Genomic DNA, 57,671 nt, shown 5'->3' with positions numbered 1-57,671 from the left:
CGGCGACGAAGCTGCCGTCGGCCGGATTGTGGATCTTGCGGGTTCCACCGTTGACGGCTGAAACCCACTGTCCGTCGATGAAGAGTGTGTTTGGCACGATTTCTCCTTTTTCTAGCGGGTGAACGACTGTGTGATCTGAGGGGTCGAACCATCGGTTTCACGAGCAGAGCATGCGGCGTCACTGAGGAGCCTTGCGTTTGCGAAGCTGCCGTCTGACCTGCGGGGCAACCCGGTTCGAGAGCTTCGCCCCAGATGCGTTCGGGCATAAGAATGCGTCCGGGCACAACAATAGGCGAAGCACGGGGCCGAATGCGCAATCCGATGATGCTGATCACAAGCGCAGTTGGGATTGTCCATCGCGTATGCGTGCTGCAGAGAAGGCAGGGGACCGAGGAAAACCGGGGCGGGGAGGCGGATAGCTGCAGAATTTCTGCTCGTGGAGACACGCAGACGGCTGTCATCCGCGCAATGATCTTCCACGTCCGCTGTCATTCATCCCCTGGTGCCGAGGCGACGCGGACTGCCGCTGCCGCCGAACCGATTCGACTTGTGCTGGCCGTTCGACTGGATTCGCCTTGATTCTAACAGAGGGCTGACGCGGTGACCTGGGAGTCGACGGGTGAGAGGAGAGCTCGCGGCGGAGTCTGACGTGTCCCCGCACACAGGGCGACTCGGCGGTGAGTGCACTAGAATGGAGCGGAACATTGAAAAGACTTCATAGGGAGAATCGTGGCCCAAGGGGATTCGCGAGACAGCCAGGACAACCGCCGCGCAGAAGGCGGTCGCGGCGCAGATCGCGACAACAATCGCAACCGCCGACCGGACAACCGGGACGGCCGCGGGCCACGCCATTCCGATCGCCGAGATGACCGCCGTGGTGGGTATCAGGGCAACCGCCGTGATGACGATCGTCGCGGTGGGTACCAGGGAAACCGTCGTGACGACGATCGCCGAGGCGGGTACCAGGGCAATCGTCGCAACGATGATGACCGTAGGGGCGGTTTCAACCGTGACCGTCGTGATGACGATCGTCGTGGCGGGTACCAAGGGAACCGTCGTGATGACGATCGCCGAGGCGGGTACCAGGGCAATCGTCGCAATGACGATGACCGTAGGGGCGGTTACAACCGTGACCGTCGTGATGATGACCGTCGCGGTGGCTACCAGGGGAATCGTCGTGATGATGACCGTCGCGGTGGCTACCAGGGCAACCGTCGTGATGACGACCGCCGGGGCCGCGGAGGATACGGCCGCAATGACAACGACCGCCGTGCGTCGCGCAAGACCGATACCGGCGAATACGCACGCGAGCAGCGCGCCCGCCGCCCGCGCGTCCAAGAACCCGAGATCCCCGAAGGCGTCACCGGCCGCGAGCTCGACAAAGAGATCTTCGCTCAGCTGCGTTCCCTCGACAAAGAGAACGCGATCATGGTCGCCAAACATCTCGTCGCCGCGGGCGGGCTGCTCGACCTCGATGCCGACCGCGCCCACGAACACGCGAAGGCCGCCATGGCTCGCGCCGGCCGCGTCGCCGTCGTCCGTGAGGCCCTCGGCATCGCTGCCTACTACGTCGAGAAATACGACGAGGCCGTGCGCGAACTGCGCACCCACCGCCGCATCTCCGGGTCGAATGACAACATCGCGCTCATCGCCGATGGCGAACGCGGCCGCGGCAAGCCGGAGAAGGCCATCGAGCTGCTGAAGCAGTCCGAAGAGCTCGACCTCGACAACGATGCTCGCACCGAACTCGTCATCGTCGCTGCCGGAGCGAAGTCCGACCTCGGAGACATCGCCGGCGCACGTCGACTCATCGAAGCCGAGGACTTCACCCAGAAGCCCAGCGGCGCACTGGTCCGTCTCATGGCCGCCTACGCCGAAGTGCTGCGCATCGACGGCGAGCCCGAACTCGCCGACAAGTACGAAGAGCTCTCCCGCCGCACGGCCAAGGCGACCGGCACACTCTTCGGCGACGAGGAGCCGGACCTCAACGCCGGTGTCGAGATCGAAACCGTCGACGAGATCGAAGACGAGCCCGAGGCCGCAGGCGACGCGTCCGCCGAGACCGGCGGCGAGACTGACGACCGCAAGTCCGAGGCCGCAGAGGAACCGTCCACCGAAGCCGGCAGCGAGACCGACGACCGCAAGCCCGAAGTCGCAGAGTCCGAAGCCGGAGAAGGTGCGTCCGCCGAGTCAGCAGCACCTGCCGACCAGACCCCCTCGTCGAAGACGCACGTCTCGGCGAAGGAACTGAAATCCGTCAAGGTCACCGACGAGGAGATCGAATCCGAACTCGACGAGATCCTCGCCGAGGCAGAAGCCGACGCCGGCACGGAAGGTGACACCGTTACCACCGACACCGCCGACGCCGGGACCGACACCGAGACCGCCGAGGCCGACGGAGACCAGTGACACTCCCCGCCGAACAGGCACAGACGTCGCACGGTTCCACGCCTGAGACCACGGGCGTGCCCATCGACTGTGTCCTGTTCGACCTCGACGGCGTCGTCTACCACGGCACCCACGCGATCGACGGAGCCGCTGACGGCATCAACTGGCTCCATTCCCAGCAGATTCCCGTCAACTACGTGACCAACAACGCCACACGCACCGCCGAAGCGACCGCGGAGAAGATCACCGGGCTGGGTATCGACGCCTCCGACGACGAAGTGACCACCTCGGCGCAGGTGCTCGCCGAACGCCTCGCGCAGCGGTTCGGGACCGGCGCCCGTGTCCACCTCGTCGGCACGACCGGACTGCGCATCGCGCTCGAAGACGCCGGACTCGAGATCACGGACTCCCCGGAAGCCCGGCCCGTGGCCATCGCGCAAGGACTCGACCCGAACATCGACTACGAGACGATCGTGCGCGCCTGCGCGACCATCCGTTCGGGAGCCGAATGGTGGGCGAGCAACCCCGACTTCTCCCTCATCACCGAATCCGGCAAGGTCCCCGGCAACGGAGCATTCGTCGAACTCATGTCCCGACTCACCGACACCGAACCCGTCATCGTCGGCAAACCCGCCCCGCACATGATGGAATTCGCAGCCAGCCGCCTCGGCGCCAGACGACCGCTGATGGTCGGTGACCGACTGAACACGGACATCGAAGGCGGACGTGCTGCCGGCTTCGACACCGCGCTCGTGCTCACCGGAATCCACGACATCCACGATGCACTCCGCGCAGCACCCGAACGCCGACCGACCTTCATCCTGCCGAGTCTGCGCGGCCTCGAAGCCCTCATCACCGGCGCCGACCGCAGCGAATGCACGCAGATCGAATCCGCCCTGCACCGTGCCTGGGACGCCATCGACGCGGGCGACACCGACGCCGAGGCGGTGCTGACCGAAGAGCAGCTGCCGCGCACGATCGGCGACTGTCCCGACACCGCCGACACCTCCGGGATTCGCAACGATGTTGAGGAGGACCAGTGACCGAATCACCGCGACCGACCCCTCTACCGCAGGACCAACAGGACTCTCCACCGCAGGACCAACAGGACTCTCCACCGCAGGCCCAACCGACACCGACCCCGACCCCGACCCCGACTCCGGCTTCGCTGAGCGGGGACGTGCCCGTCGACGGCTGGCGTGCGCACCTCGCCGAGACCAAGGACGCCCCCGCCGCGCAGCGCCATGAGCGCCTCGGTGTCCTGCTCGACGAACTCGACTCCCAGGTGGGCTCCTTGTGAGCAGGCTCGACCGGGCACTCGTCGACCGCGGACTGCTGCACTCCCGCTCCCGCGCGGCCCGCGAAATCGCCGCCGGCCGCGTCGGCGTCAACGGCCGCACCATCACCAAGGCCTCCCATGAGGTGGCCGAAGCCGATGACCTCACCGTCACCGAACCCGACCCCTGGGTCGCCCGCAGCGCCCACAAACTCCTCGGCGCCCTCGACGCCTTCGCACTCACGACCAGGCTCAGCGACCTCACCGCCCTGGACGCGGGCGCATCCACCGGCGGTTTCACCCAAGTCCTCCTCCAGCACGGCGTCGCCGAGGTCTGGGCGGTCGACGTCGGCCATGACCAGCTCGCCCCCATGCTGCGCGAGGACCCGCGCGTCCACGTCCGCGAAGGCCTCAACCTGCGCGAACTCTCGAACTCCGACGTACCGAGCGTCGACCTTGTCGTCGCCGACGTCTCCTTCATCTCCCTGCGCCTGCTCCTCGAACCGCTGCTGGCCGCCACGGCATCGACCGGGCAGCTGCTGCTCATGGTCAAACCCCAATTCGAACTCGCCCGCTCCTGCCTCGACAAGCACGGCGTCGTCACGTCCGCGGCCCACCGCCGCCGTGCGATCGACTCCGTCGTGACCGCCGTCGGCGAACACGCCGCACGCGTGAGCGACATCGCGGCCTCACCCTTGCCGGGACCCAGCGGGAACAGGGAGTACTTCCTGCGTGTTCGACCCGGCCGCGCCCCGGATGAGTCCGATAGGCTCGACGAAGCAACCATCCCCGCCCACCTGGACAAGATCATGAGAGGAGAGTCGTGACCAGACACATCATGGTGCTGCTGCACCCCCAACGTGAAGAGTCGGCCGTGGCCGCCGTCAGCGTATTCAAAGCTCTCCTCGACGACGGCATCACCCCCGTCGTCCTCGACGACGAGATCGTCGGCATCCGCGCCCGCCAAGCCGCGGCCCTGGGCACCGAAACGATCGCCGAAGCCGACATCCTCGACCACTGCGTCATCATCGATGCCTCCGAGCTGGGGGAGTGGAAGAACGCCTGCGAACTCGTCATCGTCCTCGGCGGCGACGGCACCATCCTCCGCGCCGCCGAACGCTTCCACGGCTCCGGCGTACCCCTCATGGGCGTCAACCTGGGCCACGTCGGCTTCCTCGCCGAAAGCGAAAGAGAAGACCTCGCCGAGGCGGTTCACCGTGCCTCCCAACGCGACTACCTCGTCGAAGAGCGCCTCGCCCTCGACGTGTCCGTCTGGCACGAAGGGGAGAACATCTTCAACGCCTGGGCGCTCAACGAGGCGACGGTGGAGAAGACCTCGAAGTCGCGGATGGTCGATGTCGTCCTCGGCGTCGACGCCCGCCCCGTGTCCTCCTTCGGCTGCGACGGCGTCATCCTCGCCACCCCCACCGGCTCGACCGCCTACTCCTTCTCCGCCGGCGGCCCCATCGTGTGGCCCGAGGTCGAAGCGCTCATCCTCGTCCCGATCTCCGCCCACGCCCTCTTCGCCGAACCGCTCGTAGTCAACCCGAACTCCCGCCTCGGTGTGGAGATCTCCCCGACGAACCCCGACTTCTCCGCGGTGCTGTGGTGCGACGGCCGCCGTGCCCTCGAACTGCCGTCGGGTGCCCGCGTCGAGGCCACCCGTTCGAAGTCGCCGATCCGACTCGCCCGCCTGCACACCGGACCCTTCACCGACCGACTCGTCGCGAAGTTCCGCCTGCCCGTCTCCGGGTGGCGGGGCCCGATCAAGGAGGCCTGATTGATCTCCGAACTGCGCATCTCCCACCTCGGCGTGATCGCCGAAGCCGAGGTCGAACTCGACACCGGCTTCACCGTCGTCACCGGTGAGACCGGCGCCGGCAAGACGATGTTCGTCTCCGCCCTGTCCCTGCTCATGGGCCGCAAGGTCGGCTCCGGAGTCGTCCGCAAGGGCGCGGAGAAAGCCGAAGTCGAAGGCATCTTCACCGATGTCGCCGAGACCGTGCGTGAGCGCATCGAAGAAGCCGGCGGCAGCGCCGAGGACGAAGCGATCATCTCCCGCACCGTCGCGCTCAAGGGCCGCGCCCGGGCCACCGCGGGCGGACGCACCGTGCCGATCTCCGTGCTCACCGACATCTCCTCCGACCTCATCACCCTCCACGGCCAATCCGAACAGCTGCGACTCAAAGGCACCGCCCAGCAGAGACAGCTCCTCGACGCCGCCGGAGGGCAGAGACTCGCCGAGGTGGCCGCCCGCTACCGTGCCGCGTTCGAGTCCTGGAAAGAGACCGAAGCCCGGGTCTTGCGGATCAAAGACTCCACCGCGGCCCGCCGCGAACGCATCCTGTGGCTGCGCGGCTGCCTCGAAGCCATCGACGCCGTGCGCCCCGAACCCGGCGAGGATGAGACGCTGACCGCCCAGGCCGCGAAGCTCGGCGCCGCAGCCGAGATCACCCGCGCCGTCGGCGCTGCCCACGACCTGCTGCTCGGCTCCGAAGCCGACGACGCCGGAGCCGCCGTCGACCTCGTCCATCAGGCCATCGCCGCGATCAGCGACGTCGAATCCTCCGACCGAGAACTGACCACGATCCGCGAAGCCCTCGGCGACGCGGTGCTGCGCCTGTCGGACTCCGCCGCGGAACTGTCCTCCTACCTCTCAGGCTTCGACGAACTCGGCGAGACCTCACTGGAAGAGACCGAAGCCCGCCGCGCCGAACTCGGCACCCTGGCCCCCTACGGCCAGAACGTGGCCGAAGTCCTCGACTTCGAAACCCGGTCCGCGGCCGAACTCACCGAACTCGAAACCGAAGACCGCGACCTCGACGGCCTCGACGCCGAACTCGACCAAGCGCGGACCGAGATGGAAGAAGCCGCCGCGGCGCTGTCTGAGATCCGCACCGCCACCGCGCAGGAATTCTCCCAGGCCGTGAGCGAAGAGCTCGCGGCACTGTCGATGCCGAAGGCGAGCGTCGACTTCGAGCTCACGCCCCGGGAACCGACCAGCCACGGTGCCGACGAGGTGCGGCTGACCTTCGCCGCGCACGCATCCTCGACCCCCGACGACATCGGCAAGATCGCCTCCGGCGGTGAACTCTCCCGCGTCATGCTCGCCATCGAAGTCGTCCGCGCGGCCAGCGAATCCATTCCCACCTACGTCTTCGACGAAGTCGATGCCGGCGTCGGCGGCAAGGCGGCCGTGGAGATCGGCCGCAGACTGGCGAAGCTCGCCCGAAACGCCCAGGTCATCGTCGTCACCCACCTGCCGCAGGTCGCGGCGTGGGCCGACACGCACGTGACCATCGTCAAAGACGATGACGCCGAGACCGTGCGCTCGGGCGTGCAGGAACTCAGCGACGAAGACCGCGTCGTCGAACTCTCCCGCATGCTGGCCGGAATGGACGACTCCGACTCGGCGAAGGCCCATGCGGCCGAACTCCTCGACAATGCGCGGCAGGTCAAGGACGCCGGTGCGAGGACCACATGAGACAATGGCCGGACCATGAGAGTGCGTAGACATCGCGACGTTCCCGCCGCACCGACCCGGTCCGGTCCCGCCCCTGCCCGCCTGGACCGACGCACGAAAGACCTCACCAAACGCCTCGAAGCAGGCGATATCGCGGTCATCAAACACTCCGACATCGACCGGATCTCCGCCGAGGCCCTCGTCGCCTGCCGACCGGCCGCGGTGATCAACGCCGACAAATCGATCTCCGGCCGGTATCCGAACCTCGGCCCGGGCATCATCGTCGACGCCGGCATCCCCCTCATCGACGCCACCGGAGCAGAGATCTTCGACGCAGTCGACGAGAACGCCGAGATCTCCACCGAGGGCGGCACCGTCTTTGCAGGCGACACCGAGGTGGCCACCGGAGTTCTGCAGACGCACGAGACGATCGCCGACGACATGCACATGGCCGAAGCCGGAATGAACTCCGTGCTCGTGGACTTCATCGACAACACGATCGAATACATCCGCAAGGACTCCGACCTGCTCTCGGCCGAACTCGTCGTGCCCGAAGTGAAGACGCAGTTCACCGACCGACATGTGCTCATCGTCGTCCGCGGATACCACTACAAGGAGGACCTGGCGATGCTGTCCTCCTACATCCGCGAATACCGGCCGCTGCTCGTCGGCGTCGACGGCGGTGCCGATGCGATCATCGAAGCCGGTTACCGCCCCGACATGATCGTCGGCGACATGGACTCCGTGTCCGACACCGCGCTGACCTCCGGAGCCGAGATCGTCGTCCACGCCTACCGTGACGGCAACGCGCCGGGCACCGAACGCGTCGAATCACTCGGCGTCGAATGTGTGGCCTTCGCCGCCTCCGGCACGAGCGAAGACATCGCGATGCTGCTCGCCGATGACAAAGGCGCCGAACTCATCGTCGCCGTGGGCACCCACGACACCGTCATGGAGTTCCTCGACAAAGGCCGCAAGGGCATGGCCTCGACGTTCATCACCCGCCTGCGAGTGGGATCGAAGCTCATCGACGCCAAGGGAGTCTCCCTCCTCTACCGGCAGCGCATCTCCAGCCTGCAGCTGGCCGTGCTCATCATCGCCGGACTCGTCGCCCTCGGCGTGGCGATGACCGCAACCTCGGCCGGGCAGACCTTCCTCGGCCTCATCGGCGCCCAACTCGACGGCCTCTTCGGCTGGATCGGCTCCCTCTTCGGCGGGGACCCCGCGGCCTCGACAGAATCCGCCGGCTTCATCCAAGGACTGACCCGTGATTGATTTCCGCTACCACCTCGTCTCCCTCGTCTCGGTGTTCCTCGCGCTCGCCGTGGGCATCGTCCTCGGCGCGGGGCCGCTCAAGGAACCGATCGGGGAATCCCTGCAGAGCCAGGTCGACGCGCTGCGCAGCGACCGAGACACTCTGCGAGCGAACCTCGATGCGGCCAAGGGCAACATCGACAAACAGAACGATTTCGTCACCGCAGCGGCTCCCGAACTCATCAAAGGCACCCTCAAGGGCCAGGATGTGAGCATCATCGCCGGACCCGAGGCCGACCCCGAGCAGGTCGAAGAGGTGAGCAACAGGGTCAAGGAAGCCGACGGCACGATCGCCGGCGACGTCTCCTTCGTCCCGACCACGCTCAGTCTCGAGGACTCCTCTGCGTTCCTCGAACAGCTGCGCAAGATCGTGCCGAAGCTGCCGAAGGACGATTCGACGGCGATCCGCGCGGCACTGGTCATCGCGCTCACCGGAGATGCCTCGATGCTCGAAGATCCCGCCGACCGCGACGCCGCGGAGAAGAAGTCCTCGCAGCTCTACGACGCCTTCGTCGACGCCGACCGTCTGCGCACCGACACCGATCACAAGACGACCTCGCTGTTCATCGTCGTCGACGATGAGAATTCGACTCTGGCCGAGGAGACGAAGCCGAGCCCGCAAGCCACCGATGACAAGGCCACCCGCACCCTGGTGACCGACTTCGTCACCGCACTCACCGCCGAAGCCACCTCGGTCGTCGTCGCCGGCGACGCCGGATCATCCCAGAACGGACTCGTCAACGTGCTGCGGACCGAGAAGTCGCGGGCCAGCACCGTCGACGGACTCGGCCTCGGCGCCGGCCCCGTCATCGCCGTTCGGGCGCTGGCCGCCGGTGAAGCCGGCACCCACGGACACTACGGATTCGCCGAAGACGCGGAAGGGATCCTGCCCGCGAAGACGGACGAGACGAAGAAGGAAGAGGCGAAATGATCCGCTCCATCGTCAGCACCGCCGTCGCCGGACTCGCCGGATACGCGGCGACGAAGGCCGTGCTCAGGTCTCGGCTGCGCACCCAGCGGGACGTGGTGCGCACCAACCACGCCGGCCGCGAGGTCTCGCTCATCGAAGGCCCCGCCGTCACCGCTGGACTGCTCGCCGGCGGACTGCTCATCGAAGACCCCCGGCAGCGAGCCGCGACCCTGCTGGCCACGGCCGCGGCGGGCGGCCTCGGCGCCGTCGACGACTTCTGCGAATCCGGATCTTCCAAGGGACTGCGCGGACACCTGAGCGCACTCGCCCGCGGCGAGATCACGACCGGAGCGCTCAAGATCACCGGAATTCCGCTCGCCGCGATCGCGGCCGCGACGATCCTGCGCAGCGGGGCACCTCGGCCCGGGGCCCGCGGACTCGCAGACAGCCTCGGATCCGCCCTCGGCACCGGACTCGGTGCTCGGAAGAACGACCGCGCCTGGTACGCCGCTGCCGCGGACATCGTCGTCACCGGGGGCGTCATCGCCGGATCGGCGAACCTGTTCAACCTCCTCGACCTCCGACCCGGTCGCGCACTCAAGACAGGGGCGCTCACCCTGGCGCTGACCGACCACGAACGTCGCGTGTCCTGGTCGCCGTCGGCCGCGATCGCCGGCGCCACGGCAGCGGCCTGGCCCGAAGACTTGGCCGGTGAGGTCATGCTCGGGGACACCGGCGCGAACGCGCTGGGCGCGGCCATCGGCGTGATCCTCGCCGAAACCGCGAGCCCGGGACGCCGCCGTCTCGTCCTCGCCGTCCTCGCCGGACTCACCCTGGCAAGTGAGAAGGTGTCGTTCACCTCCGTCATCGAGTCCACCCCCGGACTGCGGGAGATCGACGCCTTCGGCCGCGAGGGCGTGTGAGCAAGCTCGTTCGAGTCCTCGCCTCCACGGCGCTGCTCGTATCGATCATCACCCTGCTGACCCGGCTGGTCGGTTTCCTCCGCTGGTTGGTCTTCTCCGCGACCGTCGGCGCCGGCACCGTCGGCACCGCCTACCAGAGCGCCAACCAGGTGCCGAACATCCTCTTCGAGGTCGTCGCCGGAGGCGCCCTGGCCGGGGCCGTCATCCCGCTGCTCGCGATCCCGCTGGCCCGATCGGACCGCGCGACGGCCGGGCGGATCGCCTCCGGACTGCTGACCTGGGCCGTCTCGGTGACCCTGCCGCTGTCGATCCTGCTCGCCGTCTTCGCCGCGCCCATCGCGAACGTCCTCGTCGATGCGCGGACCAGCGACACCGGAGTGCAGGCGACCGTGCAGCTGCTGCTCATGTTCGCCCCGCAGCTCGTCCTCTACGGGATCGGCGCCGTGCTCACCGGCGTGCTCCAAGCCCACCGGAAGTTCCTCTGGCCGGCGTTCGCCCCGCTGCTGTCCAGCCTCGTCGTCATCGGCAGCTACATCGCCTACCGCATGGTCGGCGGCAACGACGACACCTGGCAGTCCCACCTCGGCTGGCTCGGCTGGGGCACAACCATCGGCGTGGCCGCCCTCGCCCTGCCTCTGGCGCTGCCGATGGCCTCGACCGGGCTGAGACTGCGTCCCACCTTCTCCTTCCCGCCCGGGGTCGCCCACCGGGCGCTGCGACTGGCCGGGGCCGGGATGTCGGCTCTGCTCGCGCAGCAGGGCGCCGTGCTCGCGACCCTGACCCTGTCGAACCATTCGGGCGGAGAAGGCACGTTCGTCCTCTTCAGCTACATCAACGCCGTCTACCTGCTGCCGTATGCGGTGCTCGCCGTGACCGTGGCGACCGTGATGTTCCCGACCCTGTCCACCTGGGTGGGACGATCCACCGACCCCGAGGCGACCGACACGCACCGTACCGAAGCCCGGGTGCGACTGCGGGCCGTGACATCGACGACGACCGCGCTCATCGTCGCCATCGGCGGCCTCGGCGCCGTCATCCTCCTCTCCGCGGCCGGACCGCTGCAGACCTTCTTCATCGCCATCGACGCGGAGAAGAGCTCGTCGGCGCCCTTCGACTCGATGGCACAGGCGATCATGGTCATGGCACTGGCCGTTCCCGGCTGGTGTTTCGTCGCCTGGGGCACCCGCGTGTTCTACGCCCTCGAACGGTCCCGCCATTCGGCTGCGGCGACGACGACCGGGTGGCTCCTCGTCATCGTCGGCATGATCGCGGCCATCCTCGTGACGAATGCGAACGGGGATCCGGGGCTGACGCTCATCGCCATCTGCTGCGGCTACGTCTTGGGCATGAGCGTCGCCGGAGGATTCCTGCTCACGTCCATCCGCCGCGTCCTCGGCCCCACCGGCCTCGCGCTGGTCGGCCGCCGCGGACTGCTCACCCTCGGTGCCGCCGCCGTCGCCGGAACCGCGGGAGTCGTGACCTCGCAGTGGCTCGGGGGACTGCTCGACAATTCCGCGGGATCGGCCGTGCTCGCCGGCACCGTCTCCGCACTGCTCGGCTGCGTGGTCTTCGCGCTCATCGTGCTCATCATCGACCGCGGATTCCTGGGCGAGGTGCGCAGACTGCTCGCCGACCGGAAGGACACGGGCGCCGGCGAAGCGACGGCACCGCAGGGCACTGGAACGGACAGGGAGGAAGAATCATGAGGATCGTCTTCGTCATCGGCACCTCCACCGGGGGAGTCGGCACTCACGTCAAGGCACTGGCCCGCGACCTCGGTGCGGCCGGTCATGAGATCGGCGTCATCGGCCCCGCCGCGACCGATGAGCACTTCGGCTTCTCCCTGCTGCCGGGAGTCCGCTTCGCCGTGCTCGAACTCGGCACCGGAATCGGACCCGCCGACGCCGCCCTGATCCGGCGGCAGCGCGGTCTGCTGCGCAGCTTCGACGCGCAGATCGTCCACGCCCACGGGTTCCGCGCCGGACTCATCACCCAGCTGACGCTGCGTACCCTGCGCTCCCGTCCCCGATTCGTCCTCAGCCTCCACAATCGGGCCAGCGGCCAGGGACTGCGCGGGAAGGTCGAAACCCGCGTGGAGACGATGCTCGCCCGCGGCGCCGACCTCGTTCTCGGTGCCAGCACCGACCTCGTCGAACGCGCCCAGGAACTCGGTGCCCGCGATGCCCGGTTCGTGCCCGCCGCCGCACCCGAGGTGACACCGGTGAGCGCCGAGGCGGCCGCCGCCACCCGCGCCCAGCTGGCAAGCACCTACGGCTTCGACGAGGGCGCGGTCATCGTCCTCGCCGTGGGCAGGGTCGCACCGCAGAAGAACTACCCGATGCTCGTGCGCGGGCTCGGCCGCCTCGGCGACACGACGGGCAGCACGAACCCGACCCGGACAGCGGACGCGGCACGCACGGGACAGGACGCCTCGCGCACGAAACAGGACGCGGGCGATCCGGCCCTCGTCGTGCTCATCGCCGGCGCCGCCGACGAAACGGTGCTCCGCGAAGTCCGGGCACAGTACGCTGAGCTCAGCGCCGCCTCGGCGATTCCCCCTCTGCATTTCCTCGGCGCACGCAGCGACGTCGCCGAACTCGCCGCAGCCGCGGACATCTACGTGCTCACGAGCGTGTGGGAGGCCCGCGCGCTCGTGCTCCAGGAAGCGCTCATCTCCGGCAAGGCGATCGTGGCGACCGCAACCGGCGGCAGCACCGAACTCGTCGGCGACGCAGGTGTCCTTGTCCCCGATGACGATGATCGGGCCTTCGCCGCCGCCGTCGCCGAACTCGCCGGAGACCCCGCCCGATGCGCCGAGCTCGGGGCACGGGCACGAGCCCGCGGAGCCGAGCTTCCCGGTGAAAGGGAAGTCGCCGAAGAACTCGCAGGCATATACACGGAACTCGTGTCTGCCCAGGTAGGCTAGAAGCAGCGTCGATCGAAAGTAGAGGATGAGGAAATGAGCGAATCCGGCGAGGTCAACCCACTGAGCGCAGACACGAGGATTCTGCACGTGCTCGCCGAGACCACCGGCCCAGTCGTCGAAGTGGCGAAGCTCGCCGTGCTCGGTCACCTCCGTGCGGGCTTCAAAGTCGCCGTCGCCGCACACCGGTCGCTGCTGGGCACCTTCGGAGTTCCCGAGGAGCTGGCCGACGAATTCCGCGAGATCGAACTCGCGGCGCGCCGACGCTTCTCCATGGCCGACCCGAACACCGCCTTCACCCTGCACAAGTACTACCAGCACGTGGACATCGTCCACGCGCACGGACTGCACGCGGCGACGCTCGCCGGGCTCGCCTTCACCGGCCTGCCCGCCCGCCTGCATCCGAAAGTCGTCGCCACGATCGAGTCCTTCGACTCCGCGAACGTCATCGAGAAGACCGGCGCCGAGATCGTCGGCCGCACCGCCACCGCCGTCCTCGGCACGACCGAACCTGTCGTCGACTACTACAGCGGGCGGGTCCCGATCGTCGAACGCGCCGAGCTCGTCCACCCGGACATCGACGTCGATCTCACGGTGCGCACCCCGCGCGCCGATGTCCGACGCGAACTCGGAGTCAAGGAAGGCACCTGGGTGGTCGCCAGCCCCATCGCCCTGCGCGATCACACGGCGCTGGCGACCGTGCTCGACGCCGCCGTCCAGATCAACAGCCGACGCCCCGACCGCAACGTCGTCTTCGTCCTCACCGGCACCGGCAAGGACCGGTCGACGGTGTCCCGCGAATTCTCCGACCGCGGCGTCATCGTCGCCCCTGCCGGCGACCTCGTCGATGTGGCCGCGGCCGCCGATGTCGTCATCGCCAGCGAGACGATGACCGGTCTGTCCCACGAAGACCTCATGCAGCTGTCGAAGCCTGCCGTGTTCATCGGCAGCGAACGCCGCGCCGGCATCTGGGGAGAGGCCGCGAAGAGCGTCGACGCCGACGACACGGACGGTCTGCTGCGTGAGATCAATCATCTTCTCGACGACCCGGCCGGACGCGGCACCTCCGCCGTAGCCGCGAAGAAGCGGGTCATCGACGTCAGCAACGGCGCCGCGATCTCCGCTACGCTGCTCGACCTGTACGCCGAGGCCGACGCCGCCGCGGATTCGTGAGCCGGACTTTGATAGAATCAAATCCCGTGGTGAATCGAACTGGCCCAGGTGGCACTCATACGGCAAAGCACATCTTCGTCACGGGAGGCGTCGCCTCTTCGTTGGGAAAGGGACTGACGGCATCGAGCCTCGGTCATCTGCTCACTCAGCGCGGCCTCACCGTGGCCATGCAGAAGCTGGATCCCTACCTCAATGTGGATCCCGGCACGATGAATCCCTTCCAGCACGGTGAGGTCTTCGTCACCGAGGACGGGGCCGAGACCGATCTCGACATCGGCCACTACGAGCGTTTCCTCGACAACAACCTCGACGGCGCCGCGAACGTCACGACCGGCCAGGTCTACTCCTCGGTCATCGCCAAGGAGCGCCGCGGCGCGTACCTCGGCGACACGGTCCAGGTCATCCCGCACATCACCGACGAGATCAAGGCGCGCATGCGTGCGCAGGCCGAACGCCCCGAGGCGGATCGCCCCGACGTCATCATCACCGAGATCGGCGGCACCGTCGGCGATATCGAATCTCAGCCCTTCCTCGAGGCCGCCCGCCAGGTCCGCCACGACATCGGACGGGACAACGTCTTCTTCATCCACGTCTCCCTCGTGCCCTACCTCGGGCCCTCGGGCGAACTGAAGACGAAGCCGACGCAGCATTCGGTGGCGACCCTGCGCTCGATCGGCATCCAGCCCGATGCGATCGTGCTGCGCTCCGACCGCGAGCTGCCGGACTCGATCCGGGCGAAGATCGCCGGGGCCTGCGACGTCGAAACCGACGCCGTCGTCTCCTGCGTCGACGCCCCGAGCATCTACGACATCCCGAAGGTCCTCCACGACGGCGGTCTCGACGTGTTCGTCATCCGCAGCCTCAACCTGCCCTTCCGCGATGTCGACTGGACGAAGTGGGACTGGGTGCTCGAGCGTGTGCACAACCCCTCGAGCGAGGTCACGATCGGCATCGTCGGCAAGTACATCGATCTGCCCGATGCCTACCTGTCGGTGACCGAGGCGCTGCGTCACGGCGGCTTCGCCAACGACGCGAAGGTCAAGATCCGCTGGATCGCCTCCGATGACTGCGAAACCGAAGCCGGAGCCGAGAAGGCGCTGGCCGGACTCGACGCGATCTGCGTGCCCGGCGGCTTCGGCATCCGCGGCATCGAAGGCAAACTCGGCGCACTCGAGTACACCCGCACCCACCAGATCCCGACCCTGGGTCTGTGCCTGGGACTGCAGTGCATGGTCATCGAGTACGCCCGCAATGTCGCCGGCATCGAGGCGGCGTCGTCGTCCGAGTTCGACCCGGAGACCACGGTCCCGGTCATCGCGACCATGGCCGAGCAGCTCTCCATCGTCGAAGGCGAAGGAGACCTGGGCGGGACCATGCGGTTGGGCACCTACGAAGCGAACCTCGCCGAGGGCAGCGTCGTCGCCGGTGTCTACGGTGCGACGACGATCAGCGAACGGCACCGCCACCGCTACGAGGTCAACAACACTTACCGGGATCAGCTCGCCGAGGCGGGACTGGAGTTCTCCGGCACCTCACCCAACGGTGAGCTCGTCGAGTTCGTCGAACTGTCCGCCGAGACCCACCCGTTCTATGTCTCGACACAGGCCCACCCCGAGCTGAAGTCGCGTCCGACCGCGCCGCACCCGCTGTTCGCGGGGCTCGTGGCCGCGGCGCTGGCGCGTCAGTGAGCACTGTGACCACTGTTGTCAGCGAATGCCGTCGGCGGACACGCCGGCGGCATTCGCCGTTGCACCACCGTCGATGAAGAGGAAGGCAGACGATGAGCACCCTGCAGGATGAGCCGTACACTCCGTCGATCTCCGGATCCGAGGTCGTCTACCGCGGTGCGGTCTGGGACATCCGACGCGAGAGCTTCGACCTGCCCGAAGCCTCCGGACTCGTCCGCGACCTCATGGCCCATACCGGTGCCGTGGGGATCGCCGTCGTCGACGACCAGCAGCGGATGCTCCTCGTCCAGCAGTACCGGCACCCGGTGCGGTCCCGTCTGTGGGAGGTCCCCGCGGGCCTGCTCGACGTTGCCGGAGAAGACCCGGTCGACGCGGCCAAGCGGGAACTCGTCGAAGAAGCCGACCTCACGGCCGAACGCTGGGAGGTTCTCAGCGACTCCTGCCTGACACCGGGCGGCAGCTCCGAGACGATGCGGCTCTACCTCGCCCGTGACCTGGCGTTCGTGCCCGAGGCCGACCGGCATGAACGCGACGAGGAGGAGGCAGGGTTCCGCTTCCGCTGGGTCAGCGTCGACGAGGCGCTCGACGCTGTGGCCGAAGGACGGGTCACGAATGCGATCGCCCAGTTGGCGATCTTCCAGGTCGACAGAGTGCTGCGCGCCGAAGCGGCCGGACAGCCGGTTCAACTGCGCGCCGTCGACTCACCGCGGCCCCTCGTCGACGGACGCCCGGATTTCGGTCGCGGTGCCGAGGTCGAGACGAGAAGCGAGCCGACAGAGAACGTGGTCGCGGGAAGCGCGCCGACAGGGAACGTGGCCGGGCGAAACGCGCCGACAGGCAGCGCGACCGCGGGGGACGGACCAACCGGTTCCGATCGCACCGACGAGGCCTGATTCCTCGTGGCTCGGCACGGCGCCGAACTGCTGCCCGACGACCTCTCCGCAGAACTGCGTCGAGGGTTCGAGTCCTACCTCAATTCCCTGCGCTTCGAACGCGGCCTGTCCCGCAATTCCATCGACGCCTATGCTCGTGACCTCGCCCGATACGGAACCTGGCTGAGCGGTGAGGGGATCGGCCGCCTCGGCGAGGTGGAACGGTCCACCGTCGAAGCCTATGGTCTGCACCTGCTCGACACGGGGCTCGCTCCGCGGTCGCGGGCACGGGCCCTCGTCGCAGTCCGGCGCTTCCACACCTTCGCACTGGCGGAGAATCTCGCCCCCACGGACCCGGCTTCCGAGGTCAGTCCGCCGCAGGAAGGGCTGCGCCTGCCCAAGGCGCTCTCGCTCGACGAGATCGAGGGGATGCTTGCCACGACGGCGGGGGAGGAGCCCGTCCAGATCCGGGCCGCGGCCCTGCTCGAGCTCCTCTACGCCACGGGAGCGCGCATCTCCGAAGCGGTCGGCGTCGACCTCGATGACGTCGACCTCGACTCCGGGCTGGTCCGTCTCTACGGCAAGGGCGGGAAGGAGCGGATCGTTCCCTTCGGATCGCACGCGGCAACGGCACTGGGGGCGTGGGTGTCGCGCGTGCGGCCGGGGATGGCGGCGAAGGCGAAGACCTCGTCGCCGGCCGGGGCGCTGTTCCTCAACGCCCGCGGAACCCGGCTCTCGCGGGTCTCCGCATGGCAGATCGTCAAAGACGCGGCCGAGGCGGCACGGATCGACGCGGAAGTCTCTCCGCACACGTTCCGGCACTCCTTCGCCACCCATCTGCTCGAGGGTGGGGCCGACATCCGTGTCGTTCAGGAGCTGCTCGGGCACGCCTCGGTGACGACGACGCAGATCTATACGAAAGTTTCTGAAGAGACACTGCGGGAAGTGTACGCGACCTCGCACCCCAGGGCGCGGTAGGGTTGGACGAAGAGCAACGAAAGGTGGCCATCCGAGTGATGAATACGCAAGAGGCGTTGGATATCCCCCAGCAGAAGACCGCAGCAGCCGAGCCCGAGGAATTTCCGGAGCCGGCCCCCTTGGCTTCGCATGGACCCGCCCGCATCATCGCCATGGTCAATCAGAAGGGCGGGGTCGGGAAGACGACCTCGTCGATCAACCTCGGCGCGGCTCTGGCCGCATACGGCCGGAAGATGCTGCTCGTCGACTTCGACCCGCAGGGTGCCCTGTCCGTCGGCCTGGGCCTCAACCCCTATGACCTCGACATCAGCGTGTACAACCTGCTGATGAATCCGCGTCTGGACCCGCACGAGGTCATCGTGGGCACGGACTTCGAGGACATCGACATCCTCCCGGCCAACATCGACCTCTCCGCCGCCGAAGTCCAGCTCGTCGGCGAGGTCGCCCGTGAGCAGGTGCTTGCGCGGGCGCTGTCGAAGGTCGCCGACGAATACGATGTCATCCTCATCGACTGCCAGCCCTCGCTCGGTCTGCTCACCGTCAACGCCCTCACCGCCGCCCATGGTGTGATCATCCCGCTCGAGACCGAGTTCTTCGCCCTCCGCGGCGTCGCTCTGCTGGTGGAGACGATCGAGAAGGTCCAGGACCGGCTCAACCCCTCGCTCGAAGTCGATGGGATCCTCGCGACGATGTTCGACTCGCGGACCCTGCACTCGAAGGAAGTCATGTCGCGGGTAACCGAGGCCTTCGGCGACAAGGTCTTCGGGACCGTCATCAATCGCACCGTGAAGTTCCCCGATGCCTCCGTGGCCGCCGAACCGATCACGAGCTTCGCCCCCAAACATGCCGGGTCCGAAGCCTATCGGCGACTGGCACGCGAACTCATCGCCCGCGGAGGCGCACCCTGAGCGAGACCATCCAACAGGGCACGCACGATCCCGCAGCCCGCACCGACGACGGTGTCGGAACTGCGGATGACACGGGCACGGCCGTTGAAGGGTTCCAGGTCGAACTCGAGAACTTCTCCGGGCCCTTCGATCTGCTGCTCGGGCTGATCTCGAAACGACGTCTCGACGTCACGGAGATCGCCCTGGCCGAGGTCACCGACGAGTTCATCTCCTACACCACCGAGCTCAAGGACAAGGCGAACCTCGCCGAGATCTCCCAGTTCCTCCTCGTCGCGGCCACCCTGCTCGACCTCAAGACCGCGAGGCTGCTTCCGCACGAAGTGGGCGAGGAAGTCCTCGACCTCGAACTGCTCGAGGCCCGCGACCTGCTCTTCGCCCGCTTGCTCCAGTACAAGGCGTACAAGTCCGTGTCCGGCTACCTCGCCGAGGCGATGGCCGCCGGATCGATCCGCGCGCCCCGCGACGTCGTCCTCGAAGCCGAGTTCCAGGACGTGCTGCCGCCGCTGGAGATAAACATCGGCCCCGGTGAGCTGGCCGGGATCTTCGCCACCGTGCTCCAACGCGACCACACACCGCCGAGTGTCGCCGTCGACCACATCCACCTGCCGCTGGTCAGCGTCTCCGAGCAGCGCGGCCACATCCTCTCCCTGCTGCGCGCCGGAGAGCTCGACTTCGCCGAACTGCTCGAGACCGCGGAGAACACCCTGGTCGTCGTCGCCCGATTCCTCGCACTGCTCGAACTGTTCAAGGTCGGACTCTGCGATTTCGACCAGCCCGAACCGCTGGGGCGGCTGCTCATCCACCGCACCGAAATGAGCGAAGACGGCGTCGACCTGCGCACCGAGGGCGACTGGAGCGGAGACGAAAGCGGCGACGAAAGCGGCGACGACTCAGCAGGCGGCGACCCGTCGACGTCCGACAACGACGAGGGCGTTGGCGATGATGGGGGAGGCGACAGCGAGGGCGACGGGGGCGCTGGCGATGATGGGGGAGATGACGACGAGGACAATGAGGGCACTGACGCTGCTGGGGGAGACGCGCAATCATGATCGATGACGAGATCCTTGCCGGCATCGAAGCCGTGCTCATGATCACCGACTCGGCCGTGTCCGCCGAGGAGCTCGCCACCTCTCTCGGCCTCGACGTGGACACCGTTGTCGAAGCGATCACCACACTCAAAGCCGACTACGACGGCGATGCGGACCACCGGCAGCGCGGTTTCGAGATCCGCCACGTCGCCGGAGGCTTCCGCATCTTCTCCCGCGGTGACTACCACGAAGTCGTCAAGGGCTTCCTCACCGCCGGGCAGAGCGCGAAGCTGTCCCAGGCCGCGCTCGAGACCCTCGCCGTCATCGCTTATCGGCAGCCGATCTCCCGACCCCGCATCGCCGCGATCCGCGGAGTCAGCGTCGACGGTGTCATCCGCACCCTGCTGCTGCGCGGACTCATCGTCGAAGCCGGGAAGGAAGCGTCCACCTCGGCGCTGCTCTATGCCACGACTCCGCAGTTCCTCGACACGATGGGCATGAACGCGATCGACGACCTGCCGGACATCGCCCCCTACCTGCCCGAGGACGCCGACGTCGCCGAACTCGGCTCCGATGACGATGAGGTGCTGGCCGAGATCGACGGCGACCTCGATGCCGATGACGATATGCCTGCCACCGGGGCCGATATCGCAGCCCCGGGCGCCGAGATGTCACGACTTGACGATTGATTTGAGAGAATGGGTATATGAGTCCCTACCGTGATCCACGCGCCCCTGGCGGGCGCCAGAACCGACCGAGCCGAAAACAGCGTGCATCGACCGCCGCGAAGTCCTCGAACAAGGGCGGTTCCGGCACCGGCCAGACATCGGATGCCCATGTCAGCGACGGTGTGAGGCTGCAGAAGGTGCTCGCCGAGGCGGGCCTGGGCTCACGTCGGGCCTGCGAGCAGCTCATCGTCGACGGACGCGTTGAAGTCGATGGGCAGATCGTGACCGAGCTGGGCACCCGGATCGACCCCCAAACGCAGTCCGTGTACGTGGACACAGTGAGAATTTCGACACAGACCAAGAAGGTCTACCTCGTGCTCAACAAGCCGGCCGGCGTCGTATCGACGATGAGCGACCCCGAAGGTCGCCCCTGCCTGGCCGACTACGTGCGCAACAACACCGAACGGCTCTTCCACGTCGGTCGTCTCGACACCGAGACCGAGGGGCTCATCCTGCTCACCAACGACGGAGAGCTGAGCAACCGTCTGGCCCATCCGCGCTACGAGGTTCCGAAGACCTACCTGGCGAAGGTCAAGGGCCAGCTGGCCAAGGACGCCGGCGCCATCCTCAAGGCCGGAATCGACCTCGAAGACGGCTTCGTCAAGGTCGACGACTTCAAACTCGTCGACTCGACCCCCGGCAAGTCCGTCGTCGAACTCACCCTCCACTCCGGCCGCAATCGGATCGTGCGCCGCCTGCTCGAAGAGATCGGCCACCCCGTGGAACGACTCGTACGTCTGCGCTTCGGACCGGTCGTCCTCGACGAGCAGAAGCAGGGCAAGATCCGTCCGCTGCGCTCCGATGAGGTCGGCTCCCTCTTCGAGGCCGTCGGATTGTGAGAGTCCACATCATCGGCACCGGCCTGCTCGGTGCCAGCCTGGGCTTGGCGCTGAGCGCAAAGGGCCATCAGGTGACCCTGGAAGACACCTCGCCGACGGCTCAGCAGCTCGCTGCGGACCTCGGTGCCGGACGTCTCCTCGACGCCGCTTCCAGCGCCGACCCGAGCACCGATGCCACGACCGACTCCGGCGCCGACCGCACTGCCGACTCCAGCACCGTCCGCACTGCCGGCTCCGGCACCGAGCCGAGCGCCCAGGCGGCCGGCTCGTCTGCACCCACGGCAGCGGCATCGGCTTCCACGGTCACGGCTTCAGCACCCACGGCACCGGCTCCCACGGTCACGACTTCGGCTCCCATACCCCCGGACATCGTCGTCGTGGCGACCCCGCCCGACGTCGCCGCCCGCGTCATCGCCACTGCGCTGGAGACCTACCCGAACGCGACTGTCACTGATGTCGCCAGCGTCAAGACCCGCCTCCTCGAGTCGGTGAAGACCCTGGTCACAGCCGCGCAGCTCGACCGGTACATCGGTTGCCATCCGATGGCCGGGCGGGAGAAGTCCGGGGCGATCGCCGCACAGTCGGACCTCTTCACGGCCCGGCCCTGGGTGATCTGCTCGGACGAGGACACACCGGGCTCCCGCCTCGGCGAGGTCATCGCCATGGCCGAGGACACGGGCGCCTCGGTGCTCCACCTCGACCCGCGCATCCACGATGCCGCGGTCGCGAAGGTCTCGCATGTGCCGCAGATCGTCTCCTCCCTCGTCGCCTCCCAGCTGCGGCACGCACCTCTCGAGGAGATCGCGCTGGCGGGGCAGGGTCTGCGCGATGTCACGCGCATCGCCGCATCGGATCCGGGCCTGTGGACGCAGATACTGACCGGCAACGCCGAGGAAGTCCGGTCCGTGCTCGTCGACCTGCGGACCGAGCTCGACGAAGTCATCGGTGCTCTCGAACTCGGCCCCGGGGCGACCGGACAGCTTGCGAAGGCGATCGCGCTGGGCAATGAGGGACACGACCGGATTCCCGGCAAGCACGGGCAGCCGCCGACCACCTATGCTGTTGTCACGATCCTGGTTCCGGACACGCCCGGAGCCCTGGCCCGACTGTTCAAGGACATCGGCGACCTCGGCGTCAACGTCGAAGACTTCCGGATGGATCACGCCTCCGGTCGGAAACTCGGCATGGTCGACGTGTCCGTGGTCCCGGCCATCCAGCAGGAGCTGGAGATCGGATTGCTGTCGAAGGGATGGCAGATCCCCGAATCCGCCATCGAGAAAGAAGGAACTGCATGAGCGTCATAGCCATTGACGGACCGTCCGGAGTGGGGAAGTCGAGCACCGCCAAGGAGGTGGCGCGCAGGCTGGGCTACCAGTACCTCGACACCGGTGCGATGTACCGGGCGATGGCGTGGCTGTGCCTCAACCGCGGAGTCACCGACCCCGTCGACGTGCTCGAACAGGTGCGAGGCGCCGATCTGGAGATCTCGCTGAGCCCCGACGAATTCTTCGTCTCCGTCGACGACATCGACGTCACCGAGGACATCCGCGGTGAGGACGTGTCCGCGAATGTGCAGACCGTCTCCGGCGTCATCGACGCACGTGAGGAGCTCATCGACATGCAGCGGGCGTACATCGCCGCCGCCCCCGAGGGCATCGTCGTCGAAGGCCGCGACATCACCACCGTCGTCGCCACCGACGCCGAGGTGCGCATCCTCATGACCGCTCGCGATGAGGTCCGCGTGGCCCGCCGAGCGAAGGAAGTCCACGGAAACGCCGACGCCGAGGCGGTCGCCGCCACCCAGGATCTCGTCACAGGCCGTGACGCGAAGGACTCCGCCACGACGAGCTTCCTCGAAGCCGCCGACGGAGTGTACACACTCGATACCAGCGACATCGATTTCGATCAGGTGGTCGAGACGGTGCTGCAGCTGGTGAAGGACTCACAATGAGCGAACCCGAATTCCATGAGACACCCGACGAGGACCTCGTCGACCGTGTTGAGAGCATCAGCGACGAGGAAGCCGAGCAGCGGGCGACCGCGCTCGAAGCCGGACTCGAAAGCTATGAGCTCGAGGACGAAGACCGGGCGCTGCTGCACGCCTACGGTTTCGAGGACGAGGAAGAGGAGGCCCTCGGTGCCGCTCCCGTGCTCGCCGTCGTCGGCCGACCCAATGTCGGCAAGTCGACGCTGGTCAACCGCATCCTCGGTCGTCGCGAAGCCGTCGTCGAAGACGTTCCCGGAGTCACCCGTGACCGGGTGAGCTACCGCGCGGAGTGGAACACGAAGGAATTCACCCTCGTCGACACCGGCGGGTGGGACCAGGACTCGAAGGGCATGGCTTCGCGGATCGCCATCCAGTCCGAGATCGCCGTGGACATGGCCGATGCCGTCGTCCTCGTCGTCGATGCGACGACCGGTCCGACCTCGACCGATGAGATGATCGTGAAGATGCTGCGGCGGAAGAAGAAGCCTGTCATCCTCGCCGCGAACAAGGTCGATGACGAGCGCGGCGAACTGATGGCCGCCGAACTGTGGGGCCTGGGCCTGGGCCAGCCGTGGACGGTATCGGCTCTGCACGGTCGCGGAGTCGCTGACCTGCTCGACGAGGTTCTGACGATTCTGCCCGAGGTCTCGGCCGTCGACGCCCGTATCGAAGAGGGCGGACCGCGTCGCATCGCGCTCGTCGGGCGTCCGAATGTCGGCAAGTCCTCCCTGCTCAACCAGCTCATCGGCACCGATCGTGTGCTCGTGGACAATGTCGCCGGCACCACGCGTGACCCCGTCGATGAGCTCATCGAGCTCGGCGGGAAGCAGTGGCGTTTCGTCGACACCGCCGGCATCCGTCGTCGTGCCCATCAGGCCAGCGGCGCTGACTTCTATGCTGCGCTGCGGACGCAGACCGCGCTGGAACGCGCCGAGGTGGCCCTCGTCCTCCTCGAGGTTCAGGAGCCTCTGAGCGAGCAGGACGTGCGCATCGTGACCACCGCAGTCGAAGCCGGCCGTGCCGTGGTGCTCGCGTTCAACAAGTGGGATCTGCTCGATGACGAACGCCGCTACTACCTCGAACGGGAGATCGAACGGGACCTCGGGCATGTGGCGTGGGCTCCGCGGGTGAACATCTCCGCGAAGACCGGTCGGCATGCGGAGAAGCTCGTCCCCGCGATGGAGGCAGCACTCGAGGGCTGGGACACCCGCATTCCGACGGGTCGGCTCAATGCCTTCCTCGGTGAGCTCGTCGCTGCGAACCCGCATCCCGTGCGCGGCGGCAAGCAGCCGCGCATCCTCTTCGGCACTCAGGCGCAGTCGCGTCCGCCGAAGTTCGTGCTCTTCACCACCGGATTCCTCGACCCCGGCTACCGTCGATTCATCATTCGCCGTCTGCGTGAGACCTTCGGGTTCAAGGGCACCCCGATCGAGGTGTCGATGCGCATCCGCGAGAAGCGGCGGAGACGCTGAGTGAACGAGGGCGAGCGGTCCGAGGATTCGACCGCACACGACGATGCGGCAGCCGGTGCGGCCGGTGCCTCGGCACGCCCTGCTGAGCCCGGCCCGTCCGCTCCGCCTGGCCCGTCCGCTCCGACTGGCCCGTCCGCTCCGACTGGCCCGTCCGCTCCGTCCGCGGAGTCGCAGTCTGAACAGGCCACGGACGCCGCTTCGGCTGCCGACTCGGAAACGACGGGGGACGACTCCGGTCGCGCCGCCTCGGTGATCGAGGATTCGGCTGCCGGCATCGACGAATCAAACGCAGGTGTCGACGACTTGGGCGCCCACCTCGACGGCTCGGGAGTCGGCGTCGACGAATCGGGCCCTGGCTTCGACGACTCGGGCGCCGACGTCGGCCCCCGGCCCTGGCACTCGCGCCCACCGGCACGCGCGCTCATGATCGCGGTGACCATGGCGGGGCTGGCCTACGCTCTCATGTTCTTCCGCGGTCTGCAGGACATCGTGGCTCCGGTGTTCCTCGCCCTCAACTTCTACATCGTCGTCTACCCCGTGCAACGGCTCCTCACCCGGTTCAAGGTGCCGCGCGCGATCGGCGCATCCATTTCTGTGGTCCTCGTGCTGTGCATGATCCTCGCCTTCTTCGGGCTCACAGCGTGGTCGGTGGCCGAGCTCGTCATCCTCATCCCCAGCTACAGCAACGAACTCGCCCACTCGTACCAGAACGCACTGGCGCTGCTCTCGGACATCGGGGTGACCTCCTCGGTGATCCAGCAGCAGCTCAAGGCCTTCGACGTGCGCTCCGTGCTCGATGCCATCTACCCGCTGCTGACGAACGTGTCCTCGGTCGCGGGTCTGCTCACGACGGTGATCATGTCGGTCTTCTTCGTGGCGATGGATTCGATGGGCATCGACAAACGGATGACGATGCTGTTGGACATCAAACCCTCCCTGTCGGCCTCGTTGGGCGACTTCGCCCGCGGAGTCCGTCGCTACTGGGTGGTCGCCACGATCTTCGGTCTCATCGTCGCCTTCCTCGATGTCGTCGCCTTGGCGATCATTGATGTTCCACTCATCTGGGTGTGGGGCGTGCTCGCGTTCCTCACGAACTACATTCCGAACATCGGCTTCGTCATCGGCCTCGTCCCGCCGGCTCTGCTCGCGCTCGTTGACAGCGGCTGGCAGTCGGCGGTGTGGGTGATCGTGGCCTACAGTGTGCTCAACTTCGTCATCCAGGCGATCATCCAGCCGAAGTTCACAGGAGAATCCGTCGGCGTGACCCCGCTCGTGTCGTTCCTCTCCCTGCTGTTCTGGGTGTGGATCCTCGGGTGGCTCGGAGCCTTGTTGGCGCTGCCGGCGACCCTGCTGCTCAAGGCGCTGCTCGTCGACGCGGACCCGCGGGCGAGGTGGGTGAACATCCTCCTGGCCTCCGACGCGGACACGGGGACGGGAAATCCGGTGACGGGATCGGCGCGAAAGGGCGCGGCCCCCTCGCCCTCCGAAGCCTGAGTGGTTAGCATGAAGTATGGCGACACTACTGAATATCCATCCGGAGAACCCACAGGACCGACTGATCGAGAAGGCCGCCGAGTCCCTGAGAAATGGTGGGCTCATCGCCTACCCCACGGACTCCTGCTACGCGCTGGGCTGCGCCCTGGACAACAAGGACGGCATCGAGCGGATCACCCGCATCCGGCAGCTGGGCTCGAAGCACCACTTCACGCTCATGTGCCATGATTTCGCCCAACTGGGACAGTTCGTCATCGTCGACAACTCGGATTTCCGGGCGATCAAATCAATGACGCCGGGGCCGTTCACCTTCATCATGAAGGCGACGAAGGAAGTGCCGCGGCGGATGATGCATCCGAAGAAGCATTCGGTCGGGGCGCGGATTCCGCAGAATGTCACCGCGCTGGCTCTCGTCGAAGCGATGGGCGAGCCGATCCTGTCGTCGACTCTGCTGCTGCCCGGCGATGAGGATCCGCTCACCCACGCCGAGGATGTCGTGGACCAACTGGGCAACGACGTCGACATCGTCATCGAATCCGGCGTGCCCGGAGTCGTGCCGACCTCGGTCATCGACTTCACCGGCCGGTTCCCCGAGGTCGCCCGCGTCGGAGCCGGAGACGTCTCCCGCTTCCTCGAGGAATGACGAACGCGTGCACCTGCACGCATAACCGACCGACAATCAGAACGGATGATGCCTCGCCGAGGTGGTGGTTGCGCCTCGGCGAGGCATCAGCTGCGTCTCGGAGCGCGTCAGAGACCCAGATAGGCTGCCTGGACGTCCGGATTGTCAAGCAGCCGAGAGGCATCATCGGCGAGCACGATCCGACCTTCAGCGAGGACATAGCCGCGATGGGCGATCGCCAGCGACGCCTTCGCATTCTGCTCGCTGAGCAGGACGCCGATGCCGTTGCGATTGATCTGTGCGACGGATTCGAGGACCTGTTCGACGACGATCGGTGCCAGACCCATTGACGGTTCGTCGAGGATCAGCAGGCTCGGATCCGACATCAGCGCCCGACCGATCGCCACCATCTGCTGCTGTCCGCCCGACAGCGAGCCGGCCGGCTGCTTCGCCTTCTCCTTGAGGATCGGGAACAGGTCGAGAACCTCCGCATAGATCTCCTCGGTGCGGGAACTGTTCCTGTGCGGGTACGACCCCAGCCGCAGGTTCTTCTCCACCGACATCTTCCCGAACAGATGACGTCCCTCGGGGCAGTGTGCGATTCCGGACTTGACGATGGCGTTGGCGCGGGCTCGGTGGAGTTTCCGGCCCTCGTAGTCGATCGTTCCCGTCCGCACGCGCATGAGTCCGCTGATGGTTCTGAACAGCGTGGTCTTTCCCGAACCGTTCGCGCCGAGGATGACGGTGAGTTCGCCCGCCCGCGCGGTGATGCTCACGCCGTGGAGGACGTCGGTGGCATCGTAGCCGGTGCTGACATTGTCGAGTGTGAGCATCACTTCTCCTTCTGGTCCGTCGGATCCTGGGGCGTCGAACCGAGATACGCATGGATGACGTCCGGATTCGACTGGATCTCGGAAGGCACGCCGAAGGCGAGCTTCTGCCCGTGGTCGAGGACGAGGATCGTGTCCGCGAGATCCATGATCATCGTCATCTTGTGTTCGACGAGGAGGACCGAGACCCCACGCTGGGGCAGCGAACGGATGAGGTTGCCGAAGTCCGCGGTCTCCTCCTCGGGGATGCCGCCGGCGGGCTCATCAAGGAGAATCAGCTCCGGTTCGGTCGCCAAGGCCATGGCGACGGCGGTGCGCTTCTGCACCTCTTGCGGAACATTGGAGGCCAGATCGTGCCGGTATTCCGCCACCCCGCAGTACTCGAGAGCCTCCATGGCACGGTCTTCATTGATCCGAGACTCCCGGCGGTGCCGCGGAGTGTGGAAGACAGCGTCGAAGATGGTGGACTTCGAACGCACGATCCGACCTGCCAGCACGTTTTCCAACAGGGTGCTGTCATCGAACAGGTTCGTGGTCTGAAAGGTGCGTGCGATTCCTCCGGCCACCGTATTGTGCGGCGAGGAGTGGGTGATGTCCTCGTCCTTGAAGCGGATGCTGCCGGACGTCGGCCGGTAGAAGCCGTGAACGAGGTTGAACAGGGTCGATTTGCCGGCACCGTTGGGGCCGATCACCGCGGTGATCCGTCCCTCTTCGACGTCCAGGTCCACGTCCTTGACCGCATCGAGTCCGCCGAAGCGTTTGCCGAGGCCACGTATTTCCAACAGGGTCATTTCTTCTCCTCGGGAGCGGCCGGGCCGCCGGAACGGGTGACATGGGAATCTGCCGCGTCGTCGTGTCCGGACGGGCCACCTCGGTTCGCTGACTCAGCGGCTTCCGCGCTTCGGCGGGCGGCGGCAACTCGCCGTCGACGATTGCGTTTGTCGACGAACCCGCCGAGGTAGCCGATGATTCCCCTGGGTGCGAAGATCACGAGTGCGACGATGATCGGTCCCAAGACGATGAAGCGGTAGGCCTGGAAGTCCTGGAACAGCTCGAACAGGAATGTCACGATCATGCTGCCCAAGAGCGGTCCTGCGACCGTACCCATGCCTCCGACGAGGATGAACATGAGGAATTCGAAGGTCTTGTCCAGGGACGCGGAATCCGGGCCGATGAAGCCGACGACGGTGGCGTACAGGCCGCCGCCGATGCCGCCGAAGACCGCGGAGGCGGCGAAGGCCAGCTGCTTGCTGAAGCCGACTCGCACTCCGATGGCGTCGGCGAGGTCTTCGCTGGTTCTGATCGTGAGCAGGGTCCGGCCCACACTCGAGCGGCGAACTGCGTAGGTGATGTAGACGCAGATGAGCAGGATGACGAAGACGAGGTAGAACATTGCCACCGGCGAACCGAAGTCGACGAGGCCGCCTCCTTCGGGGAACTTCACATTGTTGACTCCCGAGTGCGCATGGGTGACAGATTCCCACCGGCTGATGACCAGGAAGATGATGAAGCCGATGGCCATGGTGAAGATGGCGAAGTATTCGTCTTTCGTGCGCAGTGCGATGAGCCCGCACAGGTATCCGATGACGGCGGTGCCGATCACGGAGACGGCGAAAGCAGACCAGAACGACCAGTCGTAGTCGGTGGTGAGCAGTCCGACGCCGTAGGCGCCGATTCCGAAGAAGCCGCCCTGCGCCAGGGACAGCTGTCCCGTGAAGCCGAGGATGATGTTGAGTCCGTAGACCGCGATCGCCGCGCACATTCCGACGGTGATGACTCGCATGGCGTAGTTCTCGTGTGCGAAGAAGAGCGGAGCCGCAGCGATGAGGACGACGAGGGCGAATGTGCCGATGATTCTCGGGTTCTTCAATGCGTTCATCGCTGCACCGCCTTCGTGAAGAGTCCATTGGGTTTGATGGCCAACACGGCCACGAGAACGATGAAGGCCACGGTGTCACCGAATGCCGAGGACACATAGGTGGCGGTCATCGTCTCGGCGATCGCCAGGACGAAACCGCCGAGGATCGCACCGGGCAGGGACCCGAGCCCGCCGAGGATGATGATGGCGAAGACCTTGAGGTTGAGGGCATCGCCCATCGTGGGGGAGAGCAGGTTGATCGGTGCGACCAGTCCTGCCGCGATCGTGGCCAGGAGGGCCGAGAGCCCCAAAGTCAGCATCGACACCATGGACGGGTTGATTCCGACCAGGGAGGCGCCGATGCGATCCTGTTCGATCGCTTCGATCGTCTGTCCGTGGATGGAGCGTTTGATGAACCAGGCCAGCAGGGCCAACACGATCACCGCAGTGATGATGATGACGATGCGCTGGGCGGAGATCTCGGCGCCGAGGACTCGCAGTTCGCCGGTGATCGGTGTGTCCATCCGGCGGAAATCCGCGCCCCAGATCGCTTGTGCGAGGGCTTGGAAGAAGAACATCGCACCGACGGCCGCGATCATGTGGTGAGTGTGCGGAGAGTTCCGAAGCGGGTGGAAGACCAGACGTTCGAGACCGACGCCGAGGACGAAGAGGATGATCGCGGCCATTCCGATCGCCGCGATGTAGGGGACGCCGATGGTCGTGAGGAAGAAGTACGTGATGTAGGCGCCGAGCATGTACAGCGAACCATGCGCCAGGTTCGGAATGCGCAGGACGCCGAACACCAGGGTCAGACCGATCGCAGCCAGACAGTAGACACCGCCGAGTGCGAGGCCGTTGAAGAGTTGTTGGATGAAGAGAGTCATGATGATTCTGGTCCTCTGCAGGCATGAGGGCGGCTCGGGTGAGGCGCCGTCGTGGCGCCTCACCCACTGTCGTGCCGCAGACGGAAGTTACTTGTTGTCCGAGACCTGTTCGATCGGGATCTTCGTGTACTTGCCGTCGTCATCCAGGAAGGTCGCCTCGAGGTTCGGGTTGACCAGATGCCCTTCGTCGGTGATCTCCTCAGGGAACCCGTTGACCTTGTACCGGTCGTCGACTTCCGGAAGCGCGTCCGTGATGGCTTCGCGAATCTTCTCCGGATCGTCGGTGCTGCCCGAGACTTCCATCGCCTTGGCGATGATGGCGATGCCTTGGTAGTTCAGCGCCGTTTCGCTGGTGGCCACCTTCTTGTCCCCGGCTTTGTCGGCGAACTTCTTGAGGAAGTCCTCTGTGCCCGGGTCTTCGTATTCGGCGACAGGCAGGACTCCGACGGAGTTCTTGAGATTGTCGAGCTTCGTCACGGTCGCCATCTCGTCGAGTTTGGCCTGATCCATGACGAGGAAGCTGCCCTTGAAGCCCTGCTTGCGTGCTTCCTCCATGATCAGAGCGGTCGGCTGAGAGGGTCCGCCGACGAAGATCGCATCGGGCTTCTCTGCCAGTGCCTTGGAGACGGGTCCGGCGAAGTCGGAGACCGTGGCGTAGTCGATGCTGTTGTCCTTGCCGATCTCTCCGCCGGCGGCGCTCCACGATTCGGTGATCGACTCGGTCCACTGCTGACCGTATTCGCTCTGCGTTCCCAGCAGTGTGAGCTTCTTCCCGCCATGTTCCATGGCGGTTTCGGTGAACTCATCGGCGTAGGACTCGAAGTTCGGAGGGATCATCATCGTCAATGGATTGTCCGATTGCACGATCGCCGGATCCGAGGTGTACGCGGAGATGAGGAAGTTCGATCTGCCGCTGTTGATCTGCTGGATCGCTTTGATCGCACCGGCGTTGGGGGAGACGACGACCGGTGCTTTGTCCTGATCGGCCAGGCGCTGGGCATTGCTTGCCGCCGTGGCTGGTGCGTATTTGTCGTCGAGGGCCTTCAGCTCCAGAGTGACGGGCTTGCCGTCGACTTCGACTCCGTCGGAGTTGAGGTCGTCGATGGCCATTTCGAGGCCGATCTGGACGTTCTCTCCGTATGCTGCGCCTCCACCGCTGAGCGGTCCGGTGTAGCCGATGACGACTGTGTCGCCTTCTCCCGAACCTCCACCTCCACAGGCGCTCAGCGACAATGCGAATGCGCCCACGACTGCGGCGGCCAATAGTCTTCGACTGCGGTTTCGCGAGACAGAGTGCATCTTTTCTCCTTTGAAAAGCTCCCGGAGTGAGGACGCTCCACACAGTGTCCGAGGTGTCTTCTGTGACGGTTCTCGGAAGGCGCCGTCGAGATGAGATCGACAGCGACTGATTTGAACCTTCCCAAAACAATCCGGCGAAGTCAATGATTTTCGACGAGATTTTTGAACGTTCGATAATCAATCAGATTCGTCGCCTTGTTTCCGTAAAAGGCGAGGTGAGGCGTGGTGCGGAGCCGAATCCGGGGCGCTCGCGCCGCCTGTGCGGCTCTGCTATCGCGCTGATATGCCCACACTTTGAGCAATCAATCGTTCAGCGACGAGAAATGGTCTAGAGTGAAAGCGGTTGCGCAAGAGACCCCGGTCACATCGGCACTGCAGCGGAGGGTGACAGCTCGTGATCGCGCGATACGACATTGATATCTGAGACCACTATTCTGAGGAGCACGAATATGACTCGTACAGCTATCGTCACCGGAGGCGGACGCGGCATCGGCGCGGCAATCGCCAAGCGGCTCGGCGCCGACGGACTCAAGGTCGCCGTCCTCGACATGGGGCCGACAGACGACACCGTCGCAGCAATCAAGGCCGACGGAGGGGAAGCCCTCGGGCTCGAAGCCGATGTCTCCGACGAGGACTCGGTCAACGCAGCCGTCAAGCAGGTCGCTGACACCCTCGGTGCGCCCACCGTTCTGGTCAACAACGCCGGGATCCTGCGCGACAACCTGCTGTTCAAGATGTCGTATGAGGAGTTCAACAAGGTCCTCTCCGTCCACCTCGGCGGAGCTTTCCTCATGGCCAAGGCCGTCCAGTCGTACATGGTCGAAGAGAAGTTCGGGCGCATCATCTCGATGTCGTCGACTTCGGCGCAGGGCAACCGCGGGCAGACGAACTACTCGGCCGCGAAGGCCGGAATCCAGGGCATCACGAAGACCTGGGCCATCGAGCTCGGCAAGTTCGGCGTCACCGCGAATGCCATCGCCCCCGGCTTCATCGAAACCGACATGACGAAGGCCACGGCCGAGCGCGTGGGCATGGACTTCGACGACTTCGTCAAGGCCTCTGTCGAAGGCATCCCGGTTGCGCGCTCCGGCAAGCCCGAGGACATCGCCCACACGGCATCGTTCCTCGCCTCAGAAGGCGCCGGATTCGTCTCCGGTCAGGTCATCTACGTTGCCGGTGGGCCGAAGGACTGACCGTGAGCACCTGTTTGCGGGAAGCGGATCCCGCACGTCAGTGCCTGCTGGCGGGCAGCAGTTCTCGCAGGCCAGCACCATCCATGAACTCATGACGCGATGTTCGACATCTTCGAAAGGTTAGATCCATGAGAGAAGCAGTCATAGTCTCGACCGCGCGCACGCCGATCGGCAAGGCCTACCGCGGTGCATTCAACGACACTCAGGCCCAGGAGCTTGCCGGACATGCGATCAAGCATGCCGTTGAGCGGGCAGGTCTGGAAGGCGGTGAGGTCGAGGACGTCGTCTTCGGCGCCGCGCTCCAGCAGGGCAGCCAGAGCACGAACGTGGCCCGCCAGGCAGCGTTGCGCGCGGGTCTGCCCGTGACGGTCCCGGGGATGTCGATCGATCGGCAGTGCTCGTCGGGTCTGATGGGCATCGCCACTGCTGCGAAGCAGGTGCTCTTCGATGGTCAGGAGATCGTCGTGGGCGGTGGCGTGGAATCGGTGTCGTTGGTCCAGAACGACAAGATGAACATGTTCAGGGCGAAGGATCCGTGGCTCGAAGAGAATGTTCCCGGCATCTACTACCCGATGCTGGCCACCGCCGAGGTGGTTGCTGAGCGCTACGGCGTCAGCCGTGAAGCTCAGGACGAGTATTCGCTGTCCTCGCAGCAGCGCACTGCTGCCGGTCAGGAAGCCGGCCGTTTCGACGAAGAGATCGTGCCTCTGCCGACGACGAAAGTCGTTGTCGATAAGGAGACGAAGGAGACTTCGCGACAGGAGGTCCTCCTCACAGCCGACGAGGGCAATCGTCCTTCGACGACGCTGGAGAGCCTGGCCGGTCTCAATCCGGTGCTCGAACCCGGTGTGGCATCGAAGGTTCCGAGTATCACGGCCGGAAACGCCTCTCAGCTCTCCGATGGTGCTTCAGCCTCGGTGGTCATGTCCAGCGAGGAGGCAAGTCGGCGCGGACTCGAGCCGATGGGTATCTACCGCGGTATGGCTGTGGCCGGTTGCGCGCCGGACGAAATGGGCATCGGCCCGGTCTTCGCGATCCCGAAGCTGCTGAAGACGCACGGTCTGTCTATCGATGACATCGATCTGTGGGAGCTCAACGAGGCATTCGCTGTGCAGGCGCTGTATTGCCGCGATCGTCTCGGCATCGACCCGGAGAAGTACAACGTCGATGGCGGCGGCATCTCCGTCGGTCACCCCTATGGCATGACGGGTGCCCGTCTCGTCGGGCACGCTCTCATCGAGGGACGTCGTCGCGGCGCCAAGTACGTCGTCGTCACGATGTGCATCGGCGGCGGCCAGGGTGCAGCCGGACTGTTCGAAGTCTGCTGATCTCGTACGACGTTTCATCCGCCGAGGTGCTCGAACCTTGGGCCGCTGAGGAGCTGATGCTCCCAAGTGGTGAAGTCCCTGTGCGCTGGTGGCCCGAGGTGTTGTTGTGCTGATGCAATGGCCGTTCGCTGCGCGGACTCGCTGATGTGACGATGGTTCGCTGCCCGGACTTCCTGATGTGACAGCGGTCCGCCGCACCGATGATGCGCTGATGTATTGAAAGGTTGACGCGCTGGAGGGCTGAGAGTCTGAAGCGTCGACTGTTTGAGGGACTGACAAGCCGGTGGCATCTGGATTGAGATTGATCCAGATGCCACCGGCTTGTGTCGTACGGACTCGTGGCCGTGTATCAGAACGGCGGTGGTTCTCCGGAGTCCCAGAACCAGTCGCGGAGAACGGCGGACTCGTCGCCGGACTCGCTTCCCGCCCTATGTTCGGTCGGGGACTCACTTCCCCTCCGACGTTCGGCAGGATCGGTTGGGGCAGAAGGTTGGAAGCTCGTAATGGAGTGGGGATCGGCTTCTCTCCATCCGGGCTGTCCGTCGGCGGCAGCCGGCTCGGGGCAAGCCGATGCCCTCCGCCGTTCACCGGGGGTCGGCAGAGAACCGCAATCGGGCGAAGGCAATGGCTTCTCGTGCGACGACGATGACTTGTCGTGCGCTGACGATGACTTCTCGTTGGACGACGGCGACTTCCCGCCGGGAGCTGGCTGCTTCTCCTGATCGGGTGGCTTGTTCGTTCGGGGCATGCCGCGGCCGAAGCGTTCGAGGAACAGGCGCGCGTGCTCAACGTTGAGGGGATTGTCTGGAACGACGACTTCAACGGTGGCGCCCCGACGGAACACATATTCCAGATGACCGGGTTCGGTCATCCTGACGTCGTACTTTCCGTCGGTCTTCTGCTGGTGGTGGACCTTGCACAGGCAGTGGAGATTCCCGAACCGGGTGAGTCCTCCCTGACTCGGATCAGAGTGGTTGAAGGGGTCGATGTGGTCGATCTCTGTTGTCTCGGCGGGCCGAGTGCATCCGGGGAACGTGCAGGTCACGAACTGTGCGACCAGTGTTCTTCGAATGCTGTTGGGGATTGCGTAAGTCGTCGCCTTCGCGTCGACGGGAGTGCCGGTCGCCGGGTCGGTGAGCAGGCGAGTCCAGGTGGTGGAGTACCCGGCGACCCTGCGTGCCATATCGGCAGGGATCGGGGATCCGTCCGGCAGTGTTCCAGCGAGATTGCACACCTCGTCCGAAGTCAATGGTGCGTCGGAGGGCGGTAGCTCGAATGTTGGTGATGAGTCGGTCGGCGGTGGGTCGAATGTTGATGGTGCGCCAGTGGGTGGTGGCTCGGATACAGGTGGTGCGCCCTCGGGCGGTGGCTCGGACGTTGGTGGTGCTCCTGAGGGTGGGGGAGCAGCGGCCTCGCCGGCGTGAGCATCGACGTGGTCTCCGTCGCATTGCTCTTGGAGCTGGCTGAGCAGGGTCAGCATGGGCACGGTGATGAAGGTCCGTGCCTGATTCGACAGCCAGTACTCGTTCGTCGGCATGTCCAGGAGGAACTCGAAGCTGATTCGACGGGCTCCTTCGTGACGGATCGGCAGTCCGAACGCGTCGGGAGAACCGACGACTGCTTCGCCTGTGTCTTCGCCAGCGGGTCGTGCCCCGCTGGCGCGTGATCCGATGAGGGAAGCGAGAGCGCCGGTCAGTTCCTCTCCGACGGGTTTGTTGGCCGCTGGGCCGGTGCTGTCGCTCGGGGTGGTGCGGCTGCTGAGAATGGCTTCGAGGAGCTGTGACTCAAAGGCACGATGGGCTGGGGTGATCTGTGAAAGGTCGGCGGTCTCTGGCCGACTCGCGACGGGGTCATCCTGGGCTCTGGCGGACTCCGCCTGTGTCTGGTGGGAGTATCCGTTGGCGTCCATGTCATCGAAGACGCGCTCGATGAGGTCGAGCAGAGACTCGCCCTCACGCAGAGGGACGCCGTCGATCCCGGAGAGGAGCCCGTCGAGTGGGAAGTCCGTATTCGTCGACTTGCCGTCAACCCCGTTGGTGCTGATGATGCGCAGCTTCATCTGCGGTCTCGTCCGGGTGAGGATGTCGAACATGAGCGCCGAGATCGATCGGTCGTCATCGAAGCAGTCTCCGTCCTTCAGCTGGCCGGAGAAGGCACTGGTGTTGCTCTTATAGACGGCACGCGCGAATGCATCCAGTCTCCGGTAGCAGGCCTGGAGTTCGGGCGCGGGCCCGGTCAGGGTGAGGTAGGCGGTTCCGTCGTCACCGGCGGAATAGTCGACGCGACGGCGCAGGGCGACGCTTTCGAGGGTGTCGTCGGGCGGCTGGGTTGCCGCAATCTTGAGTGCGAGTGAACGCTTGAACGTCTCGATCGTGATATCGGCGCGCCGCCTGGCCAGAAAGTTGTCGATCGCGGGGAAATGCTCGAAATGGAGATCGCGGCACGCGCGGGTCACACAGTCGACGTGTTCGATGGTGAAATCGCCGTCGAGGCAGCGGCGCAGGAACTTCGGCAGTCCGTGCGCAAATGTCATCGCCGAGGTCATATGGCGAAGCGAATTGCTCGTCGTGGCTCCGAGCAGGCTGGAGTACACGCCGGCCTCCGTCATCTCGATGTTGCCGCGCAGCCACGTGAAGAACGTGAGCTTCGGGTCGAAGCCGGGGAAGTCGGGCAGGGGTTCGGGGCTGTCGAGCAGCTGTTGAGCCAACATGCGCACACGACGCAGGTGCCGGCCCGCGGCGCGGTTCTTCTTCCGTCCTCGTCCTGTGCCGAACTTCGTGCCGGTCTCCGCTTCGACCTGAGCCAATGCCGTCGTCCAGGCGAGAGTCTCAGCGGCCGTGAGCTGACCCGTGAACGAGCGCCGGCCGGCGTCGGCGGAAGGCGCCGACGCACGGGAGCGTTCCGCCGCAACCGATGGGGACGCTGATGGAGACGAAGACTCCTCGACGGCTGGTGCGCTCGCCTCCTCGCCGGTCGGGGAGCCACCGCCTGCAAGGGCCCTGTTGCCGTGAGCATCCTCCGCGGCGCTTTCCGCGCAGCCAGCGGATGTCCCGGGCACGGCACCGCAGTGGCGTGTGACGGTCTCCGTGAAAGGGGCGAACTCGTAGACAGAGTCAGGCTTTCCTGCCTTGAGGCCGAGGACATAGGCCACGTCTTGGACGACCGCTCGGCTGGTGGCGATGAGGGAATTGAACTGAGCGAGACTGCTTTCGGTGTAGGCACGGAGCAAGTCAATGAGGTCGCTGTCTTCGGCGATCTCGAGCCGACGACCATGCGTCCGGCGGTGCTCAGCCAGGAGTTGAGCGTCCGCGTCGGCAGGGGGAGCAGCAGGCAGGATCGATGTCGAGCTGTCGTTGTTGCCGATGGTCTTCATCGGTGCTGCCTCTCTCCACGTCTCTGTGGAAGTCGAGCGTCGGGAAAGTCCCTACCTCAATTATACGATCAGGAGATAGAGATGAATATTACTATCTGATTACAAATAGAACAGCCAGTCACAAACAGTCCGTCCAAATAGCTTGACTGCAAATCCATTCATCTCTCCGTTGTTTGTCATCCCACAGTATCGTTCGCCACTGACACGAGATTCCGAGCAGGCTCTGCGCTCGGTCCGACGGCTGCCCGGTCAGTGTCCCCGACCCTGCGTCCACCCGACCTGCATTCCCGACACAGCGGTCACTCCACTGCTCACTTGGGCTCTCGGCGAGGGCGATTCGTTAGAATCGACCTGTGGCAGCGATCGACAAGAACATTCTCCGTTTGGCCCTCCCCGCACTCGGAGCCCTGATCGCCGAACCGATTTTTCTGCTCACGGACACGGCTATGGTCGGCCACCTCGGCGCGGGTGCTTTGGGATCACTGGCGATTGCCTCGACGATTCTGCAGACGGTCCTCGGTCTGATGATCTTCCTCGCCTATGCCACGACCCCGCGCGTCGCCAAACGGATGGGATCGGGGGACCGGGCGGGAGCGATCACGGCCGGCTTCGACGGAATCTGGCTCGCCCTGTGCACTTCGGTGCTGCTCATCATCATCGGACTGCCCCTGTTGGACACCGCGATCGCAGCTTTCGATCCGGGGCCGGCGATCACCTCGGGGGCGCATTCCTACCTGGCGATCTCCTGGTGGGGTCTGCCGTTCATGCTCACCGTCATCGCCGCCACCGGACTCCTGCGCGGGCTGCAGGACACGAAGACCCCGCTGATCGTCGCGGCCGTCGGATGTGTGGCGAACATCGGCCTCAACGCGCTGTTCATCTACGGGCTCGATATGGGTGTGGCGGGTTCTGCGATGGGCACAGTCATCGCGCAGGCCGGGATGTGCACCGTCTACATCGTCATCTCCGTGCGTGCGGCCAAGCGTCTCCACGCCACCGTCCGCCCCGACTGGTCGGGCGTGTTCACCTCGGCGAAGACCTCCGGCTGGCTGCTCGTCCGCAACATCTCGCTGCGTGCCGCACTCATCATCCTCGTGTTCATCGCCACATCGATGGGCACCACGGAACTCGCCGCGATCCAGGTCGCCCAGAGCATCTTCTTCGCTCTCGCTCTCGCCCTCGATTCGCTTGCCATCGCAGGCCAGGCGATGATCGGGCTCGAGCTGGGGGCGAGGAACGCCGAGGCAGTCGCCGCGATCAACCGGCGACTGTGCCTGTGGGGAATCGTCTTCGGCCTCGTCGTCGGCGTCATCCTGTTCGCCGGCTCCGGCATCATCCCGCGGGCCTTCGCCTCTGACGCCGAGGTGGTCACCGAACTGACCGCACTGCTGCCGGTGCTGGCGGTGAGCATGCCGATCGCCGGGTACGTCTTCGTCCTCGACGGCGTTCTCATGGGAGCCGAGGACGCGCGCTACCTCGCTCTGGCACAATTGGTCGCTGTGGTCGGGTATGCGATCCTGCTCGTTCCGATCGTCGCACTGTGGCCGGGCGCGCCGGGACTCTGGGCCGCATTCTGCATCGGATTCGTCGGCCTGCGCGCCGTGACCTTGGGTTGGCGAGTCCGCAACCGGGCGTGGATCGATCGCGCCGTTGAGAAAGGAATCTCATGACCGCTGGGAAGAACGAAGCTCAGGACCCGCAGACCACCCCCGCCGAGGCTGGGTCCTCCTGGCTGCGCGGACGGATCCGTCCGCTGCCGGCTGGGGCCGACGACGAAATCTTCCTGCCCTTCCTCGACCTGTGCTTCAACTGGTCCATGGACCAGCCGCGCATCGAGATCGACGAGCTCCGCTACCGCAGCGACGCCGTCTTCTACTACCGCGATTGGGGACGCGACGGTGACATCGCCGTGGCCGCCCACGCCGAGGCGGACACCGACTCGCCGATCGTCGGGCTCGCTTGGGTGCGCTTGGCCGATATCGCCGACGTCGTCGGCAAGGTCGACGAACGTGTGGGCGGGGACTTCGCGGCGGCTCTGGGGAAATCCGGCGCCGAGGTGGTCCCCAGCGAGATCGTGACCGACGCAGCGGGAGAAGCTGAGAGTACGGCCGGTGCGGGTGAGGCTGAGGGCACAGGGGCTGCCGACGGTGCGGGTGAGGCTGACGGTGCGGGCGAGGCTGACGGTGGAAGCGTGGAGGACGAGACCGCTGACACCGCCGCCGCGGAAGCAGAGGGGGAAGGTGCCGAGACGGCGTCCGCCGATCTGACACCGGCCGACGATGCTGCGCCCTTCACCGGGTACGGCTGGGTCGCCGCTGACATCCCCGAGCTCTCCGTCGCAGTCCTCCCCGAATACCAAGGGCAGGGGATCGGCGGCGCCCTCGTCGACACCGTGTGTGCGCTCGTGCGGATGAGCGGATACCCCGCAGTGAGCCTCGCCGTCGAAGACGGCAACGGCGCAGCGAAGCTCTACACCGACCGGGGCTTCGTCTCGGTCGGTCGGAATGGGGGCTCCGACGTCCTCGTCCGACGACTCAAGACGGACTGACCCTACACGTCGGGCCCGGAGCGTGGTCCCGACGTGTCAGACAGTCGCGTGCGAGTCTGACCGCCAACATCACTCACGGCCTCACAGTCTCACAGTCTCACTGCCTCGCTTCCTGGCTGCCTCACCGCCCCACGGCCTTACTGCTTCACGGTCTCGCTACCTCACAGCTTCACGGCCTCACTGCTTCACTGTGTACGGGCGGGGGAGTCCGTGATAGATGTGAAGGATCGGCTGCACACGGCCGACCAGTTGGTTTTCAATGATGAGGAGCACGCCCATGGTCACAGTTCTGTCCCACGCCACGGTCTTCGACGGCACCCGATTCCTGCCCGGCACCCGGGACGTCGTCCTCGACGGAGGGCGGGTCGCCTCGGTGACGGAGGGCGGCCAGGGATCGCACAACGCCTCAGATGACTTCGTCGACTGCACGGGCCAGACGATCATCCCGGGAATCATCGACTGCCACGTCCACTTGACGAGCTCGGGGGCGGCCTCGTCCTCGAACTTCCACGATCCGTTCTCGCTGCAGTTCTACAACTCCGTCGCCCATATGGAGTCCACGCTCAAGGGCGGGGTGACCACGGTCCGCGACGCCGGCGGCACCGACCTCGGGGCGAAAGTCGCCGTGGAGACAGGCGTGGTGCGTGGGCCGCGGCTGACGATCGCGGTCAACATCATGTCCCAGACCGGCGGCCACGGAGACTTCCACCTCGTCTCCGGAACCGAATCGCCGTTTCTCGGCCCCCACCCCGGCCGACCCTCCGGCGTCGCCGACGGGCTCGAAGGCGTGCAGAAGAAGACGCGCGAACTGCTGCGGGCAGGTGCCGACCACATCAAGATCTGTTCCACCGGTGGGGTGCTCTCGCCGCGGGACGATCCTCGCCACTCTCAGTTCACCGAAGCCGAGATCGCAGTCATCGTCGCCGAGGCGGCCGCCCAAGGCGCCCATGTCATGTCCCATGCCCAGGGCGCGCCGGGAATCAAGTCCGCCGTGCGTGCGGGTGTCCGATCGATCGAACACGGAATCTACCTCGACGACGAAGCCATCGACCTCATGCTCGAACACGGCACCTACCTCGTCCCGACCCTGCAGGCCCCGCAGGCAGTGATCAAGGCCGCCGAGGCGGGGGCGAGCCTGCCCACCACCGTCGTCGACAAAGCCCACCGTGTCGTCGAAACGCACCAGAACTCGATCGCCCGCGCCCATGAGGCCGGGGCGCCGATCGCGCTGGGCACCGACGCCGGAGTCGGCCCACACGGGCAGAACCTCGAAGAGATCAGCCTGCTCGCCGAGGTGGGACTCTCGACCGTCGAAGCCCTCTGCGCCGGGACCTCGGTGGCGGCTCGTGTGCTCGACGATGATCGGGTGGGTCACCTCGGCGAAGGCGGGCTGGCCGATCTCGTCGTCGTGGAGGGGGATCTGCGCACGGACGATGTCCGCGGGATCGAGAGCCGGGTCAATGCCGTCTACCTCGAAGGCGTGCTCGTCTGAACCGTGGTCGACTGTCTGCCCGGCGGTCCGGTGCTGGGTGAGCGGGCACTGAGCGGTCTGGGGCTTGTCGGTCCAGCGGCCTCGACGCGTGAGATCGGTCTCCACCGATCGTCTGGTGAGGGGAACCTAACTTAACAGGGGTATGATGGGTGGAGCCGAATCGTCGATGCCGAGCAGGAGGAACGCGCCCACCGATGAACCCCCTCGACTGGTCATTCCCGATCGCCGTCACCTGGCTGATCATGTTCGGCATCATCATCTGCCGTGCCGGCGGCACCTTCCTGCTCGGGCGTCTGGCACGCACCGGAATCCGCAAGATCGAACGCGTCGACAAGATCATGTCCGGATCGAAGTACCGGAAGGCCGAAGGCATGATCGAACGCTTCGGCGCTCCGGTGATCGCGGTGAGCTTCCTCATGATCGGTGTGCAGACCGTGCTCAACCTCGCAGCGGGGACGACGGGAATGAGCTACCGGCGGTACCTTCCGGCGCTCGCCGTCGGCGGAGCGATGTGGGCGACGATCTACTCGACGGTCGGACTCATCGGCTTCAAAGCGCTTGCCGCCGGATATCAGGCAGCTCCCGGCCTCACCGTCGGGCTCGCCGTGTGCTTCGCCCTGGCCATCATTGGTCTGGTCATCGGACTGAAGAAGCCGACCGAACCCACCGAGGCGGCCGCCGGAACCCGCTCGGACGCGGGGCCGAACCCGTCGAATACCGAACCCACCGGCGCCTGAGCCCCCGTGCCGGGTTGCGCACCGGCGTGTGGGCACCCTCAGTGACGTGTCGGTCTGACGCAGTCAGAGTGGGCACCCTCAGCGCGGAGTAGTGCACTGACGCTGTCACAGTGGGCCCCCTCGGTGATGTGTCGGACTGACACGGTCAGAGTGGGCTGCCTCGGTGAAGCTGTCGTGTACTTACCCGGTTACGGTGGGCCGCCTCGGCGAGGTGCGCGTGTCCGGCAATCGCCGTGGTGAGCGGCCTCGGGAGGTTTCCGTCCACCTGGCAAGTCGAGGATGGAACCTGTCTCGTGGTTCAGTAGAGTGGTGCTCTGTCAGCGTCGACAGGACGAGAGCGCTCGTCGACAGTAAGAGAAGGAGGGTCCGCGGATGGTCGTGGCCTGGTGGAGCATCATTCCGTTCGTTCTGCTGCTCGGGTGCATCGCGGTGCTCCCCTTGATCCCGGCTACTGAGAAGATCTGGGATCGCAACCTCGTCAAACTCATCGTCGCGCTCGTCCTCGGCGTGCCGATCGCGGTCTGGTTCCTCATCGGCGGAGAGGCGACCACCGTCATCGATGCGCTCCTCGAATATTTCCAGTTCATCGTGCTCATCGGCAGTCTGTTCGTCGCTTCGGGCGGAATCTTCCTCGTCGGCGACATCAAAGCGACGCCGAGGAACAACACGATCTTCCTCGCCGTCGGTGGTGTGCTCGCCTCCTTCATCGGCACCACGGGTGCGGCGATGCTGCTCATCCGACCGATCCTCAACACGAACCAGGACCGCAGACACCGGACCCACACGGTCATCTATACGATCTTCATCGTCGCGAACTGCGGCGGTCTGCTCACGCCGCTGGGCGATCCGCCGCTGTTCCTCGGCATGCTGCGCGGTGTGCCGTTCGAATGGACCTTCGGACTGTGGCCGTACTGGCTGTTCGTCAACGTCTTGCTGCTCATCAGCTACTTCGCCCTCGACACGAAGATGTATGCGCGAGAGCCGGAGGAGGCTCTGGCGAAGGACGCCGAGTACGTGACCAAACTCGGTCTGCGCGGGGCCAGCGGTCTGATCTTCCTGGCGATCATCATCCTCGCCGTCGCCTTCATCCCCTCGGTCGACATGCACGCGGTCGAAACCGGGCACGCGACGTTCGCCGACTATGTGCCCTGGCGCGAGCTCGTCATGCTCGGCTCGGCGGTCACGTCGTTCCTCGTCGGCGACCGGGGCGCAAGATTCAACCTCAACAAGTTCACCTGGACGCCGATCCTCGAAGTCGGTGCCCTCTTCATCGGCATCTTCCTCACGATGATGCCGGCGCTGCAGTACCTCAGCCAGGTCGCGCACAAGATACCGCTCAACGAGATCTCGCTGTTCGTCTTCACCGGCGGGCTGTCCTCGGTGCTCGACAATGCGCCGACCTATGTCACCTTCTTCGAGATGGCCTCTCAGGTTCCCGGCGAACCGCAGGTCGCCGGCGTCGCCGAGACCCTGCTCATCGCGGTCTCCCTCGGCGCAGTCATGGGCGGAGCCGTGACCTACATCGGCAATGGACCGAACTTCATGGTCAAGTCCGTGGCCGACTCTGCGAATGTGGCCATGCCGAGCTTCGGCGGCTACGTCTGGTGGTCGCTGCGCCGCCTCGTGCCGATCCTCGCTTCGATGGTGCTCATCTTCATGACGGACGGCATCTGGCTGCCTCTGCTGGGCGTGCTCCTCGGACTGCTCATCCTCGGGCAGGCCGGACGCGACCTGCGCGGGGCGAAGGTCTCCTCCGGCTCATGAGCCTCGGCGAGGTGAGGCAGGTGCGTCGATTGGCGGGTCCGGTGTGCCGGTAGGCGGCGGGCACGGACCCGGTCCGCGGGCAGCCGCCGGCGTCGGCCTCTACTTCGCTGGGAACGGGGCCGTCTTCGCCGGGCTTCTGACCTGGTATCCGCTCCTCGTCGAACGGCTGGGACTGAGCTCCTGGCAGTTCGGACTCGTCGTCGCCTGCTTCGCGGTGGGCTCGCTGCTGTCCTCAGCGCTGCCGGCCGCGCTCATCGCCCGCTTCGGAGCTCACCGGGTCGTGATCGGCGGGACGGTGTTCCTCGGTGCGGCCGCTGCCGCGACCGCGTGGTCGGTCAACGGCGTGATGATGGCACTGTGCCTGTTGCTGCTGGGCTGCTGTGACGCGATCGTCGATGTTGCCCAGAACGTCGTCGGCATCGCTGTGCAGGAGAAGCTCGAACGCACGATCCTGTCCTCGATGCACGCGCTGTGGAGCCTCGGCGGACTGCTCAGCGGCGCCGCCGCCACGGCCGCGGCGAGCTCGGGCGCGGACATGCGGGCGTGGTTGGCGGTCGTCGCCCTCATCGCGGTGGTCCTCACAATGATCGGACGCCGGCTCATCCGCGACGCCGCGTCGCCTCGGCGAGTGATCGATTCGGATGCCGACGGACCCGTGGGCGATGATTCGCGGGAAGACTCCGGTGCGCGAGATGCTGCCAGGGGCGAAGCCGGCAGGGGAAAGGAGTCGGACGGGTCGTCGGAGGAATCGTGGTCGGAGGCGTCGTCACGGGCCGGCCGATCGAAGCGCGCGGTCCTTCTCGCAGCATTGCCGTTGGCGATCGTCGCGATCTGCGGGGCCGCGGTGGAAGACATCGCGAACAACTGGGCGGGACTGGCCGCCGTCGAGTTCGCGAACGTTCCGGCCGCCTCGGCGGGTATCGCCTTCAGCATCGTCATCGGCAGCCAGTGCCTCGGCCGGTTCAGCGGGGACGTCCTGGTGACGCGGTTCGGTGCCGGACGGATTGCCCGGATCGGCGGCGGACTCATCGGCATCGGCGGGATCGGCGCAGTGTTCGCGCAGGAGCCGGTCATGCTGCTCATCGGGATGGTACTGCTCGGCTACGGTTCGGCGACGCTCGTGCCCGGCGCCCTCGGGGCGGCTGCACGGTTGCCCGGTGTAGGACGGGCCGGGGGAGTGACGTTGGTGAACTGGCTGATGCGTGTCGGCTACCTCGGCACGAGTCCGCTGGTCGGCGTCATCGCCACCGAGGCAGGACTGCGCTGGGGCCTCGGGCTGCTCGTCCTCGTCGGCGTGCTCACCGTCGTCTTCGCCCGCAGGCTCGACGTACCCGGGGCCGGCCGAAACTGAGCTTCGACCTCGACCGCACAGGCCACACGATTCGCGGCAGGATCGACCGGTTGGCTGCGCCCGCCTGCCGTGCCGACCAGGTTTGGTGCGCCCGTCTGTCACATTTCGTACATCCCATCGGGTTCGAAACTGATGAGGTGTACGAAAAGTGGTGGGTGAGAAGCGCGGAGTCGAATAAAGCTGCTTTGCGACAGATTGGATGCCGCAGAAAGCCAGGAGACGGGCGGGAAAAGAAAAAATGTGCCGCGTCATCGAGTGAACGATGCCGCGACACATTCGAGCGTCGGGCTAGCGGGATTTGAACCCACGACCTCTTCACCCCCAGTGAAGCGCGCTACCAAGCTGCGCCATAGCCCGTTACCGTACTCCCTCGTGGGCAACGAGAACCAGCTTATACCGATCAGGGGCCAACTGCCAAAACCACGTTCCGTGACCTTCGAAAAGCAGGTATCATCCCAGGTGGATACCGAAGAACCAGGGGCTGGCGTCGCCAGTTTCGGTGACTCGGTAACATTTCCGTTTCGTGATTGTTATGAAAGTGGACCAGGCGGCTATGCTTGGTACACCGACAAACTAGAGGAGTCGACATGGCAGATCTGGATTATCCAGTGTCTTTGCGGTACTCGCGCGACCATGAGTGGATTGCGACTACGGAGGACAATGCGGTTGTCCGTGTGGGTATCACTGATTTCGCACAGGAGCAGCTGGGCGATGTCGTCTATGTCGATCTGCCTGCCGTCGGTGATTCGATCGCTGCTGGTGAGTCCTGCGGCGAAGTCGAAAGCACGAAGAGCGTCTCAGACCTCATCTCCCCAGTTTCCGGGACCGTCACCGAGGTCAACGAGTCGCTCGACGACTCACCGGAGATCGTCAATTCATCGCCCTTCGAAGACGGGTGGATGTACCTTGTCGAACTCAGCGAACCTGAGCAGGTCGAATCGCTGATGGACAGCGAGCAATACAAAGAGCTCATTCAGAGCGAGGAGGCATAATGTCGCAGAATAACGATCAGAATCGTCCGACCCCCTCGCAGCCCTGGTACGACAACGGTCAGGTGCCGCAGTCGAAGAAGTTTCCGTTCGGCGCCGGCAGCGGCGACGACTCGGCGACCCGCGTGAATCAGCAGGTCGACCCGAACGGTCAGCCGAACACCCCTCCCTTCGGGCAGCAGCCTGCCGACGGCGCCCCGCAGGCACCGCAGTACGGCAACGGCCAGCAGGCCGGCAATGGTCAGCAGTACGCCGGCACCCCACAAGGTGGTCAGCAGTACGGGGGCACTCCACAGGCCAGCCAGCAGTACAGCAACGGACAACAGCAGTACGGCGGCACTCCACAAAGCGGTCAGAACTTCGGCGGCACCCCGCAGGGTGGCCAGAACTATGGCAACGCCCAGAACTTCGGGGCCTCCCAGCCGGCCAACCAGCCCTATGCGAACAACGGCCAGGGCAGTCAGGGACAGCCGCAGTATCAGCCGCCGCAGAACCAGTATCCTCAGCAGGGCTATGGACAGCCGCAGTCCGGCCAGCCGCAGGGTAGCCAGCCCCAGGGGAGCCAGGGCCAGCAGCAATACGGTTACAACGGCGCCGGTCAGTACGATCCCAGCCAGCCGCAGGGCAACCAGCCCCAACCGGGCAACCAGCCCCAACCTGGCAATTACGGCCAGCCGCAGTCCGGCCAACCCCAATCGGGCCAACCGCAGTCTGGCCAGCCTCAGGGGGCTCCGGCCGGAGGACAACGCGACCAGATGAGCGATTCGGGCAGCCAGCAGTTCCAGGGCATCCTCGATCCGCATACCGGTGAGATCCAGCCGGTGCCCGACCTCGAAGGTCTGCAGGACGCCGATGCTCTCCTCGTCGTCGTGTCGGGACCGGACTCGGGCTCACAGATTCTGCTCGACACCGATGTGGTGACCGTGGGACGCAGTCCGAACGCGGACATCTTCCTCGATGACGTCACCGTCTCGCGTAAGCATGCCGAGTTCATCCGGACTCCCAGCGGCTTCACACTGCGGGACACCGGTTCGCTCAACGGTACGTATGTGGGCCGGCAACTCATCGACTCCATCGAACTGCAGAACGGAGCCGATGTGCAGATCGGTAAGTTCCGAATGATCTTCCAGCAGCGTCCGCGCTCCTGACCGGGGGATAATGTCAAAAGTTGAAGTCGAGGTTGTCGGCGTCCGCATCGAAATGCCCGCCAATCAACCGATCCTCCTGCTCAAAGCCAGCGAGCCCGCGTACTATCTGCCGATCTGGGTCGGTGCGATCGAGGCCAATGCTCTGTCGATCGCGCAACGGGGTCTGACTCCGCCGCGTCCGATGGCGCATGCTCTGCTGCTCGACGTGCTCACCAAGTACGAGGCAGAGCTGACAGACGTCACGATCACCGGCAAAGACGGTCAGATCTTCCTGGCGGAACTGCACACGAATGACGGGAAGTCGATCTCCGCACGTCCCTCGGACGCGGTGACACTGGCGTTGACCGCCGATTGCCCCGTCTACGTCGAATCCCAATTGCTTGAAGAATCCGGAATCGAAGCCCCCGAAGCCGATGAAGAGGAAGTCGCACAGTTCAGAGACTTCCTCGACAACGTTTCGGCCGAGGACTTCGAAACCGGCTCCGAAAACCCATGAAAGTGAAACATTGAGCCTCCACACCGATCCGGTCCTGTCCAACAGAGAAATCGCCGCTGCCGGCAATGACAATCTGCGCGGTCTCGATGACTGGCGCGAAATGGATCCGAAGCAGCAGCCGACCTATCTCGACAGTGCCGCGCTCGACGAGGTGCTCACAGACCTGCGCACCTCTCCTCCGCTCGTCTTCGCCGGAGAAGCCGATGTGCTCAAGCAGCGTATCGCCGCGGCTTCGCGTGGGGAGGCTTTCGTCCTCGCCGGCGGCGACTGCGCCGAATCCTTCGACGGAGCCCAAGCGGACAAGATCCGAGCCCGGGTCCAGACTGTGCTGCAGATGGCAGCCGTGCTCACCTATGGCGGATCGATGCCCGTGGTGAAGATCGGACGCATGGCCGGCCAGTTCGCGAAGCCCCGCTCAGCGGATATGGAGACCCGAGATGGAGTGACCCTGCCGTCGTTCCGCGGCGACATCGTCAACGGCTACGAATTCACCGAAGAATCCCGACGCCACGACCCGGAACGACTGCTCAAGGCCTACCACGTGTCCGCGTCGACGCTGAACCTCATTCGCGCCTTCACGCAGGGCGGATTCGCCGACCTGCGGTTCGTCCACGATTGGAATCGGGGATTCCTCGCCTCGAATCCCGGCTACCAGCGCTACGAGCAGACGGCCGCCGAGATCGACCGCGCCATTCGCTTCATGGATGCCTGCGGAGCCGACTTCGACGCGCTCAAGACCACCGAGTTCTATGCCGCCCACGAGGCGCTCCTCCTCGAATACGAACGCGCGCTGACTCGCATCGACTCCCGGACGGGCGAAGCCTACGACGTATCCGGGCACTTCCTGTGGATCGGCGAACGCACTCGTGAGGTCGACGGCGCACACGTCGACTTCCTGTCCAAGGTCCGCAACCCCATCGGCGTCAAGCTCGGCCCCACGGCCACGGCCGATGATGCTCTGGCCCTGGCCGAGAAGCTCGACCCGGATGCCGAGCCCGGTCGTCTGACCTTCGTCACTCGCATGGGTGCCGGTCAGATCGGCGAATCACTGCCCGCGCTGCTCGCCGGAATCGGTGACCAGCTGCCGCACGTGACCTGGGTGTGCGATCCGATGCACGGGAACACCATCACCTCGAACACGGGGTACAAGACTCGTCGCTTCGAGGACGTCATGGCCGAGGTCGAAGGCTTCTTCAATGCGCACCGCGATGCGGGCACGATCCCCGGCGGACTGCACATCGAGCTCACAGGCGACGACGTCACCGAGATCATGGGCGGCGCCACCGAGATCGATGACGAAGGTCTTCGCCGCCGCTACGAAACCCTCGTCGATCCGCGGCTCAATCACGATCAGTCGCTCGAGATGGCCTTCCAGGTCGCCGAATACCTCACTCGCAGACACTGATCGATCCGTTCCGGTCGAAGAGTGACAATGCCGGTGGCCCCGCAGATCATCTGCGGGGCCACCGGCATTCTGCTGAGGTGATCGGGAGCCCGATGCCGAGACCAGAGCTGCACGGTTCGATCCGAGCGAGTCCGACAGAGGCTGCCCGATCAGACTCGTCGCGCCGGCTCTACTTGTCCTTCGAGCTGTCCTTCTTGTCGTCTTTGGACTTCTCGTCCTTCTTCTCGTCCTTTTTGTCGTCCTTGGACTCTTCCTTCTTCTCCTTGCCCTTGGAGACACGGACGATGATGAGCGTGTTCGCAGGCTTCGACTCGGTGCTCTTCGGGAACTGCGACACGACCTTGCCCTTGGGCACGTCATCGGAGAACACTTCGTCCTTGCCGACACGGAAGCCGCGCTTGGCCAAGGTGGCATAGGCGGCGTCGAAGGTCAGTCCCTCGACATTGGGCACCGGGATCGGAGCAACGCCCTTGGAGATGACCAGATCGATCTTCTCGCCCTTCGACAGCTTCTTCCCGGGCTTCTGCGACGCAGAGATGACGGCATCCTTCGCGACCGTGTCGCTGTACTTCTCCTCGACCTTGCCGACCGTGAGCTTCGCCTTCTTCAGCGCCGCCTCGGCGTCGGAGCGGCTCAGGCCCTCCAGCTTGGGAACGGCGAACATCTCCTCGCCCTTGGACACAACGACCGTGACGGACGAGTCCGGTGCGAGCTCGGAGCCGCTGACGGGCTCGGTGCCGATGACGACCCCGGCGGGCACGGTGTCGTCGAAGACTTCCTTCGGCTCGGCCTTGAGATCGTTGTCCTCCAACTGCGAGGTGACTTCGTCCACCTGCTTGCCAGCCAGCTGACCGGGCACGATCGACGTCGGTTCCGGAAGGTTCGCGATGACCAGCCATGCCACGAGCGCGAGCACCGCGACGACGGCGACGAGCGCGGTGAGCACGCGACGACGGCGGCGACGGCCGGGGGACGCCGCGGTCGCGGCGGTTCCCGCGGATGCTGCGACTGCGGCACCGCTCGCAGCACCGCCGGAGGCGCCTGTCGCAGCACTGCCTGCAGCAGGCGCTGCGGCAGGCGACCGATCGTCGTCTGCTCGGGACTGTTCGTCTTCGTGCGTCTCGTCTTCGGAGGCCTCGTCTGCGTGCGTTTCGTCCCCGGAGCCGGACGCGACTGCGGCGGTGACGCCGCCGATGCCGGCTGCCGCAGACGCGATTCCGACCCCGGCCGCCTCGGCGCCGGTGTCGTTCTCGTCCTCATCCTCACCCTCGAGATACGGGATCTCGTCGGTGCGGGAGCGCTTCTCCTTCGGGACCTCCTCGCCGAGGTCGATGCTGGCGGTGAGCACGGGGGAGTGTTCGCCGGCGGCGACCTCCGGATCGCCGAGATCGAGTTCGGCCTCGCTCATCTCCGCTCGCGCCTCGGCCAGAGCCAGACGGAACTGAGCGGCATCGGCGGGACGATCCTCGGGGTCCTTCGACGTCGCCCACAGCACGAGCGCATCCAAGCGGGGGCTCAGACGCGGCACGACCTCCGAGGGCGGCGGCACCGTGTCGTGGACATGACGGTACGCGACCTGGATCGGCACGTCGTCGGTGTAAGGCTGAGCGCCGGTGAGCATCTCGTAGAACATGATGCCGACCGTGTACAGGTCGGTGCGGGAGTCGGCTCCGGCACGCGTGACGAGCTCAGGGGCGACATAGCCGACGGTGCCGATGAGCGTCTTCGTCGTCGTCGCCGTCGTCACCGCCCGGGCCAGACCGAAGTCGGCGAGTTTGACCTGACCGTCGGTGCCCAACAGCACATTGTCGGGTTTGAGATCACGGTGGATGATGCCGGTCGAATGCACAGCCTCGAGGGCGGCGAGGATCGCGTCGAGGACGACGATGGCCTGCCGGGGTGTGAACGTGCCGCGGTGCTTGAGTTCACGGCGCAGCGTCACCGAGGGCAGATACTCCATGACGAGGTAGACGATGTCGCCGTCGCGGGCCTGATCGTGGATGGCCACGAGGTTCGGGTGGGTGAGCCGACCGGCGTTGATGGCCTCACGGCGGAAGCGTTCGACGAACGTCTCATCGGAGATGAGGTGCTCGTGCATGACCTTGATCGCGATTTCGCGGTCGAGGCGCAGATCGGTGCCGCGGTAGACCATCGCCATGCCGCCGCGGGCGACCTTGGCGTCGATGCGGTAACGGTCGTTGAGGACCGTGCCGATGAGGGGATCTCGGCGGGCGGTCACAGAGCCTCCTGCATTCTCTGACGCTGCATCTGCACGGTGCGCACGAAGGCCTTCGTCTCCGCGAGCAGCCCGTCGGCGCGGACGGAGCGCAGATCCTGGTAGTAGCCGGCCAAGGCTTCGTTCTCGGATTCGGCGGTTTCGATGAGCCAGCCGAGGATGACGGTGCCGGCGACGATGTTGTCTTCGATGTCGAGCAGATCGAGTCCGCGCCCGACGATGTCACTGGCCCAACGGCCCGAACGCGGTGTGACCTGCATGATGCCGATGGCGTTGCCGGCCGAGACCGTCGTGTGCTGGAAACCGGACTCCTGAGCGGCGACGGCCAGCATGAGCGCAGGATCGGCACCGAGTTCCTCGGCGATCGAGGCGACGATGAGCCTCGCCTGCGCCGGCGCAGGATGGCGACGGTGCAGCAGGGTGTACTTGTTCAGTCGCGCCGCCCGCAGAACCGCCGGGCGGATGCCCTGCACCTGCGCACTGGCCGCGACACGGGGGATGTCCTGCGGGGGTTCGGGAGCGGTGCGGCGCGGACGAGCCGTCGAGGGCCGCAGCAGTAGCAGTTCGCCGACCTTGAGGTAGGAGTCATCGCCCATGGCATTGGCACGGCGCAGGGTCGCCGGGGAGATCCCGTGCCGTGCGGCGATGCCCTGCAGGGTCTCGCCGGGGGCGACGACGTGCGAAGGATCGTCATCGGGCAGATCGTTCTTCTCCGGCAGGGACAGCACCTGGCCCTGGTGGAGGTTCTGCCGCGGGGAGATGCGGTTGAGTTCGGCCAGAGCCGGCACCGAGACGCCGTGCTTGCTCGCGACACCGTAGAGGGTGTCGCCCTGCTTGCATTTGTAGGTGCGTCCGCCGTGGGTGACCGGAACGGTCGCACCGGCCGTACCGGAGATCCATTGCGGACCCATCGTCGGGGCGGGATTCCCTGAGGCCGGGCCCGTGTCGGTCGAATCCGCTGTGGTCGAATCGGCGTTCGAGTTCGCGGAACTCGCCGAGGCGGTCCCCGCCTCTTCGTCGGAGGCGGAATCTTCGTTGCCGGTGGGGTGAGGCAGGTCGGCAGCAGTACCCGCTTCGCCGGTGGGATCTGCCGGGGCGGCCGGGTCGTCGTCGGCGGGCTGGGCGGAGGGGGCAGCCTCGGCAGGGGAGTCGTTTTCGGGGTCGACGCGTTCGGCTCCTGGGATCGGCCCGGTCGAATTCACCTTCGAGGCGGCACGGATGTCAGGAGCTGCGGTGATGGGCACCTGCTGATGCCGTCGCGGTCGTGTCATCTGTCACCTATTGACTGTTGAATGGGGAAGCTACGGTCCCCAGCCTAACGAGTGGCCGCCGCCGACCCGAGCATTCGGCTCCGCATGGCGGGGTGTTTCTGCCGAATATTGCTACGCTTGGGCACGTGAATACCGAAGAACTCGTCCAGGACTGGGCCCCGCTGCCCGACATCGCAGAACTCACCGGACTCGGCATCTCCCAGGTGCGCCGCTTGCTCGAAGACGGCGCCATCTGCGGAATCAAAATCGGCAAGCCGAAGGTGCTGCAGGTTCCGCTGGCCTTCTTCATCGACGGTGAGGTGGTCAAATCGCTCAAGGGCACTCTGAACACCCTGACCGACGCCGGATTCGACGACGAAGAAGCCATCGTGTGGCTCTTCACCCCGGACGATTCCCTGCCCGGTCGTCCCATCGACCTGCTGCGCGTGGGCAACCGCAAGGAAGTGCGCCGCCGCGCCCAGGCCCTCGCCTTCTGAAGAGCCCGGACCCCCGCATTCTCAAGATCATGCCCTCGCGTTCTCAGGCAGTTCAGCTGGTGCGGTAGCTCAGCGCCTTCGCGAATTCCCGGAGTCGGTCCTGCGCGGCAGAACCGATGCGGATACTCGCCGAGGCGGCCGACACTTCCGCTGTCCCCGCAGAAAGCGGGGCGGTCGAGTCGGTCGAGTCCGCTTCCCCCGCAGCCGCCCAGGCATCGACGATCGCTGCGGCCTTCGCGTGCTGAGCGGCGATGAACTCTTCGACGGCACCGAGGCCGCCTGACGCGGTGATCATCTCCACACATTCGGCGACGTCGGCATCGGAGAGGTCTGGATCGCCCAGGCGCGCGGCGAGGACCTCGAACTGAGCCGGGGAGATCCGGGTCGCGGTTTCGGCGATGAGCACCGTCCGCTTGCCCTCCCTGATGTCGTCACCGGCGGGTTTGCCCGTGGCCTGCGGGTCACCGGCGATGCCGAGCACATCGTCGCGCAGCTGGAACGCCTGACCGAGAGGCAGGCCGAAATCGGAGATCTCGGCGAGCAGATCCTCTTCGGCCCCGGCCAGTGCCGCGCCGAGGAGCAGCGGCTGCTCGACCGAATACTTCGCCGACTTGAAGCTCAGGACCTCCCACGCACGATCGGCGATGCGAGCGTCATCGAGGGGGATCACCTCGGCGAGGACATCGAGGTACTGACCGACCATGACGTCCCGGCGGACGGTTCCGCGCAGCTCCCGGACCATCCGGGTGCTGCCCAACGTCTCCTGCGCACGTTCGAACAGCTCTTCGCTCAGTGCCAGGCAGATATCGCCGATGACGATCGACGCGGAGACGCCGAACGAGGCACCGTCGCCGTGCAGACCGGACTTCCTGTGGCGGGCCTCGAACTGTCGGTGCAGTGCGGGCTCGCCGCGACGGGTGTCCGAGTTGTCGATGAGATCATCGTGGATGAGCGCCGCCGCATGCAGCAGCTCGAGCGACCCGGCGGCCTGTGCCAAGCCCGTGGCCACCTCGGCGCCGCCTTCCGCGGCACTGCTGCCTTCCGAAGCAGCGTCGCCGACGACTCCTCCGGCGAGCTGGAAGCCCCACCACAGGAGGACGGGGCGGATCCGTTTGCCGCCGCGGGTGAACGCGATGAGCGATTCGCCGATCGCGTCCGCATCGGGGGAGATGGACTCGAACTCCGCAGCCTTCTCGGCCAGGAAGCTCTCGAGCTGAGCGGACACCGCGGCAGCGATGCTATGCGGCGAATCGAGCGCGGCGACGAGTGGGGACGGGCGGGATGAAGTCGGTGCCGGCTGTCCGGCACGAGCGGATGCCGACGGGCCGGAAGCTGCCGACGCAGGCAGACCCGACTCAGGGGTCTCGTCCCGCGTCACTGACTGGTCGTCGGTCATGAAACGATGTTTCCGCCGACGGTGACGATCGACTGCGCCTTGTCGGCGGAGTCGTCGGCAACGGTGACGACGAGGACGCTGTCGTTGTCCTTGTGCTTGAAATTCTGCACGCGGGCGCTCTTCGTCTTCACCTCGTCGCCGAGCGGTTCGAAGTCGGCCTTTCCGAGCTCCTCGTCGTAGAACTTGAAGATGTCCTTGGCCTCGGCCTTCGCAGCGACGACGAGGCTGACCTGTTCGGGCTGCTTCGTGTCCTTGTCGTTGTGCGCCTTGACGATCGAGGCCGAGAGGACCTTCGACTTCGGGTAGGGCTTGACGTAGTCGGGCAGATCCTTGACGTCGTTCGAGGTGTCGGGATCCTGACCGGTCGCTTCCTCCGAGGCTTCGGCCGATGCCGTCTCGGAGTCCGACGGAGTCGCCTGTGCAGAAGAGGTCTGTTCGCTCGTCGGGGTCGAGTCGGTCGTGCCCTCATCGGCTCCGGAGCAGCCCGCAAGGGCAAGAGCGGCGGCGATGGGCAGTGTCATGACAGCGGTGCGCGATACCATGATTCAAGAGTACCTGGACTGTTCGGCGGAGCCGAAAGGAACTGACGCGAGGGGCAGGCGATGAGTCGGAAGCAGCTGGCGCGATCCGGAGGTGACCTCAGTCGACTGGGCACCGACGACGTCGGTGCCACGATGCTCCATCTCGACATGGATTCGTTCTTCGTCTCCGTGGAGCTGCTCAGCCGTCCGCAGCTCATCGGTCGCCCCGTCATCGTCGGCGGTCGCAGCGGCCGCGGCGTCGTCGTCTCCGCCAGCTATGAGGCCCGAGAGTTCGGTGTTCACGCGGCGATGCCGATGTCCCGGGCGATGAATCTGTGCCCCTTCGCCGAGGTGATCCCGCCTTCGCACGGCCTGTATTCCTCCTTCTCCCGCCAGGTCTTCGACCTCGTCGCCGAGGTGACCCCCGATGTCCGACAGGTCAGCGTCGACGAAGCCTACGTCGACGTCTCCGGTGCGGTGCGCCGCCTCGGCTCGCCCGTGGAGATCACCACGCGGCTGCGGGAGCAGATCAGGCAGCGCACGGGCCTGAGTGCCTCGGTGGGCATCGCCGGCAGCCAGGTCGTGGCGAAGCTCGCTTCGACCCGAGCGAAGCCCAACGGGCAGCTGCTCGTTCCGGTGGCGAAGACCCAGGAGTTCCTCGACCCGATGCCCATCGAAGCCCTGCCCGGGGTGGGGGAGAAGACGCAGCAGGGCTTCTCCCGCTACGGTATTCGGCTCATCGGCGACCTCGCGGCCGTCGACGAGGCGTGGGCCGGACGCGTCTTCGGCGCTCACGGCCATCAGCTGTGGCGGGCCGCTCACGGTCAGGACTCCGGCGGATTCGACCGGCAGGCCAAAGAGCATTCGATCAGCGCGGAGAACACCTTCGGTGAGGACATCTGGGACCTCGACGTGCTCGAACATGAGCTGCTGCGACTGGCTGACAAGGTCGCCTACCGCGTCCGGGCCGAGGGGAAGGTCGCGACGACCCTGGGGCTGAAATACCGCCTCGGCGACTTCACCACTCTGTCGCGGTCGGTCACGCTCTCGGCTCCGAGCGATCTGGCGCGAGAGATGTACGAGGCGCTGCGGCCGGCGATGCGCAAGCTGCGCGAGCAGCGGACGCAGGGAGTCAGACTGCTCGGGGTGCGAGCGGCCGGCCTCATCGACTTCGCCGTCACGGGACGGCAGGCCACCTTGGATGAACCGGAGCATTCGGGCCGAGAAGCGGAGGTGGCCCTGGACGAGGTGAGGCGGCGTTTCGGGACCGAGGCGATCTCTCAGGCCTCACTTCTGCGCAAGCGGCAGGAGCCCTGACAGACGGTGAGCTGGACCATAGTCTGAAGACCCAGTGGGAATCCGGGCGATCAGCGGCCCCCGAGATGTTTTTTCGGTGCTCAGAGACTATGATTGAGTCAAAGACTTGAGTAGGGAAACGGGGGTTCGAGATGCCACTCTCCGATCACGAACAGCAGCTGTTGGATCAACTGGAGAAGCAGCTGCGCAGTGAAGACCCTCGTTTTGCACGCAATATCTCGGAAACCCAAGCCGCGGCAACGGGCCCGGGATTCTCCGCTAAGCGCTTCGTCCTCGGCATCCTCGTCACTCTGGCCGGACTCGCAGCGACGATCCTCGCGATCACGCTGGTGTCGGACTCGACCTGGTGGATCGCCCTCGGCGTCGTCGGATTCGGTCTCATGGTCGCGGGCATGTACTGGGCGTTCAGCCGTCCCGGTCACGTCCACACGACGCAGACGGAGGGCCGGACCGCCGGAGCGAAGACCAGCGAGAAGGGCAATGCCGGTTTCATGAGCCGACTCGAAGACCGGTGGGAAAAGCGCCAGCGCGGCGAATGACCCCGATCCTCACGATCAAGGCACTCTCAGAATGAGGGTGCCTTTTTCTGTGCCCGCCGACTTCATCCGCAAGGGGTTCGCGCGTTTCGCGGGTTATAGGCCAAAAAGTGTGTATGGGCAGGGCGTGTCGATGCTGGTTCTCACCGGGTTCTGCCGCCCCAGCCCTTCTGGATCCCATTGCCATCCTCGACGCTGAATCCCGTCCCGTAGAGAAGATTCGTCTCCTCTCGGCCC

51 protein-coding genes and 1 tRNA gene (1 of these 52 running past the window's edge) are annotated in these 57,671 nt (G+C 65.8%); 39 read left to right on the top strand and 13 right to left on the bottom strand.

Annotation, left to right across the window (positions count from 1 at the left end; genetic code table 11):
- On the bottom strand, window positions 1-97 hold the beginning of the coding sequence (locus EB836_RS15735; RefSeq protein WP_135542064.1) for an aldehyde dehydrogenase family protein. The gene continues 1,382 nt to the left of window position 1, outside the view; only the first 97 of its 1,479 coding nucleotides appear in the window; its start codon is at window positions 95-97; its stop codon lies off the left edge, out of view.
- Between the two features lie 395 nt (window positions 98-492).
- Window positions 493-1,497 (bottom strand): hypothetical protein, encoded by a 1,005-nt coding sequence (locus EB836_RS15730; protein ID WP_135542062.1) that lies wholly within the window; start codon window positions 1,495-1,497, stop codon window positions 493-495.
- On the opposite strand from EB836_RS15730, the gene EB836_RS15725 reads away from it, so the two are divergent.
- From EB836_RS15725 to EB836_RS15605, 24 genes are all read left to right on the top strand, one after another.
- Window positions 1,429-2,409 (top strand): hypothetical protein, encoded by a 981-nt coding sequence (locus tag EB836_RS15725; protein ID WP_240690056.1) that lies wholly within the window; start codon window positions 1,429-1,431, stop codon window positions 2,407-2,409. The genes EB836_RS15730 and EB836_RS15725 overlap by 69 nt on opposite strands.
- Entirely contained in the window at window positions 2,406-3,431 is a 1,026-nt protein-coding gene (locus EB836_RS15720) for an HAD-IIA family hydrolase (protein WP_135542060.1), read from the top strand. Before EB836_RS15725 ends, EB836_RS15720 begins: the two co-directional genes overlap by 4 nt.
- Complete coding sequence (locus tag EB836_RS15715) at window positions 3,428-3,688, top strand: hypothetical protein (protein ID WP_135542058.1); 261 nt, start codon at window positions 3,428-3,430, stop codon at window positions 3,686-3,688. Before EB836_RS15720 ends, EB836_RS15715 begins: the two co-directional genes overlap by 4 nt.
- Complete coding sequence (locus tag EB836_RS15710) at window positions 3,685-4,491, top strand: TlyA family RNA methyltransferase (protein ID WP_135542057.1); 807 nt, start codon at window positions 3,685-3,687, stop codon at window positions 4,489-4,491. Before EB836_RS15715 ends, EB836_RS15710 begins: the two co-directional genes overlap by 4 nt.
- Complete coding sequence (locus EB836_RS15705; protein ID WP_135542055.1) at window positions 4,488-5,444, top strand: NAD kinase; 957 nt, start codon at window positions 4,488-4,490, stop codon at window positions 5,442-5,444. Before EB836_RS15710 ends, EB836_RS15705 begins: the two co-directional genes overlap by 4 nt.
- Window positions 5,445-7,148, top strand: coding sequence for a DNA repair protein RecN (recN, locus tag EB836_RS15700; RefSeq protein ID WP_135542053.1), 1,704 nt, complete (start codon window positions 5,445-5,447; stop codon window positions 7,146-7,148).
- A 15-nt stretch (window positions 7,149-7,163) separates the two neighbouring features.
- Window positions 7,164-8,402: a putative cytokinetic ring protein SteA gene (gene steA / locus EB836_RS15695; protein ID WP_135542051.1), complete on the top strand. Its 1,239-nt coding sequence runs from the start codon at window positions 7,164-7,166 to the stop codon at window positions 8,400-8,402.
- The gene (locus EB836_RS15690) at window positions 8,395-9,372 is read left to right on the top strand and encodes a copper transporter (protein WP_135542049.1); all 978 of its coding nucleotides are present in this window, start codon (window positions 8,395-8,397) and stop codon (window positions 9,370-9,372) included. The genes steA and EB836_RS15690 overlap by 8 nt, the downstream gene beginning before the upstream one ends.
- Window positions 9,369-10,274, top strand: coding sequence for a hypothetical protein (locus EB836_RS15685; protein WP_135542047.1), 906 nt, complete (start codon window positions 9,369-9,371; stop codon window positions 10,272-10,274). Before EB836_RS15690 ends, EB836_RS15685 begins: the two co-directional genes overlap by 4 nt.
- Window positions 10,271-11,980 carry a lipid II flippase MurJ gene (locus EB836_RS15680; RefSeq protein WP_135542045.1) on the top strand — a complete coding sequence of 570 codons (1,710 nt, stop codon included), beginning with the start codon at window positions 10,271-10,273 and terminating at the stop codon, window positions 11,978-11,980. Before EB836_RS15685 ends, EB836_RS15680 begins: the two co-directional genes overlap by 4 nt.
- The gene (locus EB836_RS15675) at window positions 11,977-13,200 is read left to right on the top strand and encodes a glycosyltransferase family 4 protein (protein ID WP_135542043.1); all 1,224 of its coding nucleotides are present in this window, start codon (window positions 11,977-11,979) and stop codon (window positions 13,198-13,200) included. The genes EB836_RS15680 and EB836_RS15675 overlap by 4 nt, the downstream gene beginning before the upstream one ends.
- A 33-nt stretch (window positions 13,201-13,233) precedes the next feature.
- Entirely contained in the window at window positions 13,234-14,370 is a 1,137-nt protein-coding gene (locus tag EB836_RS15670) for a group 1 glycosyl transferase (RefSeq protein WP_135542041.1), read from the top strand.
- A 26-nt stretch (window positions 14,371-14,396) separates the two neighbouring features.
- The gene (locus EB836_RS15665; RefSeq protein ID WP_205683392.1) at window positions 14,397-16,058 is read left to right on the top strand and encodes a CTP synthase; all 1,662 of its coding nucleotides are present in this window, start codon (window positions 14,397-14,399) and stop codon (window positions 16,056-16,058) included.
- Between the two features lie 92 nt (window positions 16,059-16,150).
- Window positions 16,151-16,951: an NUDIX hydrolase gene (locus tag EB836_RS15660; RefSeq protein ID WP_135542037.1), complete on the top strand. Its 801-nt coding sequence runs from the start codon at window positions 16,151-16,153 to the stop codon at window positions 16,949-16,951.
- 6 nt (window positions 16,952-16,957) lie between these two features.
- Window positions 16,958-17,908 carry a site-specific tyrosine recombinase XerD gene (gene xerD, locus EB836_RS15655; RefSeq protein ID WP_135542035.1) on the top strand — a complete coding sequence of 317 codons (951 nt, stop codon included), beginning with the start codon at window positions 16,958-16,960 and terminating at the stop codon, window positions 17,906-17,908.
- A 38-nt stretch (window positions 17,909-17,946) separates the two neighbouring features.
- Entirely contained in the window at window positions 17,947-18,816 is an 870-nt protein-coding gene (locus tag EB836_RS15650) for an AAA family ATPase (RefSeq protein WP_135542081.1), read from the top strand.
- Complete coding sequence (locus EB836_RS15645) at window positions 18,813-19,865, top strand: ScpA family protein (protein WP_346763098.1); 1,053 nt, start codon at window positions 18,813-18,815, stop codon at window positions 19,863-19,865. The genes EB836_RS15650 and EB836_RS15645 overlap by 4 nt, the downstream gene beginning before the upstream one ends.
- Window positions 19,862-20,533: an SMC-Scp complex subunit ScpB gene (gene scpB / locus EB836_RS15640; protein ID WP_135542031.1), complete on the top strand. Its 672-nt coding sequence runs from the start codon at window positions 19,862-19,864 to the stop codon at window positions 20,531-20,533. Before EB836_RS15645 ends, scpB begins: the two co-directional genes overlap by 4 nt.
- A gap of 17 nt (window positions 20,534-20,550) precedes the next feature.
- Window positions 20,551-21,411 (top strand): pseudouridine synthase, encoded by an 861-nt coding sequence (locus EB836_RS15635; RefSeq protein WP_135542029.1) that lies wholly within the window; start codon window positions 20,551-20,553, stop codon window positions 21,409-21,411.
- On the top strand, window positions 21,408-22,706 hold the full coding sequence (locus EB836_RS15625) for a prephenate dehydrogenase (RefSeq protein ID WP_240690054.1): 1,299 nt from the start codon (window positions 21,408-21,410) through the stop codon (window positions 22,704-22,706). The genes EB836_RS15635 and EB836_RS15625 overlap by 4 nt, the downstream gene beginning before the upstream one ends.
- On the top strand, window positions 22,703-23,362 hold the full coding sequence (gene cmk, locus EB836_RS15620) for a (d)CMP kinase (protein ID WP_135542027.1): 660 nt from the start codon (window positions 22,703-22,705) through the stop codon (window positions 23,360-23,362). The genes EB836_RS15625 and cmk overlap by 4 nt, the downstream gene beginning before the upstream one ends.
- A complete protein-coding gene (der, locus tag EB836_RS15615) occupies window positions 23,359-24,870 on the top strand; it encodes a ribosome biogenesis GTPase Der (RefSeq protein ID WP_135542025.1) in 1,512 nt (503 codons plus the stop codon). The genes cmk and der overlap by 4 nt, the downstream gene beginning before the upstream one ends.
- A complete protein-coding gene (locus tag EB836_RS15610; protein WP_240690053.1) occupies window positions 24,871-26,364 on the top strand; it encodes an AI-2E family transporter in 1,494 nt (497 codons plus the stop codon).
- A gap of 16 nt (window positions 26,365-26,380) precedes the next feature.
- Window positions 26,381-27,007, top strand: coding sequence for an L-threonylcarbamoyladenylate synthase (locus EB836_RS15605; protein ID WP_135542023.1), 627 nt, complete (start codon window positions 26,381-26,383; stop codon window positions 27,005-27,007).
- 107 nt (window positions 27,008-27,114) lie between these two features.
- On the opposite strand, the gene EB836_RS15600 is transcribed toward EB836_RS15605, so the two are convergent.
- The 5 genes from EB836_RS15600 to EB836_RS15580 form a co-directional block, all read right to left on the bottom strand.
- On the bottom strand, window positions 27,115-27,819 hold the full coding sequence (locus EB836_RS15600; protein WP_135542021.1) for an ABC transporter ATP-binding protein: 705 nt from the start codon (window positions 27,817-27,819) through the stop codon (window positions 27,115-27,117).
- Window positions 27,819-28,607: an ABC transporter ATP-binding protein gene (locus EB836_RS15595; protein WP_135542019.1), complete on the bottom strand. Its 789-nt coding sequence runs from the start codon at window positions 28,605-28,607 to the stop codon at window positions 27,819-27,821. The genes EB836_RS15600 and EB836_RS15595 overlap by 1 nt, the downstream gene beginning before the upstream one ends.
- Window positions 28,604-29,695 carry a branched-chain amino acid ABC transporter permease gene (locus EB836_RS15590; protein ID WP_135542017.1) on the bottom strand — a complete coding sequence of 364 codons (1,092 nt, stop codon included), beginning with the start codon at window positions 29,693-29,695 and terminating at the stop codon, window positions 28,604-28,606. Before EB836_RS15590 ends, EB836_RS15595 begins: the two co-directional genes overlap by 4 nt.
- Window positions 29,692-30,558 carry a branched-chain amino acid ABC transporter permease gene (locus EB836_RS15585; protein WP_135542015.1) on the bottom strand — a complete coding sequence of 289 codons (867 nt, stop codon included), beginning with the start codon at window positions 30,556-30,558 and terminating at the stop codon, window positions 29,692-29,694. Before EB836_RS15585 ends, EB836_RS15590 begins: the two co-directional genes overlap by 4 nt.
- Window positions 30,559-30,645: 87 nt before the next feature.
- A complete protein-coding gene (locus EB836_RS15580) occupies window positions 30,646-31,857 on the bottom strand; it encodes an ABC transporter substrate-binding protein (protein WP_135542013.1) in 1,212 nt (403 codons plus the stop codon).
- A 449-nt stretch (window positions 31,858-32,306) separates the two neighbouring features.
- On the opposite strand from EB836_RS15580, the gene EB836_RS15575 reads away from it, so the two are divergent.
- Window positions 32,307-33,050, top strand: a complete 744-nt coding sequence (locus tag EB836_RS15575) for an SDR family oxidoreductase (protein ID WP_135542011.1) — start codon at window positions 32,307-32,309, stop codon at window positions 33,048-33,050.
- Between the two features lie 128 nt (window positions 33,051-33,178).
- Window positions 33,179-34,378, top strand: a complete 1,200-nt coding sequence (locus EB836_RS15570) for an acetyl-CoA C-acyltransferase (RefSeq protein WP_135542009.1) — start codon at window positions 33,179-33,181, stop codon at window positions 34,376-34,378.
- A 349-nt stretch (window positions 34,379-34,727) separates the two neighbouring features.
- Here EB836_RS15570 and EB836_RS15565 read toward each other — a convergent pair whose 3' ends face one another.
- Window positions 34,728-37,751 (bottom strand): HNH endonuclease, encoded by a 3,024-nt coding sequence (locus EB836_RS15565; RefSeq protein WP_240690051.1) that lies wholly within the window; start codon window positions 37,749-37,751, stop codon window positions 34,728-34,730.
- 353 nt (window positions 37,752-38,104) lie between these two features.
- Here EB836_RS15565 and EB836_RS15560 point away from each other — a divergent pair, with 353 nt between their 5' ends.
- The 6 genes from EB836_RS15560 to EB836_RS15535 all read left to right on the top strand — a co-directional run bounded on the left by EB836_RS15560 (window position 38,105) and on the right by EB836_RS15535 (window position 45,643).
- Window positions 38,105-39,421, top strand: coding sequence for an MATE family efflux transporter (locus EB836_RS15560; protein WP_135542007.1), 1,317 nt, complete (start codon window positions 38,105-38,107; stop codon window positions 39,419-39,421).
- On the top strand, window positions 39,418-40,299 hold the full coding sequence (locus EB836_RS15555; protein WP_240690049.1) for a GNAT family N-acetyltransferase: 882 nt from the start codon (window positions 39,418-39,420) through the stop codon (window positions 40,297-40,299). The genes EB836_RS15560 and EB836_RS15555 overlap by 4 nt, the downstream gene beginning before the upstream one ends.
- A 277-nt stretch (window positions 40,300-40,576) precedes the next feature.
- Window positions 40,577-41,791 carry an amidohydrolase family protein gene (locus EB836_RS15550; protein ID WP_135542006.1) on the top strand — a complete coding sequence of 405 codons (1,215 nt, stop codon included), beginning with the start codon at window positions 40,577-40,579 and terminating at the stop codon, window positions 41,789-41,791.
- A gap of 194 nt (window positions 41,792-41,985) precedes the next feature.
- On the top strand, window positions 41,986-42,528 hold the full coding sequence (locus tag EB836_RS15545; RefSeq protein ID WP_135542004.1) for a VTT domain-containing protein: 543 nt from the start codon (window positions 41,986-41,988) through the stop codon (window positions 42,526-42,528).
- Window positions 42,529-42,900: 372 nt separating this feature from the next.
- Complete coding sequence (locus tag EB836_RS15540) at window positions 42,901-44,292, top strand: sodium:proton antiporter (RefSeq protein WP_135542002.1); 1,392 nt, start codon at window positions 42,901-42,903, stop codon at window positions 44,290-44,292.
- Between the two features lie 43 nt (window positions 44,293-44,335).
- Window positions 44,336-45,643 carry an MFS transporter gene (locus EB836_RS15535; RefSeq protein WP_135542000.1) on the top strand — a complete coding sequence of 436 codons (1,308 nt, stop codon included), beginning with the start codon at window positions 44,336-44,338 and terminating at the stop codon, window positions 45,641-45,643.
- A 283-nt stretch (window positions 45,644-45,926) separates the two neighbouring features.
- Here the strand turns inward: EB836_RS15535 and EB836_RS15530 are convergent.
- A tRNA-Pro gene (locus EB836_RS15530) sits at window positions 45,927-46,000 on the bottom strand.
- Window positions 46,001-46,230: 230 nt separating this feature from the next.
- Here EB836_RS15530 and gcvH point away from each other — a divergent pair.
- From gcvH to EB836_RS15510, 4 genes are all read left to right on the top strand, one after another.
- Entirely contained in the window at window positions 46,231-46,635 is a 405-nt protein-coding gene (gene gcvH / locus EB836_RS15525) for a glycine cleavage system protein GcvH (RefSeq protein ID WP_135541998.1), read from the top strand.
- A 752-nt stretch (window positions 46,636-47,387) separates the two neighbouring features.
- The gene (locus tag EB836_RS18530; protein WP_240690058.1) at window positions 47,388-47,780 is read left to right on the top strand and encodes an FHA domain-containing protein; all 393 of its coding nucleotides are present in this window, start codon (window positions 47,388-47,390) and stop codon (window positions 47,778-47,780) included.
- Window positions 47,781-47,790: 10 nt separating this feature from the next.
- On the top strand, window positions 47,791-48,276 hold the full coding sequence (locus EB836_RS15515; RefSeq protein WP_135541994.1) for a bifunctional nuclease family protein: 486 nt from the start codon (window positions 47,791-47,793) through the stop codon (window positions 48,274-48,276).
- Between the two features lie 10 nt (window positions 48,277-48,286).
- A complete protein-coding gene (locus tag EB836_RS15510; RefSeq protein WP_135541992.1) occupies window positions 48,287-49,681 on the top strand; it encodes a 3-deoxy-7-phosphoheptulonate synthase class II in 1,395 nt (464 codons plus the stop codon).
- Window positions 49,682-49,850: 169 nt separating this feature from the next.
- Here EB836_RS15510 and EB836_RS15505 read toward each other — a convergent pair whose 3' ends face one another.
- Together EB836_RS15505 and EB836_RS15500 are read right to left on the bottom strand one after the other, a co-directional pair.
- The gene (locus EB836_RS15505; RefSeq protein ID WP_135541990.1) at window positions 49,851-51,920 is read right to left on the bottom strand and encodes a PASTA domain-containing protein; all 2,070 of its coding nucleotides are present in this window, start codon (window positions 51,918-51,920) and stop codon (window positions 49,851-49,853) included.
- Window positions 51,917-53,188, bottom strand: coding sequence for a LysM peptidoglycan-binding domain-containing protein (locus EB836_RS15500; protein WP_240690048.1), 1,272 nt, complete (start codon window positions 53,186-53,188; stop codon window positions 51,917-51,919). Before EB836_RS15500 ends, EB836_RS15505 begins: the two co-directional genes overlap by 4 nt.
- Before the next feature lie 125 nt (window positions 53,189-53,313).
- Between EB836_RS15500 and EB836_RS15495 the strand changes: the two genes are divergently transcribed.
- Window positions 53,314-53,664, top strand: coding sequence for an Rv2175c family DNA-binding protein (locus tag EB836_RS15495; protein WP_135541988.1), 351 nt, complete (start codon window positions 53,314-53,316; stop codon window positions 53,662-53,664).
- A 52-nt stretch (window positions 53,665-53,716) separates the two neighbouring features.
- Here the strand turns inward: EB836_RS15495 and EB836_RS15490 are convergent, their stop codons facing one another.
- Together EB836_RS15490 and EB836_RS15485 are read right to left on the bottom strand one after the other, a co-directional pair.
- Complete coding sequence (locus EB836_RS15490; protein ID WP_135541986.1) at window positions 53,717-55,060, bottom strand: polyprenyl synthetase family protein; 1,344 nt, start codon at window positions 55,058-55,060, stop codon at window positions 53,717-53,719.
- Window positions 55,057-55,602 (bottom strand): hypothetical protein, encoded by a 546-nt coding sequence (locus EB836_RS15485; RefSeq protein ID WP_240690046.1) that lies wholly within the window; start codon window positions 55,600-55,602, stop codon window positions 55,057-55,059. The genes EB836_RS15490 and EB836_RS15485 overlap by 4 nt, the downstream gene beginning before the upstream one ends.
- A gap of 60 nt (window positions 55,603-55,662) precedes the next feature.
- Here EB836_RS15485 and dinB point away from each other — a divergent pair, with 60 nt between their 5' ends.
- Both dinB and EB836_RS15475 read left to right on the top strand, forming a co-directional pair.
- The gene (gene dinB, locus EB836_RS15480) at window positions 55,663-56,898 is read left to right on the top strand and encodes a DNA polymerase IV (protein ID WP_135541984.1); all 1,236 of its coding nucleotides are present in this window, start codon (window positions 55,663-55,665) and stop codon (window positions 56,896-56,898) included.
- A gap of 131 nt (window positions 56,899-57,029) precedes the next feature.
- Window positions 57,030-57,437 (top strand): DUF3040 domain-containing protein, encoded by a 408-nt coding sequence (locus EB836_RS15475; RefSeq protein ID WP_135541982.1) that lies wholly within the window; start codon window positions 57,030-57,032, stop codon window positions 57,435-57,437.
- Window positions 57,438-57,671 lie beyond the last annotated feature (234 nt).

The organism is Brevibacterium sp. S111 (assembly GCF_004745075.1).
Lineage (GTDB): Bacteria > Actinomycetota > Actinomycetes > Actinomycetales > Brevibacteriaceae > Brevibacterium.
Note: the sequence above shows the minus strand (reverse complement) of the source record. Positions and strands in the feature narration are given on the sequence as shown.

Excerpts from the sequence above, each read along its gene's own strand:
- EB836_RS15585 (WP_135542015.1), bottom strand. The coding sequence starts at position 30,558 with ATGACTCTCTTCATCCAACAACTCTTCAACGGCCTCGCACTCGGCGGT.
- EB836_RS15595 (WP_135542019.1), bottom strand. The coding sequence starts at position 28,607 with ATGACCCTGTTGGAAATACGTGGCCTCGGCAAACGCTTCGGCGGACTC.
- EB836_RS15660 (WP_135542037.1), top strand. The coding sequence starts at position 16,151 with ATGAGCACCCTGCAGGATGAGCCGTACACTCCGTCGATCTCCGGATCC.
- EB836_RS15575 (WP_135542011.1), top strand. The coding sequence starts at position 32,307 with ATGACTCGTACAGCTATCGTCACCGGAGGCGGACGCGGCATCGGCGCG.
- EB836_RS15570 (WP_135542009.1), top strand. The coding sequence starts at position 33,179 with ATGAGAGAAGCAGTCATAGTCTCGACCGCGCGCACGCCGATCGGCAAG.
- EB836_RS15555 (WP_240690049.1), top strand. The coding sequence starts at position 39,418 with ATGACCGCTGGGAAGAACGAAGCTCAGGACCCGCAGACCACCCCCGCC.
- EB836_RS15685 (WP_135542047.1), top strand. The coding sequence starts at position 9,369 with ATGATCCGCTCCATCGTCAGCACCGCCGTCGCCGGACTCGCCGGATAC.
- EB836_RS15545 (WP_135542004.1), top strand. The coding sequence starts at position 41,986 with ATGAACCCCCTCGACTGGTCATTCCCGATCGCCGTCACCTGGCTGATC.
- EB836_RS15670 (WP_135542041.1), top strand. The coding sequence starts at position 13,234 with ATGAGCGAATCCGGCGAGGTCAACCCACTGAGCGCAGACACGAGGATT.
- EB836_RS15475 (WP_135541982.1), top strand. The coding sequence starts at position 57,030 with ATGCCACTCTCCGATCACGAACAGCAGCTGTTGGATCAACTGGAGAAG.
- cmk (WP_135542027.1), top strand. The coding sequence starts at position 22,703 with ATGAGCGTCATAGCCATTGACGGACCGTCCGGAGTGGGGAAGTCGAGC.
- EB836_RS15490 (WP_135541986.1), bottom strand. The coding sequence starts at position 55,060 with ATGACCGACGACCAGTCAGTGACGCGGGACGAGACCCCTGAGTCGGGT.
- EB836_RS15635 (WP_135542029.1), top strand. The coding sequence starts at position 20,551 with ATGAGTCCCTACCGTGATCCACGCGCCCCTGGCGGGCGCCAGAACCGA.
- EB836_RS15650 (WP_135542081.1), top strand. The coding sequence starts at position 17,947 with ATGAATACGCAAGAGGCGTTGGATATCCCCCAGCAGAAGACCGCAGCA.
- der (WP_135542025.1), top strand. The coding sequence starts at position 23,359 with ATGAGCGAACCCGAATTCCATGAGACACCCGACGAGGACCTCGTCGAC.
- EB836_RS15580 (WP_135542013.1), bottom strand. The coding sequence starts at position 31,857 with ATGCACTCTGTCTCGCGAAACCGCAGTCGAAGACTATTGGCCGCCGCA.
- EB836_RS15675 (WP_135542043.1), top strand. The coding sequence starts at position 11,977 with ATGAGGATCGTCTTCGTCATCGGCACCTCCACCGGGGGAGTCGGCACT.
- EB836_RS15500 (WP_240690048.1), bottom strand. The coding sequence starts at position 53,188 with ATGACACGACCGCGACGGCATCAGCAGGTGCCCATCACCGCAGCTCCT.
- EB836_RS18530 (WP_240690058.1), top strand. The coding sequence starts at position 47,388 with ATGAGCGATTCGGGCAGCCAGCAGTTCCAGGGCATCCTCGATCCGCAT.
- EB836_RS15605 (WP_135542023.1), top strand. The coding sequence starts at position 26,381 with ATGGCGACACTACTGAATATCCATCCGGAGAACCCACAGGACCGACTG.
- scpB (WP_135542031.1), top strand. The coding sequence starts at position 19,862 with ATGATCGATGACGAGATCCTTGCCGGCATCGAAGCCGTGCTCATGATC.
- EB836_RS15590 (WP_135542017.1), bottom strand. The coding sequence starts at position 29,695 with ATGAACGCATTGAAGAACCCGAGAATCATCGGCACATTCGCCCTCGTC.
- EB836_RS15540 (WP_135542002.1), top strand. The coding sequence starts at position 42,901 with ATGGTCGTGGCCTGGTGGAGCATCATTCCGTTCGTTCTGCTGCTCGGG.
- gcvH (WP_135541998.1), top strand. The coding sequence starts at position 46,231 with ATGGCAGATCTGGATTATCCAGTGTCTTTGCGGTACTCGCGCGACCAT.
- EB836_RS15600 (WP_135542021.1), bottom strand. The coding sequence starts at position 27,819 with ATGCTCACACTCGACAATGTCAGCACCGGCTACGATGCCACCGACGTC.
- EB836_RS15550 (WP_135542006.1), top strand. The coding sequence starts at position 40,577 with ATGGTCACAGTTCTGTCCCACGCCACGGTCTTCGACGGCACCCGATTC.
- EB836_RS15565 (WP_240690051.1), bottom strand. The coding sequence starts at position 37,751 with ATGAAGACCATCGGCAACAACGACAGCTCGACATCGATCCTGCCTGCT.
- EB836_RS15515 (WP_135541994.1), top strand. The coding sequence starts at position 47,791 with ATGTCAAAAGTTGAAGTCGAGGTTGTCGGCGTCCGCATCGAAATGCCC.
- steA (WP_135542051.1), top strand. The coding sequence starts at position 7,164 with ATGAGAGTGCGTAGACATCGCGACGTTCCCGCCGCACCGACCCGGTCC.
- EB836_RS15725 (WP_240690056.1), top strand. The coding sequence starts at position 1,429 with ATGGTCGCCAAACATCTCGTCGCCGCGGGCGGGCTGCTCGACCTCGAT.
- EB836_RS15485 (WP_240690046.1), bottom strand. The coding sequence starts at position 55,602 with ATGGTATCGCGCACCGCTGTCATGACACTGCCCATCGCCGCCGCTCTT.
- dinB (WP_135541984.1), top strand. The coding sequence starts at position 55,663 with ATGAGTCGGAAGCAGCTGGCGCGATCCGGAGGTGACCTCAGTCGACTG.